The sequence below is a fragment of the Bacillus lumedeiriae genome (assembly GCF_044891285.1).
GTDB classification, from domain to species: domain Bacteria; phylum Bacillota; class Bacilli; order Bacillales; family Domibacillaceae; genus Pseudobacillus; species Pseudobacillus lumedeiriae.
In genome coordinates this window covers 115,343-173,013 of the sequence record NZ_JAUIYO010000005.1, presented here as the reverse complement: position 1 = coordinate 173,013, position 57,671 = coordinate 115,343, and the positions used below count along the sequence as shown (strand labels likewise).

Here is a 57,671-nt window from a genome sequence, read left to right as displayed (position 1 = left end):
AAGAGCCTCCTATATTATTAAAAATGGCTAACGGAACTATTTTACTTGAAGAGCGCTGAATAAAAAAGAGTTTGTCGAAAAAAGTCAGAGAAATTATTTGTTCAACTAGTGCCCTGCAAATCAAATATTCGCTTCTATTTGTATTTATCGTTAAAATAAAAGAGAAATTGAAGGGAGGAACAAAAGTGAAAATTGCCCAAGATTTGCAAGATACAATTACACTTAATAATGGATTAGCTATGCCTCAAGTAGGCCTTGGTGTTTTTAAAATGACGGATGAAGCAGAGGCTGTCTCAGCGATTCAATTTGCTCTCCGTACAGGATATCGGCTCATCGATACGGCAGCTATTTATGAAAATGAACAGAGCGTTGGCCGAGCGGTAAAAGAAAGCGGAATCAGCCGTGATGAAGTGTTCTTGACTTCGAAAGTGTGGAACAGCGACCAGGGCTATGACCAGACGCTCAAAGCATTTGAAACGTCGTTAAATAAACTGCAGACACATTACATGGACTTATACTTAATTCATTGGCCGGGAACAGACAAGTATAAGGAAACATGGCGTGCACTTGAACGCCTCTACAGCGAAGGAGCTGTCAAAGCCATCGGTGTTTGCAACTTCCAAACTTATCATCTAGAAGAGCTGTTGGCCGATTGCAATGAAGTGCCTGCCATTAACCAAATTGAAAACCATCCGTATTTAACGCAAGAGGAATTGCGGGAATACTGCCAGAATCACAACATTGTTGTCGAAGCATGGTCTCCGATTGCCCGCAATAAACTGATTCACGAACCAACCTTAAATCACTTAGCTAAAAAATATAACAAATCAGTCTCCCAAATTATCCTGCGGTGGCATCTGCAAAACGGAACGGTCGTTATTCCAAAATCTGTCCAGCCAGAACGGATTCAAGAAAATAGCAGCCTGTTTGATTTTCAGCTTTCCCTAGAAGATATGAAAAATATCAGCGCATTAAACAAAGAAGAACGCTTCGGACCACACCCAGACCAATTTCATATTGGATTTGAGTAAGAAAAGCAGAGGGCGCCGTTTAGCGGCGACAAGCATAAGCTAAGCCGATGGAAGGTTGTTCTTTAACCTTTCAGTCGGATTGGCTTATGACCTCGAGCAGCTGGTGCCCGATAGTTTTATTCAAAGAGAGCACCGATATCATTCGGAAGCGCTGCTTCACAGACAATTGTTTCACCAATAAATGGGTGAGGGATTTCAATCTTCACCGCGTGAAGTGCCTGTCTTTTTACGAGCGGTTTTCCTCCATAAAGAATGTCTCCAATCAACGGGTGTCCGATCGCGGAAAAGTGAACACGGATTTGATGGGTACGGCCTGTCATCAGCTGGCACTTTATGATAGAAAGCGCGCGGCCTTTATCTCTTTTCAACACTTGAAAATGAGTAAGGGCAGATTGACCCGATGGTGATATGCGTCTTCTTGACGAGTGATATCTATCTTTTCCGATGGGCTTGTCGATTGTTCCTTTCGTTTGTTGAATCAAACCATGGACAGCCGCTACGTAGGTTCGTTTAATGCGGCGTTCTTCTAATAGTCGGGAAAGAACAGCATAGGCAGCGTCATGTTTGGCGAACAAAACGGCGCCGCTCGTATGTTCATCAAGGCGATGAACGTGCCGAATAAAGCCTTGTTCACCGGATGACTGCACGTGATAAGCAGCAGCATTAAGCAATGTTTGTGTTTCTGTATCATCGTTCGGGTGTGTTTTTATGCCCGGCACCTTATTAGCAATCAGTAGATGATCATCCTCATATAAAACATCTATGTCGATAAATGAGGGAACCGGTGCCTTTCCATGTGAATGAAACAATGGTATTTGCAGCATATCGCCGGCTTTCAGAGGTACTTTCCAATTAGCTTCTTTCCCATTTAACTTGGCAGATTTGGCCATCCGCCATTCATGAATCATTTTTTTAGGCAGCTGCCATCGATCTTTAAACACAGAGTGAATGGTGTCGCCAGTCCACTCTGAAGGAACAGCAAGCTCATAAATGCAGCCTTTTCTTGTCGTGTTATACACAGTGTTTCCCACCTTTGCGGTTCTCTTCCCTATTTCACAAAATTACCAACCTTATTGGAAGGCTTATATGTTATTCTTGAACTATCATGTTGCAGTAGGGAAGGTGTTTTTTTGAAAGTACTTATTGCCTCCACTAGAGAGCAGGAAGAAACCATAAGAGAATTAGTCCAGCATTTGAAAGTGGACATTTTTCCTCGTTTTTTTGAAAAAGAAGAATTACAGGAGATGTATGAAGTTGGTGTGCTCCAACTAGAAGACAATCATTTTAGCCTATTTGGCACTCTTCAGGAAGCTTTTAGAGTGATATCTAGTCTGCAAACAATTGTCTTCATCCTCGAAACAAAGGAACCTGCCAGTCTGCCTCTGCATTATCAGGAAATATTCGAAAAAAATGTGATGATTTTGCAAAGGTTTGATATTAGCTTTCCATTCTATCTTAGCCACTTTACGAATAAAAAAAGCTACATCTCTTATCTAGATTACGCTACACCAGCTAATACGTATTTGATTTGAGAGCTTTCTCAAAAGGGGTCGATCCTTTTGAGAAAGCTCTTTTTTTATAAACCTGCATCAATCCTATACTGTGTGGGAAGTGACCATAAAAAATCCCCCTGCCAGCAAAGAACAGGGGAGGCTGTTTAATTTTCTTTATTCACTTCAAGAAATTGTTCCAGCTTTTCTTTTGGCTGGCTGCCGACGAGACGTTGCTGCTCTACACCGTCTTTAAAGTAAACTAACGTTGGTGTGGATTCAATGTGATAGTCATTCCATCCATCTTCAAATTCCAGCAAATTGAACTGGTGGATAACAACATTTTTGTCTTTCGCAGCCGGCATCAGCACAGGAGTTGTTGCTTGGCAGTGAGGGCATGTCGGACTGTAAAAGTAAACGAACATATCTTCGCTATTTTCAAGTTTTTTCTCTAATTCGTCTGGTAGAATCAGGCTGCTGTAATTCGGATCATTGAGCTGCTTAATCGTTTCCGGATGAAGTTCGTCTTTACCATAAGGATTATCCTTGGCGGCTTCGTTTTGCTGGTACTTAGTAAGAAACGTAATTGCACCAAAGATAGCTAAAACAATAGCGCCAAAAATGATGATTTTCTTCATGTTAAACCTCTTTCTTTTCTTTAATAATCAGTAAGCTTGCTGTAAAAATAACAATGAATGCAGTCAGCGCTAAAAAAGGAATAGTAATGAAGCCAAGCCAATTTATATACATTCCTGTGCAGGGCACTCTCCCGCAGGCTGGAGCAGTATTCGAAAAAAAGTCAATCTTTTGAATGGCATAATGATAAATAGAAATACATGCTCCTGTTGCTGAAAGCAATAACGAATAGCGGGCGGCGGCTGCATCTTTTTTAATGACGGCCATGCCAAGAATCAAGACAAGGGGGTACATCAAAATTCTTTGATACCAGCATAGTTCGCACGGCTCGTATTTCATTACTTCTGAAAAGTACAAACTGCCAAGCATTGCAACAAAGGAAGTCCCCCATGCGGTCAGAAGCAAATTTTCTTTTTTCATACAATCTCCTTCTTCGTATAAATTTCTCTAAATGATTATAGTATTAATAATTAAAAAAAGTAAAATTATTCGCTTTGAAGAAAATGATCCGTCAATGAAAAAAGCAGCCGCGAAAGGAGGATGAAGTCCTTTCGGGCTGCTCATTACTGGTGGAATTCTTCTAGGTGTTTTAACGAGTTGGCATGTTCAATATAGTGGAATAACGTATAGAATGTTTTTTCCACAGCAGAATAGGAATTAGGAAATGAGCGGGCATGGAGAAAATGCTCAATTTTCTTTGAAAGCAGCTGATCATTCGTCCGTACCATTAATATCAGTAAATTGGTCCAATCAGAACGGTGTACATAGTAAAGTGCACGATCATAATCTGTATAATCCATTACTTATCCCCCCCTGTAGAGGAATTATCTATAGTATGTGTTCCCGCTGGCAGAACTCTCCCTGTAAATATTGGTGGAGGACCCGTTTGAAAATAGAAGGGGGATTCAGAGGAAAAAGGGTATGACCTTTTGTTTTTTTTCATAAGTATTTGTTAAAGGGCAAAAAGGGGGAAGTGAAAATGAATGAGGCAGAAATGAAAGACCTTCAGTATGCGATTGATGAAATTACGGAAATTGCGGCAGGATTCGGTCTTGACTTTTATCCGATGAGATATGAAATTTGCCCGGCGGAGATTATTTATACATTTGGTGCTTATGGCATGCCGACTCGCTTTTCACATTGGAGTTTCGGAAAACAATTTTTCAAAATGAAACTGCAATACGATTTAGGTCTAAGTAAAATATATGAACTCGTCATTAACTCCAATCCATGCTATGCTTTTTTGCTCGACACGAATTCATTGATTCAAAACAAGTTAATTGTCGCCCACGTACTGGCTCATTGCGATTTCTTTAAAAATAATGCCCGCTTTCAGCAGACGAACAGGAATATGGTAGAAAGTATGGCGGCAACCGCCGACAGAATTCGCCAATATGAAATTGATCACGGGAAAGAAACAGTCGAACAATTTTTGGATGCTGTTCTGGCTATTGAAGAGCATATTGACCCTTCGCTTCTACGACGGCAGCTTTCCTGGCAGACGGAAGAAGAAATCATAGTGGAAACAGAAAAACAAAAAGGGCCTTATGATGATCTTTGGTCGCTTGATGGAACGAATACATTAGAGCTTGTACCCAAAAAGCCTAAAAAGACGATCCCGCCTCACCCTGAGAAAGACATCATGCTGTTTATTGAACAGTACAGCCGTGACCTTGAAGACTGGCAGCGCGATATTATGACGATGGTACGTGAGGAAATGCTTTATTTCTGGCCGCAGCTGGAGACGAAAATCATGAATGAAGGCTGGGCATCTTACTGGCATCAGCGCATCATCCGTGAACTGGATTTAACCTCAGGAGAAGTGATTGAATTCGCTAAGTTAAATGCTGGAGTGGTTCAGCCGTCGCGCACATCGATTAATCCGTATTATTTAGGGTTGAAAATGTTTGAAGACATTGAGGAGCGCTATAACAATCCGACAGAGGAAATGAAGCGGCTTGGTGTCAAGCCGGGGTCAGGACGGGAGAAGATGTTTGAAGTTCGGGAAATTGAATCCGATATTTCCTTTTTGCGCAATTACTTAACGAAAGACCTTGTCTTAAGAGAGGATATGTATTTATTTCAGAAAAAAGGAAAGGATTACAAGATTACTGATAAAGAATGGACAAACGTACGTGATCAGCTCGTAAGCATGAGAGTCAACGGCGGCTTCCCTTATTTAACTGTTAATGACAGCGATTATATGAAAGCTGGGGAGCTGTACCTAGAGCATTGGTATGAAGGTATTGAACTTGATATCAAATACTTGGAAAAAGTTCTTCCGCATCTGTACACGCTTTGGGGAAGGACTGTTCATTTAGAGACAGTCATTGAAGACCGTCAAATTCTCTTCAGCTTCAGCGGCAGTAAAGTGCAGCGAAAATATTTATAATGGATGGGTGTCCGGACTTTCCCGGCCACCCGTTTTTTTGTTTGTCGTTTTATTTAGTGGCAGGAAGGGAAATATTCCTTCAGCCTAATCTTTAAAAAGGAGGAACGGGAAGAATGGGACTTGTTTTTATGTTCCTTTATTTTTTAATTGTTGCCTTTGTTATCGAAATTTCCGTTATGTTATTTAATTTAACTGGACTAGAAACAGATGTTTCTCGATATCAAGTTGTTTCGATGCTGACGAATACTGGTTTTACTACCGATGAAGCACAGCTCATTCTTGATCATCCTGTCCGCAGGCGGTTAAGCATGTTCCTCATTCTATTCGGCGCTTTTTCCCTTGCAGTGATTATCTCTTCCATCACCAATATTTTAGCTGATGATTTACGGTTAAAAGAATTGGCTCTGATTAATGTTGTTCTTCTCATCCTAGTGCTCGCCGGTAAAACTCCTTTTATTAGGCACAAGCTGCAAAAGAAACTTAGTTACGAAATGGAAAAGAAACTCGAAATTTCAGAACTCCCAGTTAAAGATGCTCTGTATTTGAATGAGGATGACTTAGTCACGGATGTTGTGATTGACGAGAGTTCCGAATTCATCGGCAAGAAAACAACAGAGCTCATAAGAAGGGATGAGGATGTTAATATTTTATTCATTAAGCGAGGAAAAGTCTATGTACGCAGTAGTCTCGCCAGTGAAAAAATTCAAGAAGGTGATCAATTGTTCATTTATGGAAATAAAAAAACAATAAAGAAGCGCTTGTTACAAGATAAGGGCCAAAACAAAAGCTCATCCAACTGAGCTGTGAGGCTGTTGACAAGCGATCTGCTTCTTCGCTGCTCACCTGTCTAGGGTGTTCAAGTTCCTTGTCGGTCACTCTTGCTCTGGATCTTCGCAAAACGCGTCTTCAATCAGCCTAAAAGTGTCTAAAGCAGGATTTGCTTATCATCTAAAAGCTTGTTAGATGGAACTTTCTGTTTGACCATTTATCTCTTGTAAACGCTCCATAATGCGGCGCTTTTTGTAGAGCATCATACCGGTTTCAGCAATGTCAAGAATCGCTGACCGATTTGTGAAAGCACCGAATGCAATTCCGGCTACGGGAACGAGCTGCATCATTTTCTTCCAGCCGAATTGGTCACGATACGTATAAATGACTTCTCGCCATCCTTGTAATTGAGACAGCATTTCTCTGTTCTTCACCTGTCCGCGGTAACAAGCAGACAAGTCATTTAAGATGGCTTGTTTGCCTACAACGTCAGAGGATGTGAACTGAAGGCATTTAATAATAAATACACGTTCCTCCTTTTCGTTCGGATCATAACCGTATGTGATGGCAAGATCTTGAAGTGTTTTTAAAGACAAACCGAGCAGCAGGGGGATGTCCACAGCAAGAGTGAATACACCGCCAATGCCTGTTGAAGCTCCCTGGACAGTCGCCATATTTGCCCGCGAGTTTTTCAAGCTTTCACTAACGAAGTCCATCTTTTCAATTGGGACAGAACGGACATCGTGAATGGATTGAATAACGAGTTCAGGATTAGCTTCTTGAATTTTGTTCAGCACGCTCTTTTCCTGAATTAAATATTGTCCGCCTGTTTGAATGAAATTTCCGATCTCATCAAGAAGCTGACTAATCTTGTTTTGAATGACTTTTGGTGTGATCTTATCAAGCAGTTTAAATGGAAGGCGGGCTACTTTTTCCCAAATCCATAGACGCTTTTGGTCTTTTTCCCATTTTTCAATTGCTGAGAGTTCGGTGAGCAATTGTTCTTTCGTTTCCATGTTTACCTCATCCTTTTTTGATCGTTAATAAATGTACGGCGGCAGCCTGACTGAAGTTTCAAATTTATTTGAATGCAAGAAGAGTGCTTATTGATTTGCCATCTATTTGGGGGTGACAGGTACTAGGAATGAAACATATGAAATAGTCACAGTTAAAGGTTATTCATTCCATTTTTATAATGAACAGTTTAATGGTTTTTCCAATTTTCTTACATAATGTCATTCTATATTGCATACGATTTGGTAAGCTGCTTATTTCCCTGTTTCAGTGTAAGGGGCTGGAAATAGTCCAGGGAGTCATAGTTCAAAGTATAGGAGTCCGTTGTTTATTCCTTGGCTATGTTAACGATTATTGTTGATTTTGCTGCTTTGTTGATTGGAGCAGCGACCATCGTTCAGCAATATCGTTTACAGAATGTTTGCCATTAAAAAGCAGGGTTCAAATTCGGAGCCGTATTGGATTCGACAAAACTTTAAACGTTTGAGAGGCAATAAGCAGTGTGTCTTCATTCAGTTCAATGCTTTTTCTTTTCAGTGCAGCTTCCTCCAGCCCGATTCTATTTCTTCCATCGTATCAAATAAATAGAGCACACGCTATAACATAAGAGGGGCTGTATAGGTTTGACAAGCAAATGAGCAGGGTACATTTAACGAGAGATACTATCCCATTATTCAGCATAAGAAAGGAGAATGGTGATGAAGCTTACTGGTAAAATTATTATTGCCCTGATTGCTGGTGCGATAGTCGGGCTGCTGCTCAATATTTTTGCTCCAAGTCTTTATAATGTGTTAGATCCATATGTCTTTACTCCGCTTGGGCGTATTTTTCTGAACCTCATCAGTATGCTTGTTGTACCAATTGTATTTCTATCCATCATTCTCGGAGCTGCCGGCCTAGGGGACCCTAAAAAGCTCGGCAGAATCGGATTGAAAACGATTTCCTATTTTTTAATTACTACATGTATCGCAATTATTATTGGATTAATCATTGCAGGAGTCGTTGAGCCGGGGGGAGCAGGAAGTTTTGACACGAAAAATGCAGAATTTTCCGCTGAAGAAGCTCCTCCTGTAAGTGAAACATTATTGAATATTATTCCGAAAAATCCGCTTAATGCAATGACACAAGGGAACATGCTGCAAATTATTGCTTTCGCTCTTTTTATCGGTCTTGCGCTCACCGCGCTTGGAGAAAGAACGAAAGGGTTACTTCATTTAGTTGAGCAGGGAAATGATGTCATGATGTATCTAGTCGGCTTCGTCATGAAGTTTGCTCCATATGGTACATTCGGGTTGATTGCTTCAGCAATCGGCAGTCAAGGATGGTCGGCAGTTAAAGCGATGGGTGTTTATATGATTTGCGTTCTTGCTGCCTTAATTATTCATGGACTGCTCACGTATGGAGGAACCATCTTACTGCTTGCTAGAAAAAGCCCGGTCTGGTTTTTCAAAAACTTCGCGCCTGCAATGAGTGTCGCATTCAGTACATCAAGCAGTAACGCAACGCTGCCTATTTCTATGGATGTAGCGCAAAAGCGTTTGAATGTACCAAAATCGGTCAGTTCCTTCGTTCAGCCGCTTGGCGCCACGATCAATATGGACGGAACAGCGATTATGCAAGGTGTTGCTACTCTCTTTATTGCTCAAGTATACGGGATTGATTTAACGATGGGGGAACTGGCAACAGTTGTACTGACAGCTGTTTTGGCAAGCATTGGAACGGCTGGTGTGCCTGGTGTAGGGTTAATTATGCTCGCAATGGTATTAAGCAGTGTTGGCTTGCCAGTAGAGGGAATCGGTCTTATTCTCGGAATCGACCGTGTACTTGATATGGCACGAACAGCTATCAATATTTCAGGCGATGCCGCTTGTGCTGTGTTCGTTGCAGAGACGGAAAAGAAGAAGACAATAAAAGAACAGCGATCTGGTGCTTAAACGAGAAGCAGCAAGTGTGGCGAAAAAGGCACATTTGCTGCTTTTTTATTTTTAACTTCTTTTGGTTATAGTATAATAACACTATCAATAGCCTGTAAAAGGAGATAAATACCTATGAATCTCGGTGCTGGAGAAATAGCTATTATTATCATTGTGGCCTTGTTGCTTTTTGGACCTTCTAAGCTTCCGCAGCTCGGTAAAGCAGCGGGACAGACATTGCATGAATTTAAACGCGGCATGAAGGGTATCATGGAAGATGAAGAAGAGAAAAAGAATAAAGTCAAATAAATGGAATGGATGAAGGGCTGATGGTGACTAACCGTCAGCTTTTTTACTATGTTGTAACAAATGAAAAATAGTTGAAAATTGGCGATCGAACATGCATCAGTTATAATAAAAGTCTTATTGTGCCCAGCAAAATTGCTCTAGCTGGCTGCCTATGCTCGGCACAATTTAATTGAAATCTGAGCCATAGTGAAAGGCAAAGAGGACCTTGGCTTATTCGGGAGGAACGACATACAAGTATGAATGCAATTAGCAAGTTTATCAAAAATTTGTGGAAAAAATTCCATTTAACGCAAATTACGATCTTAGTTGTGTCTGTGATGATTTTAGGGGGACTTGGGTTTATTGTGTTCTTTATGAAATCTGCGGACGTAGAGACGTTAAAAAAGGGATTGTCTCAATCCACCGTTCTTTATGATGTAAACGGAAATAAAGCGAGCAAATTGTCTGCTAACCGATCAGACAGCGTACCGATTGAACGAATGCCGAAACACTTACAGGATGCAGTCGTAGCGATTGAAGATCATCGTTTTTACGAGCATAGCGGCTTTGACATGAAGGGAATGGGCCGGGCATTTATTAAAAATACTTTTTCTGGCGATGTCGTGCAGGGAGGAAGTACAATTACCCAGCAGTTAACGAAAAATGCCCTATTGTCACCCGAACAAACATATAAAAGAAAAGTGGAAGAACTGTTTCTAGCTATTGAAATTGAAAAGGTGTACAAGAAAAAGGAAATATTGGAAATGTATTTGAACACCATTTATTTTGGCAGCGGGGCATGGGGGGTTCAAAATGCTTCGAAAAAATATTTCGGCAAGGATGTAAGTGAGCTGACGCTCAGCCAATCTGCTATGCTTGCGGGCATCATTAAAGCGCCTTCTGTGCTTGACCCTTATAAAAACTTAGGAAAGGCTATGGCACGAAGAAATGTCGTACTTGATCAAATGGTGAAGTATGGCTACATTACAAGTGAAGAAGCAGAAAGTGCCAAGAATAAACGAGTCTTTCTCGATGATGAAAGCAGTGACCCATTAAAAGGGAAATATCCATATTACGCTGATGCAGTCATAAACGAAGCCATTAACCGATATGGACTGACGCAAAATGATCTGTTAACGAAAGGGTATGAAATCTATACAGCTATGGATCAAGGTGTACAAGAAGGGTTAGAACGTGTGTATGAAAAAGATTGGCTCTTTCCGAACTCTGTGAACGGGGATCCCTCCCAAAGTGCGGCGATTTTGTTAAATCCGAAAACAGGCGGGGTCATGGCGATTGTCGGAAAACGGGGAGAGCATGTGTTTAGAGGGTTTAACTATGCTACACAGATGAGAACGTCTCCAGGTTCAACGCTAAAACCACTAGCTGTGTATACACCCGCTTTAGAAGCTGGATATGAACCCACATCTATGCTGAAGGATGAACCAATGACATTCGGGGACTATGAACCGGCCAATTATGGGGGAACATATCACGGAGAAGTGTCTATGAACAAGGCGCTTGAGAAATCTCTTAATATCCCGGCTGTTTGGCTGCTAGATGAAATTGGTCTGTCAAAAGGAATGGATGCACTTGAACGCTTTGGCATACCGCTGGAAGAAAAGGATAAAAGCTTGGCTATTGCTTTAGGCGGCATGACAAAAGGCGTCGCTCCCCTGCATATCGCACAGGCTTACACGGCATTTCCGAATGGCGGTGTGCGCAAAGAACATTTCTTTATTCAAAAGATTATCGGGCCGGAAGGTGAGATTAAGCCGCAGTGGACACCTAAGGAAACAAAAGTAACAACAAAAGAAGTGGCAGATGAAGTGAATGCTATGCTGCTAAATGTGGTCAAAAAGGGCTCAGGAAAAAAAGCTAAAATACCGGGATTGGAACTTGCAGGAAAAACTGGTTCTACTCAAGTGCCGATTGAAGGCATTAAGGGAACGAAAGACCAGTGGTTTGTCGGCTATACCCCAGATGTTGTAGGAACAGTATGGATTGGTGTAGAAAAAGTGGACGAACATCATTACCTTACTAAAAACAGTTCAGATGGAGCCGTGCCGTTATTTAAAGAAATTATGCAGGAGATTAGGCCGGATTTAGACGGTACTTCATTTGATGTGGAGTCGATCGAAGAAAAGAAGGAACCAGAAAAAGAGAAAAATTGGTTTGAGAAAGCAATTGACCAATGGAGTGAACTATTTTAAAGGCTACGTTAATAACTATTGTTGAATTTGCCCCTTTGCTGATTGGAGAGGAAGACATTAGACTTCTGCAGGAAAAGCGTGTCTAGACGATGGTCCCGGACCGCTCTCAGCAGAAATCAACATGGGAGGAGCAAAGCCACTTAAGAAACGGTCCCAAAATATATTAATTTTTGGGACCGTTTTTTTATAATCAAAAATTTAATGCATATATTACTTGAGGTGAAAAAATTCTGAAGGAACCAAGCAATAAAAAAATTCGAAAATTCGCCCAATTTCTACAAGAAAGAACAAAGGCCCCTTAGATCAGGGGTTGTAAGCGATTGCAGATATTAGTTAAGGAAATTCAATCATTTTAATTGTCTAAAAATTTCATAAAAGGTGTTGACCAATAAGGAAAAGCAAGATATGATTGTCCTCAATTAAACTTACTTTTTAAATTTGAACGACTATTCCAATGATTGATAATTCAAAGAAATATAAGACTGAAAAGCTAGTGTATCTTTTCGCCCTTAAGCGAGAGAGATATATGAAGTTTTAGTAGCGTATGCAGCTTTAAGACACCTGGAGGAGATATTATGCGCAGTGATATGATAAAGAAGGGGATTGAACGGGCTCCCCACCGCAGCCTGCTTTACGCAGCTGGGGTAAAAACAGAAGACTTGCATAAACCTTTTATCGGGGTTTGTAACTCTTACATTGACATTATTCCGGGTCACGTCCACTTAAATAAATTTGCGGAAGTTGTTAAAGAAGCCATTCGTGAAGCTGGGGGCGTTCCTTTCGAATTCAATACGATCGGGGTGGATGATGGTATTGCGATGGGCCATATCGGCATGCGGTACTCATTGCCGAGCAGGGAGCTGATCGCTGATGCTGCTGAAACAGTTATTAATGCTCACTGGTTTGATGGAGTCTTCTATATTCCAAACTGTGACAAAATTACTCCGGGCATGCTAATGGCAGCTGCCAGAACGAATGTCCCTTCTGTATTTGTTTCAGGCGGTCCTATGGAAGGCGGAAAAACAAAGGCAGGAAAGCCACTGTCGCTTGTTTCTGTATTTGAGGGCGTTGGCGCTCACCTTTCAGGAAAGATGTCAGCGGAAGAATTGCTGGAAATTGAATCAAGTGCTTGTCCAACATGCGGATCTTGTTCGGGAATGTTCACAGCTAACTCCATGAACTCTTTAATGGAGATTCTTGGAATGACACCACCGGGCAATGCAACGATTGTAGCTACATCAAATGAACGTCACAAGTTAATTAAACAAGCGGTTCAACACTTAATGGATGCCATTAAAAATGATGTGAAGCCGAGAGATATTATTACAAAAGAAGCTATTGATGATGCATTTGCACTTGATATGGCAATGGGTGGTTCAACGAATACCGTTCTCCATACATTAGCAATTGCACATGAGGCAGAAATCGATTACGATTTAAGCCAAATCAATGAAATCGCTAAAAAAGTACCTTACTTGTCAAAAATTAGCCCTGCTTCTGATTATACAATGCAAGACGTTCATGAAGCTGGCGGTATTAGTGCCATTATTAATGAACTGTGCAGCATAGGCGCTTTAAATAAAGATCGGATTACTGTTACTGGGAAATCTGTTTATGAAAATGTAAAAGATGCAGAAATTATTAATGATCAAGTGATCCGCAGAAGCGGCAATCCTTACAGCCCTGTAGGCGGCTTATCTATCTTATTCGGAAACTTAGCTCCAGATGGCGGGGTAATCAAAGTAGGGGCTGTTGATCCTTCTATTACGACATTTACTGGAGAAGCCATTGTATTTGAATCTCAAGAAGCAGCTCAGGAAGGCATTGATAACGGTACGGTCCAAGCTGGTCACGTAGTTGTGATTCGTTATGAAGGCCCTAAAGGGGGACCGGGCATGCCAGAAATGCTTGCACCTACATCAGCTATCGCTGGTCGTGGACTTGACAAGAAAGTCGCATTAATAACAGATGGAAGATTCTCCGGGGCTTCCCGTGGTATTTCCATCGGACATATTTCACCAGAAGCAGCTGAAGGCGGCCCAATCGCTTTCGTTGAAAATGGAGATAAAATTATTATCGACTTGCCTGGTCGAACAATAAATGTTGTTCTAACAGAAGAAGAGCTGGCGGAAAGAAAGAAAAACTGGGTGCAGCCAGAACCAAAGATTAAAAAAGGTTACTTAGCAAGATATTCTAAGCTTGTGACTTCTGCTAATACAGGCGGAGTTATGAAAATTTAATCACTAAAACGTGGACGAGGAAAAAGTTGTAAGACAAGGTATTCACAGAGAGCCGGCGGTGCTGGAAGCCGGTAATACCCCTTACAGCGACATCCCCTCAGAGTGCGGATCTGAACGGAGACTATTAGGATCGGCCGAGTATCATTACTCGTTATCAAAAAGGACAATAATTAAATTGTCCATGAGGTGGCATTTGTGAGAGTGCCATAAACCAGGGTGGTACCGTGGAAGGAAAAGTCTTTTCACCCCTGCGCTTAATGGATCAGTAGGCGTGAGGGTGTAAAGGCTTTTCTTTTTGCTTTTACTTAAAGAGCCAATCACTCTTGCGATTTAGGAAAACAACCATTTTGGAGGGAAACTGCATGAATGCAAATGTAAAAACAAAAGCCAAACCGTTGACTCAAGCCATGAGTGGAGCTGAACTCTTTATTGAATCATTGAAAAAAGAAGAGGTAGAAGTGGTTTTTGGTTATCCAGGAGGAGCCGTTCTTCCATTGTATGATGCCTTATATAGAAACCCGATCCGGCATATTTTAGCAAGACACGAACAGGCTGCAATTCATGCAGCTGAAGGATATGCAAGAGTATCAGGCAAGCCCGGAGTTGTTATCGCTACTTCAGGACCAGGAGCGACAAACCTTGTGACGGGTATTACAGATGCAATGATGGACTCCCTTCCACTTGTTGTCTTTACAGGGCAGGTAGCAACAGGAGTCATTGGAACGGATGCTTTCCAAGAAGCTGATGTCATTGGAATTACGATGCCAATTACAAAACACAATTACCAAGTACGGGATTTACAAGAGCTGCCGCGAATTATTCGCGAAGCGTTTCACATTGCGACAACAGGCCGCCCTGGCCCGGTATTAATTGATATTCCAAAAGATATTGCTACAACGATCTCAAATCCTAAATTTGTAACAGAGATTGATTTACCGGGGTATCAGCCAAATACAATGCCTAATATTCTGCAAATTAAGAAATTAGCAGATGCTATTGCTCAAGCTAAAAAGCCGGTTATTTTGGCTGGTGCGGGCATCCTTCACGGAAAAGCATCGGAACAGCTGCTTTCTTTAGTGGAAAAAACGAATATTCCAGTTGTTAATACGCTTCTAGGACTTGGTTCATTTCCGTCTGACCACCCGTTGTTTTTAGGAATGGGAGGCATGCACGGAACGTACACAGCGAATATGGCAATGTACGAAGCGGATTTATTAATCAATATCGGCGCTCGGTTTGATGACCGTTTAACAGGCAATCTTCAGCATTTTGCACCAACAGCACTCATTGCTCATATCGACATTGATCCAGCGGAAATCGGCAAAAACTTGGAAACGCATATTCCAATCGTAGCGGATGCGAAGGAAGCGTTAAAGACGTTGCTTGAATGTGATTTAACGACACCAGCGGCTGATGAGTGGAGAGCACAGTTGAAGCAGAACAAGAAAGAATATCCACTTTGGAATTCTGATGATGAAGAAGGGATCTCTCCTCAGAGATTAACACAGACTATTCATGAAATTACGAATGGTCAAGCGATTGTAACGACAGATGTTGGCCAGCATCAAATGTGGGCAGCGCAATATTATGGATTTAATGATCCGAGCCGCTGGGTGACATCAGGAGGACTGGGAACGATGGGATTTGGTTTCCCTGCTGCCATTGGTGCACAGATTGCATACCCGGATGACACAGTTGTGTCTGTTGTAGGGGATGCTGGATTCCAGATGACTTTACAAGAGCTTGGTCTTGTCGCCGAGCTAAACTTGCCAGTTAAGATTGTCGTATATAATAACCAAGCGTTAGGAATGGTTAGACAATGGCAGGAAGAGTTCTATGAGGAACGATATTCGCAATCATTACTTCCTTGCCAGCCGGATTTTGTGAAGCTGGCAGAGGCTTATGGAATCAAGGGATACTCAGTTTCGACGGAGGAAGAAGCGGAACAAGTGCTGAGAGAAACATTAAATAGCCGTGAACCGGTTTTAATTGACTGCCGAATCAAGCAGAAAGAAAAAGTATTCCCGATGATTGCTCCAGGAAAAGGACTTCATGAAATGATTGGGGTGAAACCATGAAACGTACTGTGACTGTAACGGTACTTAATCGAAGTGGCGTATTGAACAGAATTACTGGATTGTTTACGAAAAGACAATTTAACATTGAAAGCATTACCGTAGGTCCTACGGAAACAGAAGGTATTTCCAAAATGACATTTATTGTTCATGTAGAAGATGAGCGTACTGCAGAGCAAGTATTGAAACAGCTTAACAAGCAAGTAGATGTTCTGAAAGTATCTGACATCACTAATCAAGCGGTTGTATCTAGAGAGCTTGCGTTGATTAAAGTCATTACTACGCCAAATACCCGAGCGGAAATTAATGTCATTATCGAACCGTTCCGGGCAACGATTATTGACGTAGCGAAAGATAGTGTCACGATCCAAGTCGTTGGCAACTTTGAAAAAATTGAAGCAATGATTGATCTGCTTCGCCCTTACGGTATTAAGGAATTATCGCGTACAGGCCAAACAGCCTTGACACGCGGCTCACAAAAACAGGTAACAGAATTAAAGCAGTATTCAATTTTAAAATAGGCTATGTTAATGATTGTGGTTGATTTTGCTGCTTTGTTAATTCGAGCAGAAAGCAAGAGGCAACTTTAATAAGCCTTAAAATAAAAAAACAATTAATTTTGGAGGATGATGAAAAATGGCAAAGGTATATTATAACGGAGATATTAACGAGGCAGTTTTAGCAAATAAGAAAGTAGCAATCATCGGATACGGTTCTCAAGGACATGCACATGCACAAAACTTACGTGAAAGCGGAGTAGATGTAATTGTAGGTTTACGTCCAGGGAAATCTTGGGATCAAGCAAAAGAAGATGGCTTTGATGTAAAATCAGTTCGTGAAGCAAGTGCTGAAGCTGACTTAATCATGATTCTTCTTCCAGACGAGTATCAAACAGCAGTTTACAAAAATGAAATCGAACCTGAATTAAACGCAGGAAAAACATTAGCATTTGCTCATGGATTCAACGTTCACTTCAACCAAATCGTACCACCTGCAGATGTAGATGTATTCTTAGCTGCTCCTAAAGGCCCTGGTCATTTAGTACGCCGCACGTACGAAGAAGGTGCAGGTGTACCAGGCTTAATCGCTATTTATCAAGATGTTACAGGCCAAGCGAAAGATATCGCTCTTGCTTACGCAAAAGGTATCGGTTCTGCGCGTGCAGGTGTATTAGAAACTACATTCCAAGAAGAAACAGAAACAGATTTATTCGGTGAGCAAGCTGTTCTTTGCGGCGGTGTATCTGCTCTTGTAAAAGCTGGATTTGAAACATTAATCGAAGCAGGCTACCAACCAGAAGTTGCTTACTTTGAGTGTTTACATGAACTTAAATTAATCGTTGACTTAATGTATGAAGGCGGCCTTGAAGGCATGAGATATTCAATTTCTGATACAGCACAGTGGGGTGACTTCGTATCAGGTCCACGCGTAATTACAGCGGAAACAAAAGAGCGTATGGGTGAAGTATTAAAAGACATTCAAACAGGTAAATTTGCGAAAGGCTGGCTTCTTGAAAATCAGTTGAACCGTCCTGAATTCACTGCGATCAATGCAAGCGAAAGCAAACATCCAATTGAAGTAGTAGGAAGAGAACTTCGTAAAATGATGCCATTTGTAAAAAAACAATCTAAGAAGGAAGTGTCTGCTGGTGCGCAAGGTTGAAATCTTTGACACAACGTTAAGAGATGGAGAACAGTCAGCAGGAGTTAACTTAAATACCCTTGAAAAATTAGAAATCGCCAAGCAACTTGAAAGACTTGGGGTCGACGTCATTGAAGCGGGCTTTCCAGCCGCTTCAAGGGGCGACCTTGAAGCAGTTAAGATGATTGCTAATACGGTGAAAAACAGCTCCGTGACTGGCCTTGCCCGTTCGCATCAAAAAGATATTGATGCAGCATGGGAAGCGCTGAAAGAATCAGCAGAACCTCGCATTCACGTCTTTTTAGCTACTTCACCGATTCATCGTGAATATAAGTTGAAAATGACAAAGGATGAAGTGGTTGAAAGAGCGGTAGAAGCTGTTAAGTACGCAAAAGCAAAATTTGCAAAAGTTCAATTTTCTGCAGAAGATGCATGCCGTACAGAGCCTGAATTTCTAGCAAGGGTAACAGAAGCGGTTATCAATGCCGGAGCTTCTGTCGTTAATATTCCAGACACAGTTGGCTATATTACTCCAAAAGAAATTAAAGACTTGTTTTTATATTTAAGAAATAACGTATCGAATATCGACAAGGCTATTTTGTCTGCTCACTGTCATGATGATCTTGGAATGGCTACAGCTAATTCATTAGCAGCAATTGAAGGCGGAGCTGGCCAAGTAGAGGGTACAATTAATGGAATCGGTGAGCGTGCTGGTAACGTAGCACTTGAAGAAGTAGCCGTTGCTCTTTATATCCGCAATGATTTCTATGGTGCGACAACGAATATGAAGCTGAATGAAATCAAACGGACAAGCAGCCTTGTATCCAAATTAACAGGCATGATTGTACCAGCGAACAAAGCTGTCATCGGCGACAATGCTTTTGCGCATGAGTCAGGTATTCACCAAGATGGCGTATTGAAGGAAAAAACAACATACGAAATTATTACACCAGAATTGATTGGTGTGAATTCTAATAAGCTTGTCCTTGGTAAACATTCTGGACGTCATGCGTTTAAAAATAAAGCGATTGAGCTTGGCTTTGAGCTAACAGATGAAAAATTAAATGAATCGTTCCAGGCATTTAAAGACTTGGCTGACAAGAAGAAGGAAATTACAGATGAAGATCTCTTCTCGATTCTTGCAGATAAACAAACGCAAGCAGCGGATGTTGAGCGTTATGAATTAAATAGCATTCAAGTCCAATATGGAACGGAACACATTCCGACAGCTACAGTTTCTGCAACATTGCCGAATGGCGAACAAGTGACAGAAGCCGCTACTGGATCTGGAAGTGTTGAAGCAATTTATAATACACTTGAGCGCCTTCTTGATGAACCGGTTAAACTGCATGATTACAAAATCAATTCAGTCAGCGCCGGCCGCGATGCTCTCGCAGAAGTATACGTTCGAATTAAGCATAAAGGAATCGAAACGAGCGGACGGGGAACAGCGCAGGACGTTCTTGAAGCATCTGCCCGCGCTTACTTAAATGCTGTTAATCGAGTATTAACGTTAGAAGCTCAACAGTTAGAAGCACAAAAAGTACACATTTGATGTAACGGAGGGGTTAACGTGAAAAAGAACATTGCAGTACTGCCTGGAGACGGGGTCGGCCGGGAAGTAGCAGGAGGAGCCACTGCCGTTCTTAAAGCAGTTGGTGAGCGATTCGGCCATGAGTTTGAATTTGAATATGCCAATATCGGCGGAGCAGCCATTGATGAATCAAACAATCCTCTCCCAAATGAAACACTAGAACTTTGTAAGCAAAGCGATGCAGTTTTCTTAGGAGCAGTAGGCGGCCCTAAATGGGATAACCTGCCTACTCATATACGTCCAGAGCGCGGGCTTCTAGCTATTCGTAAAGAACTAGGTTTATTTGCCAACCTTCGTCCGGTTATTGGATTTAACAGCTTGCTGCAATCTTCGCCACTTAAGCCTGAAATTGCAGAAAATGTAAATTTAATGATTGTGCGTGAGTTAACCGGCGGATTGTATTTTGGAAAGCCGAGTGAACGCCGTGGAGAAAATCAAGAGGCCGTTGTTGATACGCTGCAATATACAAGAAAAGAAATTGAGCGCATTGTGGAAAAAGCATTTGAGCTTGCCATGATCCGCAACAAAAAGCTTACTTCTGTTGATAAAGCGAACGTATTGGAGTCCAGCCGTATGTGGCGCGAAATTGTCAACGAAAAGGCAGAATTGTATCCACAAGTTGCAGTAGATCATATGTATGTTGATGCTGCCGCGATGAAGCTGATCAGCAATCCGAGAGATTTTGATGTCGTTGTTACTGAGAATTTATTTGGTGACATTTTAAGTGATGAAGCTTCGATGATTACAGGATCCCTCGGTATGCTTCCTTCTGCAAGCTTGACAGAAGATGGATTCGGTTTATATGAACCAGTTCATGGATCAGCACCTGATATTGCGGGTCTTAATAAAGCCAATCCAATGGCAATGATTTTATCAGCAGCTTTAATGTTGAAATATTCGTTCCAAATGCGAGAAGAAGCTGAAGCCATTGAACAGGCAGTTCAAGAAGTGTTGAATGAGGGCTACCGGACAGTGGATCTTCAAGCGACAGGAAATACTGTTGTTGGCACAGATCAAATGATTGATCTAGTCGTTCAACGCGTAAAAGAAGGTTCAGCTATTTCTTCTATTATGGGCGTTTATATGTAATGTGAAAATCAATGAACATAAACTTAGAAGGATTCCGCTTTTCCTATAAGGAAATCGGAATCCCTCTTTTTTAAAAAAAGACAGTGGGGGGCTGTTTTATGGCACCGAAAACAATTATCGAGAAAATTTGGGAACAGCATGTAGTACACAGCGAAGAAGGAAAACCGGACCTTTTATATATTGATCTCCACTTAGTACATGAAGTAACTTCTCCGCAAGCATTTGAAGGCCTGCGAATGAATAACCGCAAAGTGCGCCGTCCGGATTTAACATATGCCACAATGGATCATAATGTGCCGACGGTTAACCGCCACATTATTAATGACCCTATTTCTAAAACGCAAATGAAAACACTAGAGCAGAACTGTAAAGAGTTTGGAGTGGAATTGGCTGATATTAATCATCCGGATCAAGGAATTGTTCACGTCATTGGACCGGAGCTTGGATTAACACAGCCAGGAAAAACAATTGTCTGTGGAGACAGCCATACATCTACACACGGTGCATTCGGTGCGTTGTCTTTTGGTATTGGAACGAGTGAAGTAGAACACGTTCTTGCTACGCAAACACTTTGGCAAACAAAACCGAAAACATTACAAATTAAAGTAACTGGAAAGCTTGGTTTCGGTGTAACAGCGAAAGATTTAATTTTGGCTATTATTGCTAAATATGGTGTGAATGCAGGTACTGGTTATGTTATGGAATATACAGGCGAAGCGATTCAGAATTTGTCAATGGAAGAGCGGATGACAGTCTGTAACATGTCGATCGAAGCAGGAGCACGTGCCGGCTTAATTAGTCCAGATGAAAAAACAGTGGAGTACTTAAGAGGCCGTCGCTATGCGCCACAAGGCGAGGCATTTGAGAGAGCAGCAGAACATTGGCTTTCACTTGCTACAGATGAAGGAGCAGAATACGACCTTACGCTTGAAATTGCTGGCGAGGAAATTGAACCACAAGTAACTTGGGGAACAAATCCATCCATGGGAAGCGGTATCAGTGCTTCTGTACCGAATCCTGAGCAATTTGAACGTCAGGCAGACCGCGAATCTGTTGCACATGCATTGGAGTATATGGAGCTTTCAGCTGGAACGAAATTGGAAGATATTCCAGTTGATTATGTGTTCATCGGTTCTTGTACAAACTCACGTCTGAGCGACTTGCGTGCAGCTGCTGAAGTGGCAAAAGGAAGAAAAGTGCAAGAAGGGGTAACGGCGATCGTTGTTCCAGGATCACAGACAGTGAAGCTGGCTGCAGAAGCGGAAGGATTAGATAAAATCTTTACTGAAGCGGGCTTTGAATGGCGGGAGTCTGGCTGCAGTATGTGTCTTGCAATGAATGATGATATTGTTCCATCAGGCAAGCGCTGTGCATCTACGTCTAACCGTAACTTTGAAGGACGTCAAGGAAATGGTTCAAAAACACATTTGTTGAGCCCAGCGATGGCTGCAGCTGCAGCTGTGACAGGGAAGTTCACTGATGTACGTAAATTAGCCGGAGTTCATCAATAAGGGGGAAGAATCATGAAAGCAATTAATACATTTAATGGAATTGTCTGCCCTCTCAACCGTGCAAATGTCGATACGGATCAAATTATCCCGAAGCAGTTTCTTAAACGGATTGAACGGCAAGGCTTTGGCCAATTCTTATTTCATCATTGGCGTTTTGATGATGATGGGAATAAAAGAGAAGATTTTGTAATGAATCAAATGCAGTATGAGCAGGCGGAAATTTTAGTTTCAGGTGAAAACTTCGGCTGTGGTTCATCAAGGGAGCATGCTCCATGGGCGTTGCTTGATTATGGTTTTCGAATCATTATTGCGCCTAGCTTTGCTGATATTTTTTACAACAACTGTGTAAAAAATGGTATTCTAGCTATTCGTTTGACAGAAGATGAAGTCAACGCAGTTATGGAAAAGGCGAAAGAACCTGGCTACCGCTTATTCGTTAATTTGAAAGAACAGGACATCACTGACCGAAAAGGATTTTCAGCTAGCTTTGATATCGATCCTTATTGGAAGGAAATGCTTTTAAATGGCTGGGATGAAATAGCGGTTACGCTTAACCATGAAGATGAAATTAGCAGCTACGAAAATAAAATCGCAGCAGGAAAATAAGAAAAAAGCAAGGGGTTCCAAGCTGTTTTTTAAGATGAAATGCGCGAAAAATCATGTGACGAACAAGATGATTTAGCGCAGCTTCACTTGAAAAAGTTTGTTTTAGATACTTTAGACTGATTGAAAATGTTTGTCTTTCAAGGCGCGAAGTCTGATGGGGAGCGGAGTGACTAGAAAGGCCATGAGAACCGCAGACAGACGAGAAACGAAGAAAGCTGGCGTTTGTCAATAGCCTGAGACCACGGTATATGCCGTGGTCTTTTTCTTATGCTTCCGTTTAATCATAGAATGGCCCCTGAATCTGTATCAATAAATAGAAACTCGTTCGAAACATATAATTTATAAAGATCATTATGTCACTTTTCATGCTGTATGGGTATGGACCTTTCGTTTTAATGTAAACCGTTTGTTTTTATGTTCATTTATTGGAATGATTTATATGGAAACAGGGAAAAGTGATAGAGGAGCATGAGACGGAGGAGGAATAAAAATGGACTTTCGGATAGAACACGATACGCTGGGAGAAATGAAAGTGCCGGCCGATAAGTATTGGGGTGCACAAACTCAGCGCAGTAAAGAGAATTTTCCGATAGGGATCGAGAAAATGCCGATTGAAGTCATACATGCGTTCGCTCATTTGAAGAAAGCGGCAGCAATTGTCAACGGACAGCTGGGGAAATTACCAGATGAGAAAAAAGAAGTCATTGTCCGTGCATGCGATGAAATCATTGCGGGAAAGTGGGATGGTCACTTTCCACTCGTTGTCTGGCAGACAGGCAGCGGCACTCAGTCTAATATGAATGTGAACGAAGTGACAGCTAGAAGGGGAAATGAACTAACAGGCAAAGAGTCGTTTATTCATCCCAATGATGATGTGAATATGTCGCAAAGCTCAAATGATACCTTTCCAACAGCCATGCATATTGCTGCCTATCACGAAGTTGAAAAGCTGCTGAAGCCGGCGCTTATTCAGTTCGAACAAACCCTTGAACAAAAAGAAAAAGAATATATGAACATTATTAAAATTGGACGTACTCATTTGCAAGATGCTACACCATTAACGCTTGGGCAGGAAATTTCCGGATGGCGCAAGATGGTTCAACGCAGCAGTGAAATGATTGAACAATCCCAGCAATATTTGCTCAGCCTCGCTATTGGAGGCACAGCTGTCGGCACTGGGATCAATGCTGATCCGTCATTTGGAGAGAAAGTAGCAGAACAGCTCAAAAAACAAACAGGCTACCCATTCTACTCTTCCCCAAATAAATTCCATGCATTGACAAGTCACGATGAAATCGTCTATTTTCATGGGGCATTAAAAGCGTTAGCAGCAGACATGATGAAAATTGCAAATGACATTCGCTGGCTGGCAAGCGGCCCGAGAAGTGGAATAGGAGAAATTTCAATCCCAGCAAACGAACCGGGCAGTTCAATCATGCCAGGCAAAGTGAATCCGACTCAAAGTGAAGCCATTACGATGATCGCATCGCAAGTATTTGGCAACGATGCAACAATCGGTTTTGCCGCCAGTCAAGGGAACTTTGAATTAAACGTCTTTAAACCAGTTATTATTTATAATGTGCTGCAGTCTATTCGTCTCCTTGCTGACGGTATTCGTTCATTTGATAAAAAGTGTGCTGCCGGGCTTGAAGCAAACAAGGAAATGATCCAGCAGTTAATGGAACGCTCATTAATGCTTGTTACTGCTCTTAATCCACACATTGGATATGAAAAAGCAGCAGAAATTGCCAAGCTTGCTCATAAGAAAGGACTGACATTAAAAGAAGCAGCGATTGAAACAGGCTACCTGACCGCAGCGCAATATGATGAATGGATTGACCCGACGAAAATGGTCAATTTATAAAATATAATGCCATATTAATGGTTATTGTCGATTAGAGGGTCTGCAGCGGAAAGCAACAGACAAGTTTAATAAAGCCAAAACATAAAAGAGCCCCTGAAAGATCAGGGGCTCAAGCCATGTGTATGAAGTTGTGAAAGTTATTTTTGGAAGCCGTTCATTTGTTGTTGAGCCATTGCTACAAGGCGCTTTGTGATTTCTCCACCAACAGATCCGTTAGAACGAGATGTTGAATCTGCTCCAAGTTGTACGCCAAACTCAGAAGCGATTTCGTATTTCATTTGATCGATAGCTTGTTGAGCTCCTGGAACTAATAATTGGTTGCTGTTGCTGTTGTTGTTGTTTGCCATGTTTTGTCATCTCCTGTTGTTTTATTTTGGCTGGGCTGTTCTGGATTTGCACCAGTCCGCAATTTCTTGCGTCCAGACACTATCTGGTTGAGCCCATCGACTTGAAATGTTGTTGCTTGTATTACTAGTATGTTTGGATTCAAAAAGTTTATTCAAAAATAACTAGTGGCAATTTATACCTTTTTTCCTTTGTGTTTATAACGGTGTTTTCCGAATCGGTGTGCTATACTGATGATACATATCATGCGTTGAACATGCAGAATTTATTCAAGAGAAAATAGAGGTGTATACGTAATGGAATATAACCGTGACATAAAAAATCGTCTCAGTCGGATTGAAGGACAAATAAGAGGCGTGATGAAAATGATGGAAGAAGATAAACACTGTAAGGAAGTTGTGACGCAGCTTTCTGCTATTCGTTCGGCTGTGGATCGTTCTATCGGATTAATTGTCGCGAAAAATCTAGAGATTTGTATAAGAGAAGCGAATGAAAACGGACAGAATGCAGAGGAGGCGATTGAAGAAGCAGTGAATATGATCGTAAAAAGCAGATAAAGCTGCCCCATAAATTAGTGCCAGACCCTTAAAAAATAAACATAGGTGTCCGGCACTTGCAGGACACCTTGTAAAATGACTTTTTATTGATTTGGAGGTGTTTCATCCATTATAGGGACAGCCTCTTCTATGTTGGCAGTAATGGCTTCAGATCTCATATGAACGGAGCCTCCCGACATCCCTTCATTGATCATTCGATCAATATCTAAATACGCTTGATCTTTACCCTCAAACTGTGTATCGGGCAAAAAAGAAAGTTCATCACGTTTTTCATCCACAATCATCCCCTCCTTTATCATAATATGCTCGGAAAAGGAAGCAGTTATTCCGATGAAACGTGCAGTATACACTGTTGTTCATGCTTTTCCTGCAGCATCAACTTCCTATTAGAAGCGACAATATTTGCTAAGTTTTGCGAAACCCAATTATAATGGAAAGACCAGCTTTGCTGGTGACGAAAGAATGGCAGGTGAACAACAATTGAATCTTTTTACATTAATTATTTTTATGGTTTTCATCGGTGCGGCTATTGGTGCGATTACAAATGCCATCGCTATTAGGATGCTCTTTCGCCCGTATGAATCAAGCTATATTGGGAAGTGGAAGGTTCCATTCACGCCGGGGCTCATTCCTAAACGAAGAGGAGAGCTTGCCCGGCAGATTGGCAAGACGGTGGAGGAGCATTTGCTTACACCGGAAAGTATTGAACGGAAATTGAATGAGCCGAATTTTCGACAAGAAATGATAACTATGCTCCAAAGGGAAGCGAAGCCAATGTTTGCTGCGGATCAAACAGTTTCTGAGCTTCTTGAAAAAGTTCATTTCAAAGAGGCGGAACGAAAAGCAGAGCAGTGGATCGAAAATTGGCTCGACAATAAATACAATCATATGAAAAGTATGTATCTTGATCAAACAATTAGAGAATCCGTACCGAAAGAGTGGATGGATACGATTGAAGCTAAACTTCCGGATATTTCCCAATATATTTTAATGAAAGGCAGTGATTATTTTTCCAGCTTGGAAGGGAAATGGCGAGTGAAGAAAATGACAGATGATTTTCTCGCTGAATGGGGCAAGCTTGGCAGTATGTTACAAATGATTTTAGGAAATACGTCCCTGGAGGATAAAATCCAGCCAGAAATTGTTAAATTTTTAGGCAATCCGGGAACGAAAGAGCTGCTTGATACGATTCTTATGAAAGAGTGGGAGAAAGTGCTTGACTGGAAATGGGAAGATGTGTTTAAGCAGTTTTCCGATGAAAAAGCAGTAGCTGAAGGCAAAAAATTCATACTGCGGCAGCTTAATTTGCCATCAATGTTCCAAAGACCGGTCGCAGACTTCTTACAGCCGTTTGAAGAAAAGATCATTCAAGAAGTCATTCCTACACTAGTAGAAAGAGCTGGATCTCTTCTTGCGGCCCGTATACCAGCGATTATGCAAAAGCTGCGAATCGGTGAGATTGTCCGCGAACAAGTAGAAACATTTTCACTTCAGCGGCTTGAGCAAATCGTATTAGATATTGCACGCCGGGAATTAAAAATGATTACTCTCTTGGGGGGACTGCTCGGAGGTGCGATCGGTCTTATTCAGGCACTGATTGTTGGTTTGTTATAGAGTTTGTTCAAAAAGCTTAAGGAAATGAATGTAAAAAAGAGAAAGTGCTTTTCCTTTCTTTTTGAATCCAAAATTATAGTAAAGTCTCGCTAACTGCTGCATAGTTTGTTAAAGTGGAGTCATGCTGATACAAAGGAGGAAGAAGATGGCAGTTAATTTATATGATTTAGCTTATGAACTGGAAAAAGGGCTGCGTCAAAGCGAGGAGTACACAGCACTGAAAAAGCTTTACGAAGACGTGAATGCGGATGAAGAAGCGAAGGGTATTTTTATGAACTTCCGCAATGTACAAATGAAACTTCAGGAAAAACAAATGATGGGACAAGATATTACGGAAGAAGAAGTACAGCAGGCTCAAAAAACGATGGCGCTCGTTCAGCAGCATAGTCTCATTTCGAAATTAATGCAAGCCGAGCAGAAAATGAGCATGACGATTGCTGATATGAATAAAATCATTCTGAAACCATTGGAAGAGCTATACGGAACGGGCTTAGAATAAGATGGCCGCTAAAGCGACCATCTATCTGCTTGACTATCAGCCTGATGGAAAGTAAAGCAGATGCATACTGCGGACCAATGAGCAGTGAGGAAAATGAGTGTTAATGAACAGCCGAAAGTGCCGGGGATACCCGGCACTTTTTTATTAAGCTTTGTTCTAAAGCTTGTATCCCTTTCATAATTTTTAACAAGGACAACATGAAGGGGGAACGAAAATGGTATATCGTTTGTTAGCAATTAACATAGATGCCTTTACTGCACAAAATAAAGGCCGGATGATGAAGTCAACGAAAGAAGCCATGGACTATGCAGATAAGAAAAAAGTAGTTGTTTGCTTTTATTCCAACCGTGAATTGTCGATCGTAAAGAGAGCAGCAAAATCTTTTCTGCCGGAAAGCTGTCTAATCGCTCATAATGGAGCATATGTCGCTTCTGAGCTTGATAAACCAGTTTATATTCAGCGGATTACTGAAGAATGTACGTATGAGATTGTCCAATTTCTCGAATCATTTGACTGTAGGACGACACTTACAACTGAAACTTTTTCTGTAAGCAATAAAGGCAGGCTTCCGGCGACGCTAGTGAAACGAAATGTGTGGCAGAGGACGCAAAAATTTCTTTATTCTCAGTACTTTGTTAGTTCCTTATCAGAACATTTATTTGAAGAGCCAATCTCGCCATTGTCTATTCAAATCACCTTTTTTAAACCTCATGAAAGAGATGAAGCCCTTCAAGCGTTGAAAAATATGTTTAATGAAGTTTCCTTTTCTAAGAAAGGAAAAGATCAAATTGAAATCAGCCCATTCGGTGTAACGAAATGGAACAGCATTTTATACTTAGCAGAAAGAATGATGATCAGCCGCTCAGAGATTGCTGTCATTGGCGCAGATGAAGGGGATGAAGAAGCGGTAAGAGAAGCAGGAATAGGGATTGTGATGGGAGACGCTCCGGAAAATGTTAAGCAGGCCGCTGACTGGATTACGCGGACGAAAGAAGATGGCGGAATCGCTTATGTCATTAAAGAACTTTTAAGGCATCAAAGGAGAGTGGGGGAAGAAGAGGTGAATAAATTAGATTAAGCGGCAGAATCATGCCGCTTTTTTTAAGTGCTTTTCTGAAACTGCGTCTTGACCGTGAGAGGATGGTTTCAGTATGCTAAAGGGAAGAAAGCGGAGAAAGGTGAATTACGTTGTTAATTTATATAAAAGGATTAGAAGATGAACGGTTTGCGCGGCCTCTTCAACTAATTGCCAACTTGTTTTTTGAAGAAACAGAAATTCGTATGGACGAAGGGCAAAAGAGTGAGCTTGCTGTTGCTGTTCAATTAAGGCAAGAAGGTAAGCAGATTTCTGCACAAGCCGTTTTAACTGCTGATGACAAACAATATCAAGCAGAATACGGGAAAATGGTGACGGCCGTTGACGAAAAAGAGCACTTTAAGCAAGTAAAAAATGTCGTTTCCCACGTATTTTTACACGTGTTACAGGCGTATACAGGGATCACGCAAAAGTGGGGCATTTTAACCGGTATGCGTCCAACGAAACTTCTTCATAAACAAAATCAAGCCGGAGTTCCTGCAGAAGCCGCTCACCGAAAATTGCAGGAAGAATATTTAATTACAGAAGAAAAAATTGATTTAATGCAGCGGATTTTAGACCGTCAGCTAACGATGGTACCTGATTTATATAAGGTAAAAGATGAAGTTAGTATTTATATTGGCATTCCATTTTGTCCGACGAAATGTGCCTATTGTACATTTCCGGCCTATGCGATTCAAGGAAAGCAAGGGCGGGTGGCTTCTTTTTTAAGCGGTCTTCATTATGAAATGGAGCAAATTGGCCGCTGGCTCAAAGAAAAAGGTATCAAGATTACAACTGTTTATTATGGAGGCGGTACACCGACAGCTATTACCGCAGAAGAAATGGACGAGTTATATGCATTAATGTACGAAGTGTTTCCAGGTGTAGAGGACATTCGGGAAATCACAGTGGAAGCAGGCCGTCCGGACACGATTACGCCTGAAAAACTCACTGTTTTGAAAAAATGGAACATTGACCGCATTAGCATTAATCCGCAGTCTTATACTCAAGAAACATTGAAAGCGATCGGCCGTCATCATACGGTAGAAGAAACAATTGAGAAATATCATATGGCCAGAGAGAGCGGCATGAATAACATTAATATGGATTTAATTATCGGTTTGCCTGGTGAAGGAACAGCGGAGTTTGCTCATTCGCTCGCTGAAACAGAAAAGCTGATGCCAGAGTCACTAACTGTCCATACGCTTTCATTTAAACGTGCTTCTGAAATGACGCTCAATAAGGAAAAGTACAAAGTAGCTGATCGGACAGAAGTGGAAGCAATGATGAATATGGCAGAGCAGTGGACGAAGGAACACGAGTATGTGCCTTATTATTTGTATCGCCAAAAAAATATTCTGGGCAATCTAGAAAACGTTGGTTATTCTAAGCCTGGCCAGGAAAGTATTTATAATATTATGATCATGGAAGAAGTACAAACGATTATCGGTATCGGATGTGGTGCGGCCAGCAAGTTTATTGACCGGGAAACAGGAAAGATTGAACACTTTTCCAATCCAAAAGATCCAAAAACGTACAATGAACGATTCAGTGAATATACAGAGAAGAAAATCGATAAACTAAACAAACTATTTCCTTAAGAGCCGGGCCAGGTGAGGCCTGGCTCCTTGTTTTGGGTCAGAGGTTATGTTAATGATCAGGGTTAATTTTACTGCTTTGTTGATTGGAGTAGAAGGTGCAAGGTCCCTGCGGAAATCCACAGGTATGTTTAACAAAGCCTTTCTAGAAAAGTGAACAATAGTTACTGTAAGCAGGTAGTACTTGGATAACAGCCGATTTGTGCTTATGCATGGAACAGAATGAGTTTTCCAAGTGAAGAGGTGCAGCGATACGTATAACCTTCATAAGCATGCTCATAAAGCAGCTGTTGACCGCGCTTTTTTGCATCCTCGTCATTGTGGGCCTCGAATGATTTGTCTAGCAATTTCTCTCCATTGCTTCTAAAGACTGTTAATTTATATACCATCTGTTTTCCTCCTTGAAAAGAATTCGTTATACTATTGTACGTTAATTCAGAATTTTTAAAAACAAATCATAATAAAATGAATTTATGGAACTTTTTAGGGGGTTTAACGTATGGATTAGAGGGGGAGTGATCGAAGATGCTTGTTTTGAAACATGTGACAAAAAGATTTAATGATTTCACAGCAGTTCATGATTTGTCTTTAGAAATTCCAGAAAGAGAGTTATTTGGCTTTCTTGGTGCAAATGGAGCGGGAAAAACGACGACTTTTCGAATTATCTTAGGTATTTTGCAGGCAAATGAAGGAACGGTTCGCTGGAATGGAGAACCGGTTAATTATAAAGCAAGCCCGCTTATTGGCTATTTGCCGGAAGAAAGGGGGCTTTATCCTAAGATGAAAGTGAAGGAGCAAATTGTTTACCTGGCCCGCCTGCGCGGAATGGATAAAAAAGCAGCTGCCGCTGAAACCGACCGCTGGCTGGAACGCTTTCATGTTCCTGATTATGCAGGAAAAAAAGTCGAAGAGCTGTCAAAAGGGAATCAGCAGAAAATCCAATTTATTTCTTCCGTTGTCCACAAGCCAGAGCTGCTTATTCTAGATGAACCGTTCAGCGGTCTAGATCCTGTGAATGTAGAACTGCTAAAGAAAGCTGTAGTAGAGTTAAAGGAAAGCGGGACAACAATCGTTTTCTCAAGCCATCGGATGGAGCACGTCGAAGAGCTTTGCGAAAATTTATGTATGATGCATCACGGGCGTCCAGTTGTTCATGGCAGTCTTCGTGAAATTAAGCGTTCATTTGGGAAGAAGAATGTAGTCGTAAGAGCAGATTTTGATCTTAGCTTTTTATCAAGTATCCAAGGAGTGTTACAATCGAAAAAAACAGCGGAAGGCATGCTGCTGCAAGTTGCAAAAGAAGAAACATCCCAGGAGATTTTGGCCGCTCTTCAAGGCAGAGGGTTCGTCACAAAATTTGAACTGGAAGAGCCATCGCTTAACGACATTTTTATTGAAAAGGCAGGGGCTTCTTATGAATAACTTCTGGATGATTCTTTCACAGTCATACATAAATAAGTTTAAGACAAAGGTATTTATGATTACTACTTTGCTTGTAGCAGCAGCCATCGTGGCAGCTGTTAACATGGAACAGATTTTTTCCTATTTTAATGATGAAGAGAAGGAAACGAAAATTGCTGTCATTGATCAGACTGGAACGATGTACAAACCATTTCAAGAGCAGTTAGCAGTAATAGCTGATGATCTAACCGTTGTACAAACAGATAAAACGGAAGAACAATTGAAAAAGGAAGTAGAACAAGGGGTATATAAAGGCTATCTTCTTTTAGGCAGAACAGCAGACGGTTTGCCGACAGCAACATATAAGGCAGAAAATATTACGAATAGCGAAATTTCTTCTGATATCCGTCAAGCATTGCAGTCTCTTAAGACAATGGAAGTCGCGGGCAAGTTTCAGTTAACAAATGAGCAAATCGAAATGTGGAACGCGCCGGCTGCATTTAAAGTAACGGCATTGGCCAAAGAGGCTAAATCCGAAGAGGAATTGATGCAGGCGCAGGTTCTCGTCTATATTTTGTTATTTTTTATTTATTTATCTGTCATCATGTATGCTAACATGATTGCTTCGGAGGTAGCGATTGAAAAGTCATCACGCGTGATGGAAATTTTAATTTCAAGTGTATCCCCGGTGAAGCAAATGTTTGCCAAAATCATCGGTATTGGCCTTCTTGGGCTTACTCAATTAGGAGTTTGGATGGTGGCTGCTTATACTGCGTTATCCGCTCAGTCTGAAGGTTCTGTTGTAGATATAATGGGATTGAAGTCTATTTCATTGTCCATGATCATGTACGCAGTTCTCTTGTTCATTCTTGGCTATTTCTTATATGCTACGATTGCGGCTCTTCTCGGTTCGCTCGTCAGCCGGCTGGAAGATGTTCAGCAAATGATGATGCCTTTGACGTTTCTCGTAATGATTGGCTTCTTCATCTCCATGTACGGGCTTAGTAATCCTGAATCGCCGTTTATTACAGTTACTTCATACATTCCATTCTTTACGCCGATGATTATGTTTGTTCGTATCGGGCTGCTCACTATTCCGTTATGGGAAGTGGTCCTCGGTTTAGGAATTTTAGTGGCAGCCATTCTCATTTTTGGTGTCATCGGTGCCCGTATTTATAAAGGGGGCGTCTTGATGTATGGAAAGTCAAATTCATTGAAAGATATGAAAAAAGCGCTGGCGCTGTCAAAAGACAACTAGATGGAGCCTGAATGCAGCAGTGTTCTGTTGCGTGCAATAAATAATACTAAAAGCTGTTATGGTATAATTAGCTAACAGATGTCAAGGAGGATGAACTAATTTGCAAGAGATTACCAAGTATGAAGCGGGACAAAGTGTAGAAGGATATTTGTTAATTAAATCAGTTGCAAAAAGCACAGCAGTCAATGGCAATCCTTATTTAACGCTCATTTTGCAAGATAAAAGCGGTGATATTGAGGCGAAGCTTTGGGATGCCAAGGAAGAAACAGAAAAACAGTATCAGCCTCAGACCATTGTGAAGGTAAAAGGAGAGATTCAAAATTATCGCGGCAGAATGCAGTTAAAGATTCGTCAAATCCGCCCAGCCGGCCCACAGGACGGGAAGAGTGTCGATGAGTTTATTGAGACGGCCCCGCTTAGCCAGAAGGATATGGCGGACATCATTACTCAATTTATTTTTGAAATGAAGAATCCGCATATTCAGCGCATTACTCGTTTTCTATTGAATAAATATCATGAGGAGTTTTTAGAATATCCAGCAGCAACGAAAAACCATCATGAATTTGTTTCAGGCCTCGCTTACCACGTTGTTTCTATGCTTAAGCTGGCAAAGGCGATTGCTGATCTTTATCCGTCGCTTAATCGTGATTTGTTATATTCGGGCGTTATTTTGCACGATTTAGGAAAAGTGATCGAATTGTCGGGACCAGTTTCAACGGTTTACACAGTAGAGGGAAATTTACTGGGGCATATTACGATTATGGTCAATGAAATCGGAAAGGCGGCCGAGGAACTTGGGATTGATGGAGAAGAAGTCACGATACTTAAGCATATTGTACTTTCTCATCATGGAAAAGCAGAATGGGGAAGTCCCAAACCGCCGATGATCAAAGAAGCGGAAATTCTGCATTACATTGATAATCTTGATGCAAAAATGAATATGCTTGATCGGGCGCTGAACCGTACAAAGCCGGGAGAGTTTTCTGAGCGTATATTTGCACTTGATAATCGCTCCTTTTATAATCCACAATTTTCATCTTAAACATGTCCAATTTTGGGCATGTTTTTTTTTATGATGAATAAAATGATTAACAAATGCGGGTAAGAGAGGGGATAGCGATGACATTACCATTATGGATCTATGCAGTAGTAGCAGGAATTCTATTTAGCGCATTTATGACCATTAAAACAGCAAGAGCAGACAAGAAGATCGATTATGGGCATATTGAGCAGGAAGGACAAGTTTATATAGACAGAATGGAGAAAGAAAGGGCATTAAGAGCAAAAAATTAAATGGGAAGAGCCCATGTCATGAGTGTTTGCTGCTCATGACATGGGCCCTTTGTGTGTTTGTTATTTCTCTTCTTTTTCTTTGCCAGAATCAGACAGGCTTTCAAAAGCGTTTTTTAAATCTTTATCTTTCACTTCTACATCAGCGGCTTTCATTTCTTTATCAAGTGCTTTTTGAGCAGTTGCTGGATCAGCTTTAGAAAGCTTCACTTCTTTTGTCATTTCATCTTTCATTTCTTTAAACGTTTTTTTCTCTTTTGTGTCAGTAATCTCGATAATGTGATAACCGTACTCTGATTTAATCGGTTTGCTTATTTGTCCTTTTTTCAGCGTATCCAGTGCTTTGGTGAACTCTGGAACAAATTGTTCGCGGCTTTGGTTATCCACCCAGCCAAGGTCTCCGCCGTTTTCTGCAGATCCTGGATCCGTTGAATATTCTTTAGCAAGATCTTCGAATTTGCCGCCTTTCGCGAGCTTATCTTCGACTTCTTTTGCTTTCTTTTCATCCTCTACTAAGATATGGCGAACCTTAATAGGGGCTTTCCATTTATCGTAGTACTCTTTTACATCTTTATCGGTCACTTTTATTGTTGAAAGAGTCGCTTTTTCACGTAAAAGCTGCAATTTTAAAAATTCTTTAAATCCTTTTTCATCAAGGCTGTACTGAGCGAGAAATGCATCATATTGAGGACCGAGCTGTTCTTTAGCTTCTTTTAGCTCCTTATCCAGTTCTTTATCAGACACCTCGTATTTTTCAGAAAGTACTTTGTCATACATCATTTCTTCAAGTGCTTGTTCCATTTGCGGAGAAAACTTTTCTTTCATCGCGTCGTATAGCTCTTGTTGCGTGATGTCGCCTGCTTTTGAAGTGGCAACAACATCATTGTTTCCGGCGCCGCAACCAGCCAAACCGACAGCTCCTGCAAGTAAAGAAGCAGACAGGATCCATTTTTTCATCTTTTAAACAACTCCCTGATTAATTAGCCGGCCTTCATTGAAGCAGCGGCATCCATTTATTTGTACAGGATATACTATATCACATTTTAAATGAGCGTCCAAAGGAATTGAGCATATGGTGGAAAATAAAAAGAGATGGCTCTTTGAATTGGCTAGTTAATGACTATTGTTGATTTCGTCCCTTTGTTGATTGGAGGGGGAGGCTCCCAGACCGCCTGCAGAAGACGAGTGTCTGCAATGGAAATTTAACAAAGCCTTTCAATTTAATAAGAGTGTGTACCATCAAAAATAGGCCTGCTTTTTCAAGCGGCCCATTTTATGTAAATAGAATTTCAATATACGAGGAGATTAATAAAATCGTGATGTAGATATTGATCGTGCGGAAAATTTTGGGGTGGCGTTCTTCCGGTATCTCTTTTTGAATACAAAGAATAGTAGTCATACGGTTGATGTTATAAAGAATAAAAGCTGAAAAAATAATAAATACGACGATAATGGAGATCAATTTATTCCCTCCCTCTTTTTTCATATGTAATAAACATATCAAAAATTACGAAAAAAAGATAGGAAAACAGTGTAGACTGCATGTAAGAACTTAGAAGAGGATGATCTCGACTCTAAAGCCGGCAGGGGAGTAGTTAACGGATCAAAGACAGATTCATTAGAGTGAACAGGAAGAAGACATTTAGGTGCTGTCCGTTCTTTTGGAAGCACCTAAGTTTTTTATTCCAGTCAGCAGATGATAGGGCAGCTCCTGTTTACATCTGTCTCGCTTTATTGTGGAATGAGGATTTCGTATCCTCTGTCATGTTCCTCAATTACTGCATGTTTAGGAGAAGTAGCCATTGCTTTCAAATAAAGCAAATCGATCGCACATATGCCTGTATGAAAAGAGGCAAGCATTGTAAAGTAATGAATATAATGCGGAAACATCACGCCGCAAATTAGAAGAACTGGATTTATAATAAAAAAAGGCAGTATGAGACTGGCCATAAAGCATTTCTTAGAAACAGGCCGTTTTATGTTAATTGAAATTACTGGCAGACCAAAGTAACAGGCTTTGCACTGGCATTTCAACTTCGGCAAGTAGTGTAAAATCGGCAAAAGATGTATGAGTTTATGCAGTGGATAAATAGCCAGCAAACCTATGAGAAAAAAATGAAAATAACCAGAATATAATGGTTCTGAAAAGAGAGATTGCATAAAGGCAAAGCTGAAGGAAAAGAACAGCAGCGTCAGCAAAATGGAATAAATAATAATTTTATTCAGCCCATATCTCTTTTCGAAGTTAAATGTACGCCAGCATTTCATCGGAATAATCCCTCCGTTTGACGTTAAAATCTTGCTATTGCCTACTCACTGTACGATGTGTACAAAGAAAAATCAACTCATTTTTTATTACAAATACATGAACTTGATCGACAAGGCAGAAGAAGGAGGGGATTATTCTAGTCTCTTAAACTTTTTGTTCAAGAGGTCTTCTTTTTAGTTTTCCAGATTCCTCGTAAAGTTCGTCGCTAATGTTATGCATTGACTTTTCAAAAATATCGACAAAATCGTCTCCATAAATGTTTTTTACAATAGACATGACTTCTATTAAGTCAGGAAATTTTCCGAATAAATTACGCAGAGGAGCGCTGCCTGTAAACACAGCGTTCTCGTCCGGATCGAATGTTTCCATTAGTTCATGAAGAAGGGTTTCACCATCCGAAGTAATTTCCACATACGTATTTCGCTTATCGTTTTCTTTTTTAGAGAATCTTAAATAGCCTCTTTCTTCTAATTTCTTAGAAAAGTTAAAGGCAGTGGAAACGTGCATAACACCAAATTTGGCGATATCAGAAATAGAAGCGCCATTTAAATGATAAGCAATCCATAAAATGTGATGTTCATTAATATTTAAGTCATACGGTTTAATCCAGCGCTGCCAATCCTTTTCTACTGCTTTCCATAAAGCTTTGCTTAATTGAGCCATTCTTTGGCTGAATATAAGCGCTTCTTTCATCGAATATTGGTAATCTTTCACTTTTACACCCTCTTTTCCCTATTCTTCCATCCCCAAGTTGATAACAAAGTATAAATATTTATAAAACCTTATTAATATTATTATGCCAATAAAGTAAAAAATAATAAAGGTGTAAATTGACTAAATTTTCGAAATTAAAATAGGGAGCCGAAAACGGCTCCCTATTTTAATGGAGGGACAGGTAATATTTTTTGAAGCTCTTGGGCTGTTTCCTGAACTTCGGAAATCTCATGCTGAAGTTTCTCAATATGAGGTCCTGCACTTTCTATCCATATTCCTGTGCTTGTCTTTAAGCCGTCTAAAGTTTCGCCGATGGTACTTTGGCTGACATCTTTTAAATGAGTGACTGCTTGTTTGATTTCCCCGAGCTCCATTTTCATTACTTGTGCATTGTTTTTTATATTTACTTGGACGTCCTTTACTTTTTCTCTTGCTTCACGTCCAGACACCGGTGCACTGAATAGGGCAGCGGCTGCTCCAGCAGCTATGCCGGTGATGATACCTGCTAACAAAGATTTTTTATTCATTTTATTTTATTCACCTCTATTCATTATTGTTCTCCTTCAAAAACAAAATTCCTCTAATTCCATACAGGACAGGTTCATTGTCGCATAGAAGATGCATAGTATGTAAGAAGGCTACACTTTACTATAATTCCCTGATTGTGAAGGAAGCAAACGATTTAATCTGATTAAAGGAGTGGCATAGATGGAAGGTGTCATCTTTGGCTTGTTTGCACTGAGCTTTATTCTTTTGATCAGTATGGTGCATCATATTAGGGCTATATGGAGACCAGGGATTTCCATGTCAAGACCCCTGTTGATCAAAAGGGTTCGGATTCTTGGAATCGCAGGCGGATTCTTTTTGCTTTTAGCTGTATTGCTCGTATATAGATGAAAAGAAGGGGTCGGAAAAGTATCAACTTTGATGGGGACCCTTGTATAGTGCATGAGACTTGTCCGTTGATTTCCATTCCAGGAGCTTCGCTTTCTGCGGGGTCTCGTCTGTTCGCTTTCCCCGCAGGAGTATTGGCGTCTTCTATGACAATCAACTCAGCCAAAGGCAATCGTTTGAACTTTGTCAAAAAAATCCAAAGAAAGGCTGACACTAAAAAGTCGTTTTTAACGACCTTTTGAACCAGCCTCTTTTTGGTTGTTTATGCTTGTACAGCAGCGTGTGAGCGCCTCAACACAGATTATACAATGAAACTCAGAATGTGCGGCCATTAAAGATGGGCGGCGATTTCTTTCGCAATTTCCTGCAGGTCTTCGCTGGAATATTCACTGTCATGCGTCTTAAAAACAGGATGGAAGCCGTCATCCTGGCCAAAGCGCGGAATGAGGTGAAGGTGATAATGGAAGACGGTCTGACCCGCTGTTTCGCCATTATTGTTTAGAATATTTAGCCCATCAGGCTTGTAAGCGGCTTTTAATGCCTCGGCAATGGCTGGTACTCTTTGGAACAAGCGGCCCGCTTCCTCTGGGGAGAACTCGAAAATATTTTTCTTGTGTTTTTTCGGAATCACCAATGTATGTCCTTTCGTCACTTGGCTGATATCTAGAAAAGCATATACTTCTTCATCCTCGTATACTTTCGCAGACGGGATTTCGCCGTTAATGATTTTACAAAAAATGCAATCACTCATTTTTTTCATCCTCCCTATGTATAATTGTCAAAATCTTATCATAAAAGCTTCTTTTGTTAAATAGACAAGATAAGTGGAGGAAAAGGCTAGCTAAACAATGAGATTCGGCGGAGATTTTGTTAAAATAAACGTATGACTTTACGAGAAAGGACGTTTTTTTATGTCTTTATTAACAGTAGAAGGACTAGTTGGCGGCTATACACGCAAACCTGTGCTGAACAATATTTCTTTTTCTATAGACAAGGAAAAGATTGTTGGTTTGATCGGTTTAAATGGGGCAGGCAAAAGCACGACAATCAAACATATTATCGGACTAATGGAGCCGAAGAAAGGAAAAGTCCTAATTAATGGTCTTTCTCTTCACGACAGTCCGGAAAAATATCGCCGCCAATTCTCATATATTCCGGAGACGCCGATATTGTATGAAGAACTGACGCTTGAAGAGCATATGAAATTGACGGCGATGGCATACGGAATGACGGAGGAGACATACAATCAGCGTATTGGCCCGTTGTTAAAGGAATTCCGGCTGGATTCGAAAATGAACTGGTTTCCAGCTCATTTCTCTAAAGGAATGAAGCAAAAAGTCATGATCATGAGTGCATTTTTAACAGAGCCTTCCCTATATATCATTGATGAACCGTTTGTGGGCCTTGATCCGCTTGGCATTCAATCACTGTTGGAATGGATGAAGAGGATGCGCGACAGCGGCGCTGGTATTCTCATGTCTACACATATACTAGCGACAGCAGAAAAATATTGCGATTCCTTTATCATTTTACATAACGGTGAAATTCGTGCCCAAGGGACGATCGCCGAGCTTCGGGAGCAATTTCAAATGCCAGGCGCTTCTCTTGACGACATTTATATTCAGCTGACAAAGGAAGAAGACCGATGAACAAGATAGACGAGCTGTGGAAATCAAGAGTAACAGCCTATTACATAGAGCTGCGCAAGTATTTGAGATATATGTTGAATGACCACCTTCTTTTTGTTCTCGTGTTTGGGCTTGGAGCCGCTCTATACTATTACAGCGGCTGGGTAAAAACATTGGACAAGTCATTTCCAGCGCCGCTTGTGATGGCTGCGTTTCTAGGGGCATTGCTTTCCTGGAGTTCGGTATATACTTTTTTAAGGAGGGCAGATACTGTATTTCTATTGCCGCTTGAAGAGAAAATGACACCTTACTTTCAGAAAGCGATCGTGACGAGCTTTATCTCTCAAAGTTATTTACTTATAGCAGTCCTTGCTGTATTGATGCCGTTATATACACAAGTGAAGGGCGGTTCCATGCGGGTCTTTTTCCTGTGGCTGCTTGTTCTTGCGGTTATGAAGATGTGGAATTTAGGGGTTCGTTGGCATGTGCTTAAGATCCAAGAAAAAGAGAGCAGGCAGATTGATTGGATTGTCCGCTTATTATTGAATGTCTTGCTTCTATATTTTGTATTTTCGGGGGCATCCATCTTTTTCGTTAGTGCAGCAGCTGCTATCATGATCGCCTATTATCTTTATTTTCAAAAGGCAGCTAAACAGCTGGCTCTAAAGTGGGAGGTGCTTGTGGAGCTTGAGGAAAAGCGAATGTCCGCTTTTTACCGGCTGGCTAATTTATTTACGGATGTCCCGCATTTGCGTGGAAACGTGAAGCGGCGAAAGTGGCTGGACGGATTTCTTGGGCACGTCTCTTTTACAGCGGAAGAGACGTATACGTACTTGTTTCGGCGCACTTTCATCCGCATGAGTGAATTTTTTGGGTTATATGTTCGGCTTACGATCATTGCTGCTCTCATCATCGGTTTTAGCGGACAGATTGTCTTGCAGCTTATCATCGCCGTATTGTTCCTCTATTTAACTGGTTTCCAGCTTTTGCCGATGATCCGTCGTCATGACATGAAGATATGGGTGTCACTGTATCCGGTGGCTTCGGAACGCAAAAGCGCATCATTACTCGCCTTAATTGGCCGGCTGCTTTTCATTCAGGCAGTAGTTTTTAGCGCTGCAGCATGGGCGGGGCACTCTTTAAGCCAGGCAGCGGTTGTTCTTGTGGCCGGACTGATCTTTACCTTGTTCTTTGTGAAACTGTATGCGCCGGCAAGGCTTGGAAAACTGGTTAGGCAGTTCTCTCAATAAAAGATTGATTGAAAGGACTTCATAATAATAAAAACGAGGCTGACTCAAAGGGAAAGTGTCAGACCCTGCGACAATATATTGTATATTTAAAGGCCGCCGTTCGCCGTACAATATATTGAAAGGGAGGACATCACGTTTTGGATCAGCCTCGTCTTATGATCATAAATGAAAAAATAGGAATTAATCTTCTTCTGTGGGAACAATATAGGTAGTTACATAAGAAGGGCTGGAGAAGATTTTTGGCTGATTGTTTACGCCAGCTTCTGACTGGTTATTTCCATGTATTTGTTTAAAATCTTTAGAATCCTGCCAGTTTTTGAGTGACTGCTGATCTTTCCATTGTGTCAAAACGGCGTATGTGTCCGAATTCAGCGGCCGCATGACGCGAATCGCCATAAATCCTGGCATACCTTCGATCGTCCGCTCTCTATTTTTAAAGCGGTATTCAAAAATAGGACGCCCCTGGTCAGTGACTGGAATGTGATGAAGCATGACACAGCCGTAATCAGCTAATTCTCCCCATGCATCAATCACTTCATACTTGCGCGGCGATTGAAAAATGGTTTTGCGTGTTGTTTCATGTAGGAGAGTGGCTCCTTCTGAGTTCTCCATCAACAGGATCTTTTCGGATGCATGCTTTTCTTTTATTTTTTTCATAAAGTCATACGTGCCGGTTGTTATAAAGATGTTCATGTCCTCACCTCAATTTGATAATAGTCCAGTCTGTTGGCAAACGCTCGCTTTCTTCGTTGCTTGCCTGTCTGCGGTGCTCAAGACCCCTTTGGTCACTCTGCTCCTCGTCAGGCTTCGCGCCTTGAAAGACAAACGTTTTCAACTAGCCTGGCAGTATTCAAAATAAACTTTGTCTACAATTTGATAATAGTCTTTCTTCTTTATTATATTACTGTACACTTGATTTCTCTCCTTTAAACTTTCTGGTTTATTCAATGAGAAAGGAAGGAAATCCCATGAAAACAAGGGGAAAAGCTGTTTTCTTTGGCGAATTTATGACATTTGAGAGCCCCGGCTATACTTTTTGGCGTAAAAGAACTATAGTGTAAACGTATAAATAGACGAGATTCTTCATTGATTTCCTATAAAATAAACGATCGATGTTTGTGGGATGAAAGGTGGATGTTCAGCAGTTATGAGACAGATTAATGAAACATTTTTAAAAGCAGCAAAAGGGGAAAAGACAGCGTATACACCGGTTTGGTACATGCGTCAGGCAGGGCGTTCTCAGCCGGAGTACCGTAAATTAAAAGAAAAATACTCACTCTTTGAAATTACCCACCAGCCTGAATTGTGTGCTTACGTAACGAAGCTTCCAGTGGATCAATACAATGTCGATGCAGCGATTCTTTATAAAGACATTATGTCGCCGCTTCCTGCTATTGGGGTAGATGTTGATATTAAATCTGGTATCGGACCGGTGATTGATAACCCAATCCGCTCTTTAGCCGATGTAGAAAAATTGGGGGAAATTGATCCGGAAAGTGATGTTCCATATGTGCTCGAGACGATCCGGCTGTTAACAGAAGAACAACTTGATGTGCCGCTGATCGGGTTTGCCGGCGCGCCATTTACGTTAGCAAGCTACATGATCGAAGGCGGTCCGTCAAAGAATTACAATAAAACGAAAGCGTTTATGTACGCAGAGCCAAAAGCATGGCAGGCGTTGATGGATAAGCTGGCAGAAATGACAGTAACGTATGTGCGGGCACAGATAAAAGCAGGTGCACGTGCTGTTCAGATTTTCGATTCATGGGTAGGAGCCTTAAATGTGGCGGATTATCGCGCGTTTATTAAGCCTGTGATGACACGTATTTTTAATGAGCTTCGTAAGGAAAATGTTCCATTAATCATGTTTGGTGTCGGAGCTAGTCACTTAGCTAAAGAATGGCATGATCTTCCGCTTGATGTCGTCGGTCTTGATTGGCGTCTGTCGATTCAAGAAGCAAGAGCTATGGGGCTTACAAAGACGGTGCAGGGAAATCTTGATCCAGCCCTTTTACTTGCTCCTTGGGAAGTCATTGAAGAAAGAGCACGTGCCATTTTAGATCAGGGACTTGCTGAACCGGGACACATCTTTAACTTAGGACATGGTGTGTTCCCTGAAGTGAGGCCGGATACATTGAAACGTCTGACGAGCTTTGTTCATGAGTACAGCGCAGAAAAACGAAAATAAAGGGCAGGGGACTTCTTTTGGTCCCCTTTTTTGAACAAGTATGCAGAGGTGAGAGACGATGAAGAAAAAAATGGGTTTATTAGTTATGGCTTACGGGACCCCATATAAAGAAGAAGATATTGAACGCTATTACACGCACATTCGCCGAGGGAATAAACCAACACCTGAAATGCTCAAGGATTTACGTTCGCGCTACGAAGCAATCGGCGGTATATCTCCACTTGCCTCTATTACGAAGGAGCAGGGGAAAAAGCTGGAAGAGCATTTAAATGCCATTCAAGACGAAATTGAATTTAATATGTACATCGGCTTAAAGCATATTGAACCATTCATCGAGGACGCGGTCCAGCAGATGAAGGCAGATGGCATAGAAGAAGCAGTGTCTATTGTACTTGCCCCCCACTTCTCGACATTCAGTGTGAAATCATATAACGAACGAGCAAAGAAAGAAGCCGAAAAAATAAATGGACCAGTCATCACATCGATCGAAAGCTGGTATAAAGAGCCGAAATTTATTGATTATTGGGTGGAAAAAGTAAAAGAAACAGTTGCTTCAATGCCTGAAGAAGAGCGCAATCATTTCGTGCTCATCGTCTCTGCACACAGTCTGCCAGAGAAAATCATTTCTATGGGGGACCCATATCCGCAGCAGCTGCAGGAAACGGCAGATATGATTGCCGAAAAAGCTGGTATTCCTAATGTGGAAATTGGCTGGCAAAGTGCAGGCAATACTCCTGAACCTTGGATTGGCCCAGATGTACAGGATTTGACACGTGACTTATTTGAGCAAAAAGGCTATCAGGCATTTCTCTATGTGCCGGCAGGGTTTGTCGCGGATCATTTGGAAGTCCTCTATGATAACGATTACGAATGTAAAGTGGTTACAGATGAAATAGGCGTGTCATATTATCGTCCGTCTATGCCGAATGCCCGTCCAGAGTTTATTGAGGCTCTTGGCAATGTAGTGATGAAACATTTACGAACGAACGCAAACTGATAAAAAGAAGGCGATGAGACTGTGCTGGGAGAAACAAAAAAGGTTGTCGTTGTAGGCGGCGGAATAACAGGATTAACAGCGGCCTATTATTTGCAAAAAGCAGCAAAGACCAGCCAGCTTCCAGTAGCTGTGACATTAATCGAGGCGTCGCCTCGTTTAGGCGGCAAAATTCAAACAGTAAAAAAGGACGGCTTCATTATTGAAAAAGGGCCCGATTCATTTTTGACTAGAAAAGAAAGTGTCATTCGTTTAATAAGAGAAACGGGACTGAGCGGCCAGCTAGTGAATCATCTCATAGGCCGATCTTACGCATTAGTAAACGGCCAGCTTCATGCCATACCGGAAGGCTCCGCGATGGGCATTCCAACACAAATGATGCCTTTTCTTAAAACGGATCTTTTTTCCGTTTCAGGAAAAGTGAGAGCAGGTTTAGATTTTTTACTTCCTAGATCGGCGATGAAAAATGACGATTCACTCGGCAGATTTTTCAGACGCCGGCTGGGCGGTGAAATCGTGGAAAACTTAATTGAACCGCTTTTGTCGGTCATGTATGCAGGAGATATTGATAAGCTCAGCTTAATGGCCACGTTTCCTCAACTTCATGAAATAGAACAAAAATATCGCAGCTTAATACTCGGTATGAGAAAGAAGACACCCGATTTTGTCCATCAAGAAAACAGTGCTCTAGCTACACTGGAAGGCGGTCTGGGGGAGCTGGTCAAAGGAGTAGAGGAGCAGCTGGATCAGGGGACTGTTCTAAAAGGAACACGTGTGGAGAAAATCGTCCAAAGAGACGATGGGAAATTTAACCTTTCTTTAAACAGCGGGCAGCAATTGCTGGCTGACAGTGTGATTATTTCCACCCCTCATTTCACACTGCCTTCCATGATGCCTCAATGCCGTTTTTTTGATGAGCTGCAAGAGATGCCGGCGATCTCTGTTGCTGCAGTACATATGGCCTTTCATGCAGAGGATGTTTCGTGGAACATGGATGGGGCAGGATTTGTTGTATCCAGAAACAGTGATTACACGATTACGTCATGCACATGGATGAACAAAAAGTGGCCACATACAGCACCTGTGGGAAAAGTACTGCTGCGCTGTTACGTTGGAGGGGCTGGTGATGAAGCCATCGTTGACTTATCGGATGCTGAAATTGAACAAATTGTATTGGATGATTTAAAGAAAACGATGTCGATATCGTCAAAACCGGAGTTTACAATCGTAAGCCGGTGGAAAAAGGCCATGCCTCAATATACGATGGGTCATACTAAGAGAATTGAAGCCATCGAAGCACATATACAGGAGGAATTGCCTGGGCTTTTTATCGGCGGCAGCTCCTTTAGAGGAATCAGTCTTCCTGATTGCATTGAGCAGGGAGAAGAGGCGGCTCGGAAAACATTAGCGTTTCTGAACGATCCTAACGAAAAGAGACTACTTTAAGTGTGCGGTTTTTCAGTACGCTAAAACATCATATTGCATACGGCTATAGGGGTGCCTGACTGATTGAGGTCAAGGCAGCCTCTTTTTTGTTTGGTTATGTTAATGATTACGGCTGATTGGAGCAGAAAGCGTGAGACCATCCGCAGCGAAAATTACCAGGCACATTTAACAAAGTTTTTGGCTCAAAAGCTATTATCAGTTTCATAAGTCAATGAGTGAGGCTGGTCCTTTCAATGTTCCAACAATTTTTCATATGTCTTCTTGTCGAAGGGAACAATATAATGAACACCTAATGATGGAGGAATCAGTATGAAAAAAGATAAGGCAGAGCAGTACCATGGTCACTTACGTTCAGCTTTGGAAAGAAAAGTTGATGAAGAAAGATTGGAAATAAGTTCAACAGGATATGGATTAGAATCTGTTTCAAAAGAAAAGGAGGGGGAACAGGATGGAGAAATGGAATGAACAAGCAGCACCTAATAATAACTTGACCTCCGCAGATATTAAACATGCCATGGAAACGGAGACTGGACGAAACGCAGAATTCTCAGAGGAGTTAGCAGACGGCGGAGAAAGAAACGAACGATTTGAAAAACAAAAAGATCAAGGACATTAAAGCTGTATTCATACTGAAGTGAAAGGTTTTTTGAAAAAGACGATCGGATTTTCACTTTTAATTGATAACTTTAACACATAGATCAGAAGGAGAGTGTTCCAAAAACTAGGTTTTCGGAGCACTCTTTTTCGTATAGTTAGCAGTATGTCCCCGCCATACACGAAAGTTGTTGTCGAAATATAGAGGAATTTAGAAAAAATGTGCTTACTTTTAAAAAATAACTCTTAAAATGTGAGAACATTTAAACTATAATGAATAGACGATTCACATTATACAATACATACAAATAGAAGGGGGATTATTCAACTATGAAAAAGTCACTGTTTACTTTTTTATTCGTTGTTTTATCCATTACGCTGCTTGCAGCTTGCGGTGGGACAACTAAAGAGTCGACGAAGGAAAATGAGAATGCCGGAAGCACTTTATACGATGAAGTGAAGCAAAAAGGGGTTTTAAATATTGGAACAGAAGGAACGTATGCTCCATTTTCTTTCCATGATGCTTCTGGTAAGCTGACAGGCTATGATGTAGAAGTAGCGGAAGAAGTAGCTAAGCGTCTTGGTGTAAAAGCTAATTTTATGGAAACACAGTGGGACGCGATCTTTGCCGGCCTTGATTCTAAACGATTTGATATGATTGCCAATCAAGTAGGAATTCAAGAGGATCGGCAAGCAAAGTATGATTTTTCCGAGCCTTACACAAAAACGAACGCTGTATTAATCATTCGTGAAAATGAAAAAGAAATTCAGAAGTTCGAGGATATCAAAGGCAAAAAGGCGGCTCAGACGTTAACGAGCAACTTTGGAGAAATTGCCCAGTCGTACGGAGCGGAAATAGTAAAAGTAGATGGCTTTAATCAGGCAGTTGACTTAGTCGTAACAAAGCGCGTAGATGGCACATTTAATGATAAGTTATCTGCACTCGATTATTTGAAACAAAAGCCCGATGCGCCAATTAAACTGATTGATGAAGAAAAAGAAGTGTCTAAAAGTGCTCTGCTATTTAGAAAAGACAGCGGCCAGTTAGTCGAAGAAGTGAATAAAGCGTTAAATGAAATGAAAAAAGACGGAACGCTGAAGAAAATTTCTGAAAAGTGGTTTGCCGAAGATGTATCTCAATAATATTGCTCAAGATCCGGAACGGATGCAGCGTTTAATTGACATTGCGAAGAGCTCCCTGATGCCTATGGTAGAAGGGGCTCTTCAATATACTTTGCCTTTAACAATTCTGACATTTTCAATCGGTATTGTTATTGCTATATTTACAGCATTAGCAAGACTATCGACTAATAAAATACTGCAAAGCATCGCGCGGGTGTATGTGTCTGTTATTCGAGGCACGCCGCTGCTCGTACAATTATTTATTCTTTTTTATGGGCTGCCTACGATCGGAATTACGCTTGATCCATTTCCATCTGCTGTGATCGGTTTTTCACTCAATGTCGGTGCTTATGCTTCTGAGATTATCCGAGCGGCTATTTCTTCTATTCCAAAAGGACAATGGGAAGCAGCTTACTCCATCGGCATGTCATACAGACAAGCGCTAAAGCGGGTCATATTGCCCCAGGCGTCACGTGTATCTATTCCGCCTTTATCTAATACATTTATTAGCCTTATTAAAGATACGTCACTGGCTTCTCTTATACTTGTGACAGAAATGTTCCGCAGAGCACAGGAAATTGCCGCAACCAATTATGAGTTCTTGCTTCTTTACAGCGAAGCAGCGCTCCTTTATTGGATCATTTGTTTTACCTTGTCAATTATTCAAGGAAGAATCGAAGCACGGCTTGACCGTTATGTAGCAAGATAGGAGTGGCTAGGAAGGAAGATGATGGAATGATTTCAGTAAAAAATTTACATAAATCATTTGGACGGCTGGATGTACTGAATGGGATTGATCTTGAGGTCGAAAAAGGAAAAGTCATTGTTGTGATTGGCCCTTCAGGATCAGGAAAGACTACCTTTTTACGGTGTTTAAATGTACTAGAAAGCCCAACAAGCGGTACGATTCAAATTGCTGATCAACAGCTTAATTTTAATGGAGCGGTAACGAAAAAAGAAATTACCTTGTTCCGCCGCCTGACCGGTATGGTATTTCAAGGATATAATTTGTTCCCGCATATGACTGCTCTGGAGAATGTTATGGAAGGGCCGGTCATCGTGAAAAAGGAAGCAAAGGAAAAAGCGCGCCAAATGAGTGAACAAATGCTTCAAAAAGTGGGGCTGTTTGACCGGAAAGATTATTATCCTTCTCAATTATCTGGCGGGCAGCAGCAGCGTGTAGGCATTGCCCGGGCGCTTGCGATGGAACCGAAAGTGATGCTTTTTGATGAGCCGACATCCGCTCTTGATCCTGAGCTTGTCGGAGAAGTTTTAACAGCGATGAAAAGCTTAGCGCAGGAAGGCATGACTATGATTGTTGTCACACATGAAATGAAGTTTGCCAAAGAAGTAGCAGATGAAGTGATTTTCATAGATAAAGGTGTTATTGTGGAAAGGGATGTACCTGAGAACATTTTCACGAACCCGAAGGAAGAGCGGACGCGGCGCTTTTTGAATTTAATACAATAAGAGATTGATCAAAAAGCAGGAGAAGTGAATCTAAAGAAATGCTTGGTCTTGCTGCTTTTGAAGAGGAAAGCTACCTCCGTCTTAAACGTTTCTGCTCTTTTTATCTCCCCTTTTTTGAAGAAGATGATCAAAGAAGGGGATTTTTTGTGCTTGAAGTGAGGGCATGGAACCGGGGAAAATGATATTTAGTACATACTATACAAATATTGAACGAAAACAATGTTGATATGAAACAGTTGCTATTTATATTTGTTTGTAGTATCTTACTTTATATAAAGTGACCGAATTGTTCATTTGGTCAAAAGGAGGGGGAAGGTTGACAGTCGATAGAAAAAAACAAATTATTGAAGCGGCTACGAAATCTTTTTCGCTCTTTGGCTATAAAGCAACGACAATGGACCAAGTGGCGAAGCTGGCGAATGTCGGCAAAGGCACTATTTATACATTTTTCAAAAATAAAGAAGAACTGTTTGATGAAATTGTCCAGACAATCATTGTTGAAATGAGGGAGGCAGCGGAAGAAGCGATCGATCCAGATTCTTCTTTTCACGAAAATGTTCATAGAGCTCTTTTTCAAATATTGCAGTTTCGGAAAAAGCATCAGCTGACAATTAAGCTCTTCCAAGAAGGAAGGGAAATGGGCACGCCTGCAGTGGTAGAAGTAATGACAATGATGGAGGATGCTATCTTGTCTTTTATTAAAGAAAAAATTTTAATGGCTGTTCAAGCAGGCGAAATCAAGCCGTGTAATCCGGAAGTGACTGCCTTTGTTATGTTGAAAATGTATATTTCGCTTATCTTTGACTGGGAACAAAGAAAGGATCCATTGAGCGAGGAAGACATTTCCCACTTGTTTGAGCTTTATTTGTTTGAGGGATTATCCACTTGAGGGAAAATCCTTTTCTTTTGCAAATGAATGACCAAATGAATAAAGTAGTCAATTGTTTTTTTTTGGGGTGGACCTCGTTAAATTCCACTGCTGATTCCCACTGGAGTGCTCTCTTGGCTTAGGCGGTTCGGGGTCTCCCATGGACACGCTCTTCCCCCAGAAGTTTCGTGCCTTCTGCTCTAATCAACAAAGGGGCAATATCAACAATAGCCATTAACATAACCTGTGGGTTAAGGAGGAAATTATGAAACAATCTTTATTTATAAAGGAATTAAAACAGATTACGGGCAATCGAATGCTGCTTATTTCGATACTAGCTATCTTATTTATTCCCCTTTTATATGCCGGTATGCTGCTGTGGGCTTTCTGGGATCCTTATTCGCAGTTGGAAGATTTGCCGGTCGCTGTTGTTAATAAGGACGCCGGTGCAGCATTTGAGGGGGAAAGGCTGGCAATCGGTAAAGAGCTGGCAAAGGAACTAGGTAAAAGCGATGATTTTGACTTTCATATTGTAGGTGAAAAGGAGGCGGAAAAAGGGATGGATCACCAGGATTACTATATGGTGATTGAAATCCCAGCAGACTTTTCTAAAAACGCAACGACATTGCTAGAAGACCAGCCTAAAAAATTAGAGCTGAAATATATCCCGAATGAAAGTTATAACTTTGTCTCCTCCCAAATGGGGGAAAGGGCTGTGAAAGAAATCCAGACATCTGTTCAACAAAGCGTAACGAAAACATATTCGGAAATGATCTTTGACAAAATTAAGGTAATGGGAGAAGGTCTGACAACAGCAAGTGAGGGATCAGAAGAACTGGATGAGGGGGCGAAAAAGCTTTCAGAAGGAGCCGTTCAATTAAAAGAAAACTTAGTAATATTAGCTGATCGCTCCGTTCAGTTTTCTAAAGGACTGTCAAAAGCAGGGAACGGATCAGAAGAACTGTCAAATGGGGCTTCAAAATTAAACTCCGGGCTTGCACAGTTAGAAGAGGGACAAAACAAACTCACAGCAGGCAGTAAAGAATTGCAAAGCGGCACGAATGAACTTGCCTCTGGCCTTTCTCAATTGCAGACAGGTCTTCATACAGTGGATAAGAAAATGGGCGAATTGTATTCCGGCACGACAGAAATGAAAGAAGGGGTGGAACAGTTTCAGAAACAGCTGCCGGAGCTTGCAAAAGGAACAAAAGAACTAGCAGCTGGGGCTCAGCAGTTAAACACTGGGCTTGGGCAGGTTGAAGAACAGTTGATTGCAGGGATGAATGAGTCAATCAATGGGCAATTGGAACAGTATATGCCTCTGTTACAACAAAAATTGTCACCGGCGGAAATAGCATTGCTGAAGCAAAAGATAAAACAGCAGCAAGAGAAGATGGCTGAGCAGGTTAGAAGTGGTATCGCTCCGCTGCAAGCTGGAAGTGAGCAGCTGGAAGCGGGCTCCAAGGAAATTAACGGAGCAATCAATGGTCAGCTTTCTCCTAACATAAAGGCATTAAATGAAGGGCTTGGCAAAGTCCAAGCTGGTCAGAAACAGCTGCAAGGGGGAATCCACGAGTTGGCAGAAGGTTCTGATCAATTGACGGCCGGTGTCGGCGGGCTGCAGAGTGGAGAGGAAAAACTAGCAGCAGGTATGAATCAATTAGGTGAAAAATTGTCAGAAGCAAAAAATGGATCATCTGCGCTTGCAAATGGTGCCCAGACACTGCAAGAGGGAATGGGAGAGCTACAGAGCGGATCTGCGAAATTATCGGAAGGGGCCGGCAAGCTGGCGGAAGGATCAACAGAATTAGAAAACGGTTCGATTCAACTAGAAGAAGGAACAAAGGAGCTGCATGAAAAACTCGGAGAAGCAGCAGAAAAAGCGAATGAAGTAAAGGCAAAAGAAAAAACGCATGACATGATGGCAGAACCCGTTCAAGTGGATAAAGAAGTGAAGCATCATGTACCGAACTATGGAACAGGAATTGCACCTTACTTTTTATCACTTGGTTTATTCGTCGGAGCACTCATGTTAACGATCGTATTTCCACTTAGAGAGCCGGCAGAGCGGCCAGCGAGCGGCTTCAGCTGGTTTATCGGAAAGGCGGGTGTCATGCTTCTAGTCGGACTGGCACAGTCGCTCCTCGTTTCAGCTGTCTTGCTGTTTGGGTTAAAATTGGAAGTGCAAAGCGTGCCTTTATTTATACTGACAACGATCATTACGAGTGTCGCTTTTATGGCCCTTATTCAAATGCTGGCAACGATGTGGGGAAATCCCGGCCGTTTCGCAGCTGTTTTGATTTTGATTTTGCAATTAACAGCAAGTGCCGGTACGTTTCCATTGGAATTAATACCGAAAATGCTGCAGCCATTTAACTCGATTTTACCGATGGCTTATTCCGTCCGCGCTTTTAAAGCGGTCATTTCCAGCGGCGATTTCAATTTTATGTGGATGAACAATGGAATCATTGCCTTATTTGCAGCAGCGTGCCTTCTTGTTACAGTACTTTTCTTTAAACGGTTGTTTAAACGACAATATGGTACAGCAGAAGTAGAACAGCCAGGCACTGAGTTTATTAGATAATAAACATATTAGATAATAAACAGGATGTCCCAACTTTTAGGGGCATTCTGTTTTTGTATGGTTTTTTAAACTGGTTCGTTCATTTCCGTCCCAGTCGCTTCACTTTCCACGGGGCAAACGGTGAGCCTTAGGGCCTTGGACTACAACCAACTCAGTGAAAAATAAACGTTTGAACTTTGTCAAAAAAATCTAAAGAAAAAACTGACCCTAAAAAGTCATTTTTAACGACCTTTTGGATCAGCTTCTTCTTTATAGGCTTTGTTCAACTTGCTCGTTGATTTCCGCCGAGGACACACGCCTTTTGCTCCTATCAACAATAGACCCTTTATATAAAATTGAAAGATGAAGAGATAGCAATCAATTAAAGATCTTTCACACCAGTGCACTCATCGCAAAGTTGGCTGTAGCATTCATGCTGTTCTTCGATGTAAGAACTGCACTTTGTACATTGTTTAGCAGGTAAGTTTTTGAAAAAATCAATGATGTTTTTAACCATTTGTTGGTTCCTCCTCAATTTTGTTATACAACGGATGTTTCATTTGTGTTAATTGTATTATAACAGATTGTGTTCGTCAACAATATTTTATTAAATCTTTGAAAAAATCGAATAAATAGATAAGTTGAACGAAAGGGATTTCGGGAATACAATACGGATAAAGAGGAAAGTGAATGGAAGGGGTATACTGCATGAATGTTACGGTTATTGGCTGCTGGGGCGGCTATCCAAAAGTGAATGAAGCAAGTTCTGGGTATTTATTTGAAGAGGGTGGCTTTAAAATGCTGGTTGACTGTGGAAGCGGTGTACTATCACGTTTGCAAAATCATATTCAGCCCGAACAGCTTGATGCTGTTTTATTGTCACATTACCATCCGGATCACATAGCAGACATTGGTGTACTACAACACGCGCTCTTAATAGGGAAACATGTAGGAAAAGAGGTCTCCACGCTGCCGATTTATGGACACCAAGAAGATGAAAAAGGATTTGCTGCTCTTACATATAAAGATTTAACAGAAGGGAAAGCATATCGTCCGGAGGAAAAACTGTCGATCGGCCCATTTACAGTGGAATTTTTGCGCACGGTTCATCCTGTCCCTTGTTATGCCATGAAAATTTCTAATCATCGACAATCAGTTGTTTATACGGCCGATTCTGCTTATCAAGAAGCGTTCGTTTCATTTACGAGAGGCAGCAGCCTTCTTCTTTGTGAAAGTAACTTTTACAAAGGAATGGATGGACAGGCTGCTGGCCATATGACAAGTACAGAAGCGGGCCGGCTTGCCAGCCAAGCAGGAGTGAATACACTTGTGTTAACTCATCTTCCTCATTTTGGGGAATTGGAAAAGTTGAAAGCGGAGGCAGAGGAAGAGTTTTATGGAACTGTCTTGCTCGCGGTAGAAGATTTAGAAATCGGATTATAACGGAGGAATAGCTGTGCTGTTTATTGATAACAATGGAATCAATGATCCAAGAGTCAACTTGGCGATAGAAGAATATGCGGTAAAGTATTTAGATATCAACGAGTCCTATTTACTTTTTTATATTAATGAACCATCTATTATTATTGGGAAAAATCAAAATACAATTGAAGAGATCAACGTGGATTATGTAGAGGAAAATCATATTCATATTGTCCGCCGTTTGTCAGGAGGAGGAGCCGTTTATCATGACCTGGGCAATTTGAATTTCAGTTTTATTACGAAGGATGATGGAGACAGTTTTCACAACTTTAAAAAGTTTACGGAACCTGTCGTTAAGGCTTTGAATAAATTGGGACTAGAAGCGGAATTGAGTGGAAGGAATGATATTATCGCCAAGGGATATAAGATCTCGGGTAACGCCCAATTTTCTACGAAAGGGCGGATGTTTAGTCATGGGACGTTACTATTCCAAACGAACATGGACGATGTAGTAGCAGCCTTAAAAGTGAGAAAAGATAAAATTGAGTCAAAAGGAATTAAATCGATCAGAAGCCGCGTGGCGAATATCGCCGATTTATTGGACTTGCCGATGACCATTGAAGAATTCCGCCAGTTTTTATTAAAGAATATTTTTGATGGGAAAGACGAAATCCCGCAATATCATCTTGGCGAAAAAGATTGGCAGATGATTGAAAAAATCTCACAGGAGCGATATAAGAAATGGGATTGGAATTATGGGAAGTCCCCTGCGTTCAACATTCAGCGCTCTCACCGTTTTCCAGTTGGATTAATTGATGTTAGATTGCATGTGAAAAACGGGATGATTCAAAATTGCAAAATATATGGTGATTTTTTCGGAGCAGGCGATGTACATGAGATTGAGGAGGCACTTACAGGAGTCAGACATGAAAAGAGTGTGATTAAACAAACGCTTGATTCGCTTGATGTGCCTCATTATTTCGGAAAAGTAACTTCGGAAGAGCTTGCTGATTTATTATACTAACACCTAATTTGGCTCGTTCAGTCGCCGCTGCTTTGGCAGCGGCGAATTTTTTTGTTCTAAATGGACAACTTGTATATTAAATATAGTAAAGGATAGAGAAAGGAGTGAGACAGGCAGTGAAAAAGTGGGTCACTTTTGCTTTATTGGGATATGGATTGTTCGGGCTGGCCATTTACTATTATTTATATGGAATGGCAGCAGGGGGCATCCCGGAGATTTATAAAGGGACGAGTGCTGATCCATCTCTTTTCTTAAGTGAAGCAGAACAGGCTTTGATTAAGGAATATTCAACGATAAAAAACTTGCTGTTTTTTATTAGCGTCCCGTTTGAATGGCTCGTTTACTTTTTTATAGTCATACTAGGGATATCCAGAAAGTTTGAGGAATGGTCAAAGCAAACGGTGCGCTTTTCTTTTGGACAGACCGCCATATACTTATTTTATTTATCTGTACTCACATTTTTGCTCGCATTTCCTCTTCAATACATCGGTTACCATTTTTCGAAAGCCTACCATATTTCTGCCCAAACGTTTTCACAGTGGATGAAAAATGAACTCATTGACTTTTGGATCAGCTATGCGATTATGTCCGTGCTCATTTTTACGTTGTACGGTCTGATGAAAAAATTTAAGAAAAAATGGTGGCTGGCTGCATGGATGTTATTTGTGCCTTTCACTATTTTTATGATGTATGTCCAGCCGGTGATTATTGATCCGCTATATAACGATTTTTACCCATTAAAAAATAAACAGCTGGAAGCAAAAATTTTGGACCTTGCAGACAGGGCGGATATCCCGGCCGATCATGTGTATGAAGTAAACAAGTCGAAAGAAACCAATGCTTTGAACGCATATGTCACGGGGATAGGGGATCATGCCCGTATTGTTTTATGGGATACTACGTTAAATAAATTGAATGAGGATGAAATTTTATTCGTGATGGCTCACGAAATGGCTCATTATGTAAAGAAGCACATTTACATTGGAATTGGCAGTTATTTGGTTCTTGCTTTTTTCGGATTTTGGCTCACAGCCAAATGGATGGAGAAACTGGTCAGTAAGTATGGGGAGAAGCTGCAGATCCATGAACTGTCCCAATTAAGAACGCTGCCTTTATTTTTACTCGTTATTTCCATACTCACATTCTCTATTAGTCCATTTACGAATGCCATATCTAGATTTGAAGAAAAGCAGGCTGATGCCTATGCCATTGAAATGACCGAAAATAAAGACGCTGCTATTAGTGCTTTTCGCAAATTGTCTAAAGAGGGACTGTCGGAAATGAAGCCTCCAGGGCTTGTGAAGATCTTCCGGTACGGCCACCCGGCAATGGCTGAAAGGATCTATATGATAGAAACGTATCCGTTGCCAGGTGAAAAGGAAAAGGAGAAAAAGGAAGGTGCAGACGCTCAAAAAAGCCAGGACTGACCCACAAGTACATGGCTCCTCTCTGAGAGAGGTGCCATGTACTTGCTGTTTTGAGTCAGCCCCTGATTTCGTACCCTGCAGGCATAAGGGGAACATAGTATAAAAGAGGATGAATGTTAAAGAAGGACGGATTCTGCCTTGAATTTTTTCTCTAATTCATTTAGCAGGGCGGACAACTCGATAAATGATTCACGATTTCCTTCATCAAGTGACTTGTCGATCGCATCCATTAACTTTTGTTTTTCTTGTTTGAAGAGAATTCCGTTGAGAAAACTGTCAATGTAGGCAGCAGTTGCACTTTTAACTTTTTCACGCGGCATCGGGGACTTCATCATTTCGGTAAAATACTGGTTATTTTCCATTTTCATCACCTCGGATACCTTTTTCTTATTATATGTGATACCCAGAAAGTAATCAACAAAAACTTGAAAATTTTTAGAAAATTCAAATTTTAGTCATAACGCCGCTGCCCTTTTAAAAAGATTGGGAAAAATCATTTGCCTTTTAAATAAGAAAGAAGATGACAAACAGCAGTTGTTTTCTTGACGAGGTGTATGCTTTAGTTGAAATCGTACCGTTCATATATGATAAAATGAGAAAAATGAACGCAGCAGATGCAAGGGGAATAACAACATGGATGTTAACACTTTGAAAGAATGGTTTACACTTGAAAATATAATGGAATGGATTGAAAGGTATGAATCGTTCGGTCCGCTGCCGGGCTTTTTTTTGCCTATGCTTGAATCGTTCCTGCCTGTCTTGCCGCTCTTTGCATTTGTTTTAGCAAACGCTAGTGCATTTGGGCTCTGGCTTGGTTTTTTGCTCTCTTGGAGTGGCTCAGTTACTGGTGCCGTGCTTGTATTTCTGCTCATTAGACATTATGGACAGCGGAGAATATTATCCTTTTTGTACAAGCACCATCAAGTAAAAAAGTTAATGAACTGGGTGGATAATCATGGTTTTGGGCCGGTGTTTCTGCTCCTATGCTTTCCTTTCACTCCGTCTGCGGTCGTTAATATTGTCGCTGGCTTATCCAACATCAGCATCAAACAATATTTATTGGCTGTGATGACCGGGAAAGCCGTCATGATTTTTACCATTAGTTTTATTGGGTATGATGTCGTTTCATTAATAAAAGAACCAGTTCGCACAGTGATCCTCGGGAGCATTATTTTTATTTTATGGATCGCTGGAAAGCAAATTGAAGGGCGTCTTGAAAAAAAAGAAAAAAGGAAAAGAGTAAGAGGCTAGGAGCGGAGCGGGGAAGAACGCCGGCTCTTTTTTTCGTTGGCCGTCTGTTTAGTGTTTTTCTGAAGATGACAGAACGTATGATCTGTATTATGATAAAAAGATAATATAAACAGCTGCAGGAAGAAAACCTATTGGAGGGGAAGAGCGTGTCTGTTCAATTTATGATCGGCCGGTCAGGTACCGGCAAAACGAGACGAATGCTTGAATCAATAAAAAATAAGATTAAACATCACCCTGCCGGCGACCCCGTCATTTACCTTGTACCGGAGCAGATGACTTTTTTATCTGAGTACTCAATAGCTTCTGATCGGGAGCTTGGAGGCATGATCAGAGCGCAAGTATACAGCTTTACACGTCTTGCCTGGCGGGTTCTTCAAGAGACAGGAGGAATAAGCAGGCAGCATATTTCTTCAGCAGGATTGAATATGCTGATCCGTAAAATCATTGAAGATAAAAAAGAAGATTTAAAAATATTTTCCGGTGCAGCAGATAAGAATGGTTTTATTAGTCATGTAGAGTCTATGCTGACAGAGTTTAAACGG

The 57,671-nt window shown here is 41.2% G+C and carries 60 protein-coding genes and 1 other annotated feature (1 of these 61 cut by a window edge); of the genes, 43 read left to right on the top strand and 17 right to left on the bottom strand.

Annotated features, from left to right (window positions below; translation table 11 throughout):
• Positions 1–191 precede the first annotated feature (191 nt).
• Complete coding sequence (locus QYG89_RS09495) at positions 192–1,031, top strand: aldo/keto reductase (RefSeq protein WP_404316779.1); 840 nt, start codon at positions 192–194, stop codon at positions 1,029–1,031.
• Positions 1,032–1,147: 116 nt separating this feature from the next.
• Here the strand turns inward: QYG89_RS09495 and QYG89_RS09490 are convergent, their stop codons facing one another.
• Positions 1,148–2,050 carry an RluA family pseudouridine synthase gene (locus QYG89_RS09490; RefSeq protein ID WP_404316763.1) on the bottom strand — a complete coding sequence of 301 codons (903 nt, stop codon included), beginning with the start codon at positions 2,048–2,050 and terminating at the stop codon, positions 1,148–1,150.
• Between the two features lie 111 nt (positions 2,051–2,161).
• Here QYG89_RS09490 and QYG89_RS09485 point away from each other — a divergent pair, with 111 nt between their 5' ends.
• A complete protein-coding gene (locus tag QYG89_RS09485; protein WP_404316762.1) occupies positions 2,162–2,563 on the top strand; it encodes a DUF5365 family protein in 402 nt (133 codons plus the stop codon).
• A 125-nt stretch (positions 2,564–2,688) separates the two neighbouring features.
• On the opposite strand, the gene QYG89_RS09480 is transcribed toward QYG89_RS09485, so the two are convergent.
• The 3 genes from QYG89_RS09480 to QYG89_RS09470 all read right to left on the bottom strand — a co-directional run bounded on the left by QYG89_RS09480 (position 2,689) and on the right by QYG89_RS09470 (position 3,957).
• Positions 2,689–3,159 carry a thioredoxin family protein gene (locus tag QYG89_RS09480; RefSeq protein WP_404316761.1) on the bottom strand — a complete coding sequence of 157 codons (471 nt, stop codon included), beginning with the start codon at positions 3,157–3,159 and terminating at the stop codon, positions 2,689–2,691.
• Between the two features lies 1 nt (position 3,160).
• Positions 3,161–3,577, bottom strand: a complete 417-nt coding sequence (locus QYG89_RS09475; protein ID WP_404316760.1) for a disulfide formation protein C — start codon at positions 3,575–3,577, stop codon at positions 3,161–3,163.
• Positions 3,578–3,720: 143 nt separating this feature from the next.
• The gene (locus QYG89_RS09470) at positions 3,721–3,957 is read right to left on the bottom strand and encodes a YhdB family protein (protein WP_404316759.1); all 237 of its coding nucleotides are present in this window, start codon (positions 3,955–3,957) and stop codon (positions 3,721–3,723) included.
• A 179-nt stretch (positions 3,958–4,136) separates the two neighbouring features.
• Here QYG89_RS09470 and QYG89_RS09465 point away from each other — a divergent pair, with 179 nt between their 5' ends.
• Together QYG89_RS09465 and QYG89_RS09460 are read left to right on the top strand one after the other, a co-directional pair.
• Complete coding sequence (locus QYG89_RS09465) at positions 4,137–5,549, top strand: SpoVR family protein (protein ID WP_404316757.1); 1,413 nt, start codon at positions 4,137–4,139, stop codon at positions 5,547–5,549.
• 113 nt (positions 5,550–5,662) lie between these two features.
• Entirely contained in the window at positions 5,663–6,349 is a 687-nt protein-coding gene (locus tag QYG89_RS09460) for a TrkA C-terminal domain-containing protein (protein ID WP_404316756.1), read from the top strand.
• A gap of 159 nt (positions 6,350–6,508) precedes the next feature.
• Here QYG89_RS09460 and QYG89_RS09455 read toward each other — a convergent pair whose 3' ends face one another.
• Complete coding sequence (locus tag QYG89_RS09455; RefSeq protein WP_404316754.1) at positions 6,509–7,333, bottom strand: EcsC family protein; 825 nt, start codon at positions 7,331–7,333, stop codon at positions 6,509–6,511.
• A 696-nt stretch (positions 7,334–8,029) separates the two neighbouring features.
• Here QYG89_RS09455 and QYG89_RS09450 point away from each other — a divergent pair.
• The 12 genes from QYG89_RS09450 (at position 8,030) to fumC (ending at position 24,365) form a co-directional block, all read left to right on the top strand.
• Positions 8,030–9,265 carry a dicarboxylate/amino acid:cation symporter gene (locus QYG89_RS09450; RefSeq protein ID WP_404316753.1) on the top strand — a complete coding sequence of 412 codons (1,236 nt, stop codon included), beginning with the start codon at positions 8,030–8,032 and terminating at the stop codon, positions 9,263–9,265.
• Between the two features lie 114 nt (positions 9,266–9,379).
• On the top strand, positions 9,380–9,553 hold the full coding sequence (gene tatA, locus QYG89_RS09445) for a twin-arginine translocase TatA/TatE family subunit (protein WP_404316752.1): 174 nt from the start codon (positions 9,380–9,382) through the stop codon (positions 9,551–9,553).
• 236 nt (positions 9,554–9,789) lie between these two features.
• Complete coding sequence (locus tag QYG89_RS09440; RefSeq protein WP_404316751.1) at positions 9,790–11,745, top strand: transglycosylase domain-containing protein; 1,956 nt, start codon at positions 9,790–9,792, stop codon at positions 11,743–11,745.
• 575 nt (positions 11,746–12,320) lie between these two features.
• Complete coding sequence (ilvD, locus tag QYG89_RS09435; RefSeq protein WP_404316750.1) at positions 12,321–13,985, top strand: dihydroxy-acid dehydratase; 1,665 nt, start codon at positions 12,321–12,323, stop codon at positions 13,983–13,985.
• Positions 13,986–13,987: 2 nt separating this feature from the next.
• Positions 13,988–14,238, top strand: a binding site (T-box leader).
• 109 nt (positions 14,239–14,347) lie between these two features.
• The gene (gene ilvB / locus QYG89_RS09430) at positions 14,348–16,063 is read left to right on the top strand and encodes an acetolactate synthase large subunit (protein ID WP_404316749.1); all 1,716 of its coding nucleotides are present in this window, start codon (positions 14,348–14,350) and stop codon (positions 16,061–16,063) included.
• Positions 16,060–16,581 (top strand): acetolactate synthase small subunit, encoded by a 522-nt coding sequence (gene ilvN, locus QYG89_RS09425; protein WP_404316748.1) that lies wholly within the window; start codon positions 16,060–16,062, stop codon positions 16,579–16,581. Before ilvB ends, ilvN begins: the two co-directional genes overlap by 4 nt.
• Before the next feature lie 115 nt (positions 16,582–16,696).
• Positions 16,697–17,722, top strand: coding sequence for a ketol-acid reductoisomerase (gene ilvC, locus QYG89_RS09420; RefSeq protein ID WP_404316747.1), 1,026 nt, complete (start codon positions 16,697–16,699; stop codon positions 17,720–17,722).
• Positions 17,709–19,256 (top strand): 2-isopropylmalate synthase, encoded by a 1,548-nt coding sequence (locus tag QYG89_RS09415; protein WP_404316746.1) that lies wholly within the window; start codon positions 17,709–17,711, stop codon positions 19,254–19,256. Before ilvC ends, QYG89_RS09415 begins: the two co-directional genes overlap by 14 nt.
• Positions 19,257–19,274: 18 nt before the next feature.
• Entirely contained in the window at positions 19,275–20,384 is a 1,110-nt protein-coding gene (gene leuB, locus QYG89_RS09410; protein WP_404316745.1) for a 3-isopropylmalate dehydrogenase, read from the top strand.
• Between the two features lie 98 nt (positions 20,385–20,482).
• Entirely contained in the window at positions 20,483–21,895 is a 1,413-nt protein-coding gene (gene leuC, locus QYG89_RS09405) for a 3-isopropylmalate dehydratase large subunit (protein ID WP_404316744.1), read from the top strand.
• Between the two features lie 12 nt (positions 21,896–21,907).
• Positions 21,908–22,501, top strand: a complete 594-nt coding sequence (gene leuD / locus QYG89_RS09400) for a 3-isopropylmalate dehydratase small subunit (protein ID WP_404316743.1) — start codon at positions 21,908–21,910, stop codon at positions 22,499–22,501.
• A gap of 490 nt (positions 22,502–22,991) precedes the next feature.
• Positions 22,992–24,365 carry a class II fumarate hydratase gene (fumC, locus tag QYG89_RS09395; RefSeq protein WP_404316742.1) on the top strand — a complete coding sequence of 458 codons (1,374 nt, stop codon included), beginning with the start codon at positions 22,992–22,994 and terminating at the stop codon, positions 24,363–24,365.
• A 137-nt stretch (positions 24,366–24,502) separates the two neighbouring features.
• Here the strand turns inward: fumC and QYG89_RS09390 are convergent, their stop codons facing one another.
• Positions 24,503–24,712: a small, acid-soluble spore protein, alpha/beta type gene (locus QYG89_RS09390; protein WP_404316741.1), complete on the bottom strand. Its 210-nt coding sequence runs from the start codon at positions 24,710–24,712 to the stop codon at positions 24,503–24,505.
• Positions 24,713–25,006: 294 nt separating this feature from the next.
• Here QYG89_RS09390 and QYG89_RS09385 point away from each other — a divergent pair, with 294 nt between their 5' ends.
• Positions 25,007–25,267, top strand: coding sequence for a metal-sensitive transcriptional regulator (locus QYG89_RS09385; RefSeq protein WP_404316740.1), 261 nt, complete (start codon positions 25,007–25,009; stop codon positions 25,265–25,267).
• Between the two features lie 83 nt (positions 25,268–25,350).
• Here QYG89_RS09385 and QYG89_RS09380 read toward each other — a convergent pair whose 3' ends face one another.
• Positions 25,351–25,551 (bottom strand): hypothetical protein, encoded by a 201-nt coding sequence (locus tag QYG89_RS09380; protein ID WP_404316739.1) that lies wholly within the window; start codon positions 25,549–25,551, stop codon positions 25,351–25,353.
• Between the two features lie 178 nt (positions 25,552–25,729).
• Between QYG89_RS09380 and QYG89_RS09375 the strand changes: the two genes are divergently transcribed.
• From QYG89_RS09375 to QYG89_RS09360, 4 genes are all read left to right on the top strand, one after another.
• Positions 25,730–26,881, top strand: coding sequence for a DUF445 domain-containing protein (locus QYG89_RS09375; RefSeq protein WP_404316738.1), 1,152 nt, complete (start codon positions 25,730–25,732; stop codon positions 26,879–26,881).
• Positions 26,882–27,026: 145 nt separating this feature from the next.
• Positions 27,027–27,380, top strand: coding sequence for a YlbF family regulator (locus QYG89_RS09370; RefSeq protein ID WP_404316737.1), 354 nt, complete (start codon positions 27,027–27,029; stop codon positions 27,378–27,380).
• A gap of 214 nt (positions 27,381–27,594) precedes the next feature.
• On the top strand, positions 27,595–28,458 hold the full coding sequence (locus QYG89_RS09365) for an HAD hydrolase family protein (RefSeq protein ID WP_404316736.1): 864 nt from the start codon (positions 27,595–27,597) through the stop codon (positions 28,456–28,458).
• Between the two features lie 110 nt (positions 28,459–28,568).
• Entirely contained in the window at positions 28,569–30,059 is a 1,491-nt protein-coding gene (locus QYG89_RS09360; protein WP_404316735.1) for a coproporphyrinogen III oxidase, read from the top strand.
• A gap of 203 nt (positions 30,060–30,262) precedes the next feature.
• Here QYG89_RS09360 and QYG89_RS09355 read toward each other — a convergent pair whose 3' ends face one another.
• Entirely contained in the window at positions 30,263–30,445 is a 183-nt protein-coding gene (locus tag QYG89_RS09355) for a YhzD family protein (protein ID WP_404316734.1), read from the bottom strand.
• A gap of 136 nt (positions 30,446–30,581) precedes the next feature.
• On the opposite strand from QYG89_RS09355, the gene QYG89_RS09350 reads away from it, so the two are divergent.
• The 4 genes from QYG89_RS09350 to QYG89_RS09335 all read left to right on the top strand — a co-directional run bounded on the left by QYG89_RS09350 (position 30,582) and on the right by QYG89_RS09335 (position 34,008).
• Positions 30,582–31,478: an ABC transporter ATP-binding protein gene (locus QYG89_RS09350; protein WP_404316733.1), complete on the top strand. Its 897-nt coding sequence runs from the start codon at positions 30,582–30,584 to the stop codon at positions 31,476–31,478.
• Positions 31,471–32,715 (top strand): ABC transporter permease, encoded by a 1,245-nt coding sequence (locus QYG89_RS09345; protein WP_404316732.1) that lies wholly within the window; start codon positions 31,471–31,473, stop codon positions 32,713–32,715. Before QYG89_RS09350 ends, QYG89_RS09345 begins: the two co-directional genes overlap by 8 nt.
• A gap of 100 nt (positions 32,716–32,815) precedes the next feature.
• Positions 32,816–33,757, top strand: coding sequence for a 3'-5' exoribonuclease YhaM (yhaM, locus tag QYG89_RS09340; RefSeq protein WP_404316731.1), 942 nt, complete (start codon positions 32,816–32,818; stop codon positions 33,755–33,757).
• Positions 33,758–33,834: 77 nt separating this feature from the next.
• A complete protein-coding gene (locus tag QYG89_RS09335) occupies positions 33,835–34,008 on the top strand; it encodes a sporulation YhaL family protein (protein WP_404316730.1) in 174 nt (57 codons plus the stop codon).
• Between the two features lie 60 nt (positions 34,009–34,068).
• Here the strand turns inward: QYG89_RS09335 and QYG89_RS09330 are convergent, their stop codons facing one another.
• From QYG89_RS09330 to QYG89_RS09310, 5 genes are all read right to left on the bottom strand, one after another.
• Positions 34,069–34,962, bottom strand: coding sequence for a peptidylprolyl isomerase (locus QYG89_RS09330; protein WP_404316729.1), 894 nt, complete (start codon positions 34,960–34,962; stop codon positions 34,069–34,071).
• Positions 34,963–35,278: 316 nt separating this feature from the next.
• Entirely contained in the window at positions 35,279–35,458 is a 180-nt protein-coding gene (locus tag QYG89_RS09325; protein WP_404316778.1) for a hypothetical protein, read from the bottom strand.
• Between the two features lie 278 nt (positions 35,459–35,736).
• Complete coding sequence (locus tag QYG89_RS09320; protein ID WP_404316728.1) at positions 35,737–36,273, bottom strand: DUF3267 domain-containing protein; 537 nt, start codon at positions 36,271–36,273, stop codon at positions 35,737–35,739.
• A gap of 145 nt (positions 36,274–36,418) precedes the next feature.
• The gene (locus QYG89_RS09315) at positions 36,419–36,988 is read right to left on the bottom strand and encodes an HTH-type transcriptional regulator Hpr (protein WP_404316727.1); all 570 of its coding nucleotides are present in this window, start codon (positions 36,986–36,988) and stop codon (positions 36,419–36,421) included.
• A gap of 161 nt (positions 36,989–37,149) precedes the next feature.
• On the bottom strand, positions 37,150–37,515 hold the full coding sequence (locus tag QYG89_RS09310; RefSeq protein ID WP_404316725.1) for a YtxH domain-containing protein: 366 nt from the start codon (positions 37,513–37,515) through the stop codon (positions 37,150–37,152).
• A gap of 181 nt (positions 37,516–37,696) precedes the next feature.
• Between QYG89_RS09310 and QYG89_RS09305 the strand changes: the two genes are divergently transcribed.
• Entirely contained in the window at positions 37,697–37,885 is a 189-nt protein-coding gene (locus QYG89_RS09305) for a hypothetical protein (protein WP_404316724.1), read from the top strand.
• 328 nt (positions 37,886–38,213) lie between these two features.
• Here QYG89_RS09305 and QYG89_RS09300 read toward each other — a convergent pair whose 3' ends face one another.
• Positions 38,214–38,633, bottom strand: coding sequence for an HIT family protein (locus QYG89_RS09300; protein WP_404316723.1), 420 nt, complete (start codon positions 38,631–38,633; stop codon positions 38,214–38,216).
• A 160-nt stretch (positions 38,634–38,793) separates the two neighbouring features.
• On the opposite strand from QYG89_RS09300, the gene QYG89_RS09295 reads away from it, so the two are divergent.
• Positions 38,794–39,531: an ABC transporter ATP-binding protein gene (locus tag QYG89_RS09295; protein WP_404316722.1), complete on the top strand. Its 738-nt coding sequence runs from the start codon at positions 38,794–38,796 to the stop codon at positions 39,529–39,531.
• A complete protein-coding gene (locus QYG89_RS09290; RefSeq protein ID WP_404316721.1) occupies positions 39,528–40,760 on the top strand; it encodes an ABC transporter permease in 1,233 nt (410 codons plus the stop codon). Before QYG89_RS09295 ends, QYG89_RS09290 begins: the two co-directional genes overlap by 4 nt.
• Positions 40,761–40,940: 180 nt before the next feature.
• Here QYG89_RS09290 and QYG89_RS09285 read toward each other — a convergent pair whose 3' ends face one another.
• Positions 40,941–41,453: an antibiotic biosynthesis monooxygenase family protein gene (locus QYG89_RS09285; protein WP_404316720.1), complete on the bottom strand. Its 513-nt coding sequence runs from the start codon at positions 41,451–41,453 to the stop codon at positions 40,941–40,943.
• A gap of 454 nt (positions 41,454–41,907) precedes the next feature.
• Between QYG89_RS09285 and hemE the strand changes: the two genes are divergently transcribed.
• From hemE to QYG89_RS09235, 10 genes are all read left to right on the top strand, one after another.
• Positions 41,908–42,948, top strand: coding sequence for a uroporphyrinogen decarboxylase (gene hemE, locus QYG89_RS09280; protein WP_404316719.1), 1,041 nt, complete (start codon positions 41,908–41,910; stop codon positions 42,946–42,948).
• 58 nt (positions 42,949–43,006) lie between these two features.
• Complete coding sequence (gene hemH / locus QYG89_RS09275; RefSeq protein ID WP_404316718.1) at positions 43,007–43,945, top strand: ferrochelatase; 939 nt, start codon at positions 43,007–43,009, stop codon at positions 43,943–43,945.
• A 21-nt stretch (positions 43,946–43,966) separates the two neighbouring features.
• On the top strand, positions 43,967–45,388 hold the full coding sequence (gene hemY, locus QYG89_RS09270; RefSeq protein WP_404316717.1) for a protoporphyrinogen oxidase: 1,422 nt from the start codon (positions 43,967–43,969) through the stop codon (positions 45,386–45,388).
• 309 nt (positions 45,389–45,697) lie between these two features.
• On the top strand, positions 45,698–45,853 hold the full coding sequence (locus QYG89_RS09265) for a hypothetical protein (protein ID WP_404316716.1): 156 nt from the start codon (positions 45,698–45,700) through the stop codon (positions 45,851–45,853).
• A complete protein-coding gene (locus tag QYG89_RS09260) occupies positions 45,837–46,004 on the top strand; it encodes a hypothetical protein (protein WP_404316714.1) in 168 nt (55 codons plus the stop codon). Before QYG89_RS09265 ends, QYG89_RS09260 begins: the two co-directional genes overlap by 17 nt.
• A gap of 308 nt (positions 46,005–46,312) precedes the next feature.
• Positions 46,313–47,125 (top strand): amino acid ABC transporter substrate-binding protein, encoded by an 813-nt coding sequence (locus QYG89_RS09255; protein WP_404316713.1) that lies wholly within the window; start codon positions 46,313–46,315, stop codon positions 47,123–47,125.
• The gene (locus QYG89_RS09250; protein WP_404316711.1) at positions 47,112–47,813 is read left to right on the top strand and encodes an amino acid ABC transporter permease; all 702 of its coding nucleotides are present in this window, start codon (positions 47,112–47,114) and stop codon (positions 47,811–47,813) included. Before QYG89_RS09255 ends, QYG89_RS09250 begins: the two co-directional genes overlap by 14 nt.
• A gap of 26 nt (positions 47,814–47,839) precedes the next feature.
• Positions 47,840–48,574 carry an amino acid ABC transporter ATP-binding protein gene (locus QYG89_RS09245; RefSeq protein ID WP_404316710.1) on the top strand — a complete coding sequence of 245 codons (735 nt, stop codon included), beginning with the start codon at positions 47,840–47,842 and terminating at the stop codon, positions 48,572–48,574.
• 316 nt (positions 48,575–48,890) lie between these two features.
• Positions 48,891–49,463, top strand: coding sequence for a TetR/AcrR family transcriptional regulator (locus QYG89_RS09240; RefSeq protein ID WP_404316709.1), 573 nt, complete (start codon positions 48,891–48,893; stop codon positions 49,461–49,463).
• Between the two features lie 244 nt (positions 49,464–49,707).
• Complete coding sequence (locus tag QYG89_RS09235; RefSeq protein WP_404316708.1) at positions 49,708–52,026, top strand: YhgE/Pip family protein; 2,319 nt, start codon at positions 49,708–49,710, stop codon at positions 52,024–52,026.
• A gap of 361 nt (positions 52,027–52,387) precedes the next feature.
• Here QYG89_RS09235 and yhfH read toward each other — a convergent pair whose 3' ends face one another.
• Positions 52,388–52,522, bottom strand: coding sequence for a protein YhfH (gene yhfH, locus QYG89_RS09230; protein WP_404316707.1), 135 nt, complete (start codon positions 52,520–52,522; stop codon positions 52,388–52,390).
• 191 nt (positions 52,523–52,713) lie between these two features.
• Between yhfH and QYG89_RS09225 the strand changes: the two genes are divergently transcribed.
• The 3 genes from QYG89_RS09225 (at position 52,714) to QYG89_RS09215 (ending at position 55,878) form a co-directional block, all read left to right on the top strand.
• Positions 52,714–53,448, top strand: coding sequence for an MBL fold metallo-hydrolase (locus QYG89_RS09225; RefSeq protein WP_404316706.1), 735 nt, complete (start codon positions 52,714–52,716; stop codon positions 53,446–53,448).
• Between the two features lie 13 nt (positions 53,449–53,461).
• Positions 53,462–54,451 (top strand): lipoate--protein ligase, encoded by a 990-nt coding sequence (locus QYG89_RS09220; protein WP_404316705.1) that lies wholly within the window; start codon positions 53,462–53,464, stop codon positions 54,449–54,451.
• Positions 54,452–54,567: 116 nt separating this feature from the next.
• Complete coding sequence (locus tag QYG89_RS09215; RefSeq protein WP_404316703.1) at positions 54,568–55,878, top strand: M48 family metallopeptidase; 1,311 nt, start codon at positions 54,568–54,570, stop codon at positions 55,876–55,878.
• A gap of 116 nt (positions 55,879–55,994) precedes the next feature.
• Here QYG89_RS09215 and QYG89_RS09210 read toward each other — a convergent pair whose 3' ends face one another.
• Complete coding sequence (locus QYG89_RS09210; protein WP_404316702.1) at positions 55,995–56,240, bottom strand: IDEAL domain-containing protein; 246 nt, start codon at positions 56,238–56,240, stop codon at positions 55,995–55,997.
• 271 nt (positions 56,241–56,511) lie between these two features.
• On the opposite strand from QYG89_RS09210, the gene QYG89_RS09205 reads away from it, so the two are divergent.
• A complete protein-coding gene (locus tag QYG89_RS09205; protein WP_404316701.1) occupies positions 56,512–57,129 on the top strand; it encodes a TVP38/TMEM64 family protein in 618 nt (205 codons plus the stop codon).
• A 146-nt stretch (positions 57,130–57,275) separates the two neighbouring features.
• Positions 57,276–57,671: the 5' portion of a helicase-exonuclease AddAB subunit AddB gene (gene addB / locus QYG89_RS09200; protein ID WP_404316700.1), read on the top strand. Its footprint extends 3,090 nt past the window's final position; the window shows 396 of its 3,486 coding nt (coding positions 1–396); the start codon lies at positions 57,276–57,278; its stop codon lies off the right edge, out of view.

What these genes read in the sequence shown, in the direction of transcription:
- QYG89_RS09480 (WP_404316761.1), bottom strand. Translation starts at nt 3,159, where the DNA reads ATGAAGAAAATCATCATTTTTGGCGCTATTGTTTTAGCTATCTTTGGT.
- QYG89_RS09475 (WP_404316760.1), bottom strand. Translation starts at nt 3,577, where the DNA reads ATGAAAAAAGAAAATTTGCTTCTGACCGCATGGGGGACTTCCTTTGTT.
- QYG89_RS09470 (WP_404316759.1), bottom strand. Translation starts at nt 3,957, where the DNA reads ATGGATTATACAGATTATGATCGTGCACTTTACTATGTACACCGTTCT.
- QYG89_RS09465 (WP_404316757.1), top strand. Translation starts at nt 4,137, where the DNA reads ATGAATGAGGCAGAAATGAAAGACCTTCAGTATGCGATTGATGAAATT.
- QYG89_RS09460 (WP_404316756.1), top strand. Translation starts at nt 5,663, where the DNA reads ATGGGACTTGTTTTTATGTTCCTTTATTTTTTAATTGTTGCCTTTGTT.
- QYG89_RS09455 (WP_404316754.1), bottom strand. Translation starts at nt 7,333, where the DNA reads ATGGAAACGAAAGAACAATTGCTCACCGAACTCTCAGCAATTGAAAAA.
- QYG89_RS09450 (WP_404316753.1), top strand. Translation starts at nt 8,030, where the DNA reads ATGAAGCTTACTGGTAAAATTATTATTGCCCTGATTGCTGGTGCGATA.
- tatA (WP_404316752.1), top strand. Translation starts at nt 9,380, where the DNA reads ATGAATCTCGGTGCTGGAGAAATAGCTATTATTATCATTGTGGCCTTG.
- QYG89_RS09440 (WP_404316751.1), top strand. Translation starts at nt 9,790, where the DNA reads ATGAATGCAATTAGCAAGTTTATCAAAAATTTGTGGAAAAAATTCCAT.
- ilvD (WP_404316750.1), top strand. Translation starts at nt 12,321, where the DNA reads ATGCGCAGTGATATGATAAAGAAGGGGATTGAACGGGCTCCCCACCGC.
- ilvB (WP_404316749.1), top strand. Translation starts at nt 14,348, where the DNA reads ATGAATGCAAATGTAAAAACAAAAGCCAAACCGTTGACTCAAGCCATG.
- ilvN (WP_404316748.1), top strand. Translation starts at nt 16,060, where the DNA reads ATGAAACGTACTGTGACTGTAACGGTACTTAATCGAAGTGGCGTATTG.
- ilvC (WP_404316747.1), top strand. Translation starts at nt 16,697, where the DNA reads ATGGCAAAGGTATATTATAACGGAGATATTAACGAGGCAGTTTTAGCA.
- leuC (WP_404316744.1), top strand. Translation starts at nt 20,483, where the DNA reads ATGGCACCGAAAACAATTATCGAGAAAATTTGGGAACAGCATGTAGTA.
- leuD (WP_404316743.1), top strand. Translation starts at nt 21,908, where the DNA reads ATGAAAGCAATTAATACATTTAATGGAATTGTCTGCCCTCTCAACCGT.
- fumC (WP_404316742.1), top strand. Translation starts at nt 22,992, where the DNA reads ATGGACTTTCGGATAGAACACGATACGCTGGGAGAAATGAAAGTGCCG.
- QYG89_RS09390 (WP_404316741.1), bottom strand. Translation starts at nt 24,712, where the DNA reads ATGGCAAACAACAACAACAGCAACAGCAACCAATTATTAGTTCCAGGA.
- QYG89_RS09385 (WP_404316740.1), top strand. Translation starts at nt 25,007, where the DNA reads ATGGAATATAACCGTGACATAAAAAATCGTCTCAGTCGGATTGAAGGA.
- QYG89_RS09380 (WP_404316739.1), bottom strand. Translation starts at nt 25,551, where the DNA reads ATGATTGTGGATGAAAAACGTGATGAACTTTCTTTTTTGCCCGATACA.
- QYG89_RS09375 (WP_404316738.1), top strand. Translation starts at nt 25,730, where the DNA reads ATGGCAGGTGAACAACAATTGAATCTTTTTACATTAATTATTTTTATG.
- QYG89_RS09370 (WP_404316737.1), top strand. Translation starts at nt 27,027, where the DNA reads ATGGCAGTTAATTTATATGATTTAGCTTATGAACTGGAAAAAGGGCTG.
- QYG89_RS09365 (WP_404316736.1), top strand. Translation starts at nt 27,595, where the DNA reads ATGGTATATCGTTTGTTAGCAATTAACATAGATGCCTTTACTGCACAA.
- QYG89_RS09355 (WP_404316734.1), bottom strand. Translation starts at nt 30,445, where the DNA reads ATGGTATATAAATTAACAGTCTTTAGAAGCAATGGAGAGAAATTGCTA.
- QYG89_RS09350 (WP_404316733.1), top strand. Translation starts at nt 30,582, where the DNA reads ATGCTTGTTTTGAAACATGTGACAAAAAGATTTAATGATTTCACAGCA.
- QYG89_RS09345 (WP_404316732.1), top strand. Translation starts at nt 31,471, where the DNA reads ATGAATAACTTCTGGATGATTCTTTCACAGTCATACATAAATAAGTTT.
- QYG89_RS09335 (WP_404316730.1), top strand. Translation starts at nt 33,835, where the DNA reads ATGACATTACCATTATGGATCTATGCAGTAGTAGCAGGAATTCTATTT.
- QYG89_RS09330 (WP_404316729.1), bottom strand. Translation starts at nt 34,962, where the DNA reads ATGAAAAAATGGATCCTGTCTGCTTCTTTACTTGCAGGAGCTGTCGGT.
- QYG89_RS09320 (WP_404316728.1), bottom strand. Translation starts at nt 36,273, where the DNA reads ATGAAATGCTGGCGTACATTTAACTTCGAAAAGAGATATGGGCTGAAT.
- QYG89_RS09310 (WP_404316725.1), bottom strand. Translation starts at nt 37,515, where the DNA reads ATGAATAAAAAATCTTTGTTAGCAGGTATCATCACCGGCATAGCTGCT.
- QYG89_RS09305 (WP_404316724.1), top strand. Translation starts at nt 37,697, where the DNA reads ATGGAAGGTGTCATCTTTGGCTTGTTTGCACTGAGCTTTATTCTTTTG.
- QYG89_RS09300 (WP_404316723.1), bottom strand. Translation starts at nt 38,633, where the DNA reads ATGAGTGATTGCATTTTTTGTAAAATCATTAACGGCGAAATCCCGTCT.
- QYG89_RS09295 (WP_404316722.1), top strand. Translation starts at nt 38,794, where the DNA reads ATGTCTTTATTAACAGTAGAAGGACTAGTTGGCGGCTATACACGCAAA.
- QYG89_RS09290 (WP_404316721.1), top strand. Translation starts at nt 39,528, where the DNA reads ATGAACAAGATAGACGAGCTGTGGAAATCAAGAGTAACAGCCTATTAC.
- QYG89_RS09285 (WP_404316720.1), bottom strand. Translation starts at nt 41,453, where the DNA reads ATGAACATCTTTATAACAACCGGCACGTATGACTTTATGAAAAAAATA.
- hemE (WP_404316719.1), top strand. Translation starts at nt 41,908, where the DNA reads ATGAGACAGATTAATGAAACATTTTTAAAAGCAGCAAAAGGGGAAAAG.
- hemH (WP_404316718.1), top strand. Translation starts at nt 43,007, where the DNA reads ATGAAGAAAAAAATGGGTTTATTAGTTATGGCTTACGGGACCCCATAT.
- QYG89_RS09265 (WP_404316716.1), top strand. Translation starts at nt 45,698, where the DNA reads ATGAAAAAAGATAAGGCAGAGCAGTACCATGGTCACTTACGTTCAGCT.
- QYG89_RS09260 (WP_404316714.1), top strand. Translation starts at nt 45,837, where the DNA reads ATGGAGAAATGGAATGAACAAGCAGCACCTAATAATAACTTGACCTCC.
- QYG89_RS09255 (WP_404316713.1), top strand. Translation starts at nt 46,313, where the DNA reads ATGAAAAAGTCACTGTTTACTTTTTTATTCGTTGTTTTATCCATTACG.
- QYG89_RS09250 (WP_404316711.1), top strand. Translation starts at nt 47,112, where the DNA reads ATGTATCTCAATAATATTGCTCAAGATCCGGAACGGATGCAGCGTTTA.
- QYG89_RS09245 (WP_404316710.1), top strand. Translation starts at nt 47,840, where the DNA reads ATGATTTCAGTAAAAAATTTACATAAATCATTTGGACGGCTGGATGTA.
- QYG89_RS09235 (WP_404316708.1), top strand. Translation starts at nt 49,708, where the DNA reads ATGAAACAATCTTTATTTATAAAGGAATTAAAACAGATTACGGGCAAT.
- yhfH (WP_404316707.1), bottom strand. Translation starts at nt 52,522, where the DNA reads ATGGTTAAAAACATCATTGATTTTTTCAAAAACTTACCTGCTAAACAA.
- QYG89_RS09225 (WP_404316706.1), top strand. Translation starts at nt 52,714, where the DNA reads ATGAATGTTACGGTTATTGGCTGCTGGGGCGGCTATCCAAAAGTGAAT.
- QYG89_RS09210 (WP_404316702.1), bottom strand. Translation starts at nt 56,240, where the DNA reads ATGGAAAATAACCAGTATTTTACCGAAATGATGAAGTCCCCGATGCCG.
- QYG89_RS09205 (WP_404316701.1), top strand. Translation starts at nt 56,512, where the DNA reads ATGGATGTTAACACTTTGAAAGAATGGTTTACACTTGAAAATATAATG.